The sequence below is a fragment of the Bacillus pretiosus genome (genome assembly GCF_051294775.1).
Classification (GTDB): Bacteria; Bacillota; Bacilli; order Bacillales; family Bacillaceae_G; genus Bacillus_A; species Bacillus_A wiedmannii.
The window spans coordinates 308,720-366,390 of sequence record NZ_JBPPHF010000003.1 but is presented as its reverse complement, the minus strand read 5'-3'; the positions used below and the strand labels follow the sequence as shown (position 1 = coordinate 366,390).

58 protein-coding genes and 1 pseudogene (1 of these 59 cut by a window edge) are annotated in these 57,671 nt (G+C 35.5%); 12 read left to right on the top strand and 47 right to left on the bottom strand.

From position 1 onward, the window contains the following. The 4 genes from addB to ACSG5Z_RS18390 all read right to left on the bottom strand — a co-directional run. On the bottom strand, positions 1-430 hold the start of the coding sequence (gene addB / locus ACSG5Z_RS18405; RefSeq protein ID WP_435711934.1) for a helicase-exonuclease AddAB subunit AddB. Its footprint begins 3,086 nt before the window's first position; the window shows 430 of its 3,516 coding nt (coding positions 1-430); its start codon is at positions 428-430; its stop codon lies off the left edge, out of view. 116 nt (positions 431-546) lie between these two features. Next, the gene (gene lepB, locus ACSG5Z_RS18400) at positions 547-1,110 is read right to left on the bottom strand and encodes a signal peptidase I (protein WP_048567025.1); all 564 of its coding nucleotides are present in this window, start codon (positions 1,108-1,110) and stop codon (positions 547-549) included. A gap of 56 nt (positions 1,111-1,166) precedes the next feature. Then, on the bottom strand, positions 1,167-1,760 hold the full coding sequence (locus tag ACSG5Z_RS18395; protein WP_000347516.1) for a TVP38/TMEM64 family protein: 594 nt from the start codon (positions 1,758-1,760) through the stop codon (positions 1,167-1,169). 390 nt (positions 1,761-2,150) lie between these two features. Further along, positions 2,151-2,732, bottom strand: coding sequence for a competence protein ComK (locus tag ACSG5Z_RS18390; RefSeq protein WP_098201708.1), 582 nt, complete (start codon positions 2,730-2,732; stop codon positions 2,151-2,153). A 283-nt stretch (positions 2,733-3,015) separates the two neighbouring features. Here ACSG5Z_RS18390 and ACSG5Z_RS18385 point away from each other — a divergent pair, with 283 nt between their 5' ends. Beyond that, on the top strand, positions 3,016-3,201 hold the full coding sequence (locus tag ACSG5Z_RS18385; protein WP_435711931.1) for a hypothetical protein: 186 nt from the start codon (positions 3,016-3,018) through the stop codon (positions 3,199-3,201). A gap of 248 nt (positions 3,202-3,449) precedes the next feature. Here the strand turns inward: ACSG5Z_RS18385 and cspA are convergent, their stop codons facing one another. After that, on the bottom strand, positions 3,450-3,653 hold the full coding sequence (gene cspA / locus ACSG5Z_RS18380; RefSeq protein ID WP_000301521.1) for an RNA chaperone/antiterminator CspA: 204 nt from the start codon (positions 3,651-3,653) through the stop codon (positions 3,450-3,452). 374 nt (positions 3,654-4,027) lie between these two features. Here cspA and ACSG5Z_RS18375 point away from each other — a divergent pair, with 374 nt between their 5' ends. Beyond that, the gene (locus ACSG5Z_RS18375; protein ID WP_098649071.1) at positions 4,028-4,819 is read left to right on the top strand and encodes a phosphotransferase; all 792 of its coding nucleotides are present in this window, start codon (positions 4,028-4,030) and stop codon (positions 4,817-4,819) included. A gap of 91 nt (positions 4,820-4,910) precedes the next feature. Here the strand turns inward: ACSG5Z_RS18375 and aceA are convergent, their stop codons facing one another. The 13 genes and pseudogenes from aceA to ACSG5Z_RS18310 form a co-directional block, all read right to left on the bottom strand. Next, positions 4,911-6,188 (bottom strand): isocitrate lyase, encoded by a 1,278-nt coding sequence (aceA, locus tag ACSG5Z_RS18370; RefSeq protein WP_087984707.1) that lies wholly within the window; start codon positions 6,186-6,188, stop codon positions 4,911-4,913. 23 nt (positions 6,189-6,211) lie between these two features. Beyond that, positions 6,212-7,801, bottom strand: a complete 1,590-nt coding sequence (gene aceB / locus ACSG5Z_RS18365; RefSeq protein ID WP_087984706.1) for a malate synthase A — start codon at positions 7,799-7,801, stop codon at positions 6,212-6,214. Between the two features lie 189 nt (positions 7,802-7,990). Then, positions 7,991-8,653, bottom strand: a complete 663-nt coding sequence (locus tag ACSG5Z_RS18360; RefSeq protein ID WP_088608388.1) for an S-layer homology domain-containing protein — start codon at positions 8,651-8,653, stop codon at positions 7,991-7,993. A gap of 339 nt (positions 8,654-8,992) precedes the next feature. Beyond that, entirely contained in the window at positions 8,993-9,652 is a 660-nt protein-coding gene (locus tag ACSG5Z_RS18355) for an S-layer homology domain-containing protein (RefSeq protein ID WP_087984704.1), read from the bottom strand. 410 nt (positions 9,653-10,062) lie between these two features. Beyond that, entirely contained in the window at positions 10,063-10,734 is a 672-nt protein-coding gene (locus ACSG5Z_RS18350) for an S-layer homology domain-containing protein (protein ID WP_087984703.1), read from the bottom strand. Between the two features lie 77 nt (positions 10,735-10,811). Next, positions 10,812-11,720, bottom strand: a complete 909-nt coding sequence (locus tag ACSG5Z_RS18345; RefSeq protein WP_087984702.1) for a DMT family transporter — start codon at positions 11,718-11,720, stop codon at positions 10,812-10,814. 212 nt (positions 11,721-11,932) lie between these two features. After that, positions 11,933-12,724: a methyl-accepting chemotaxis protein gene (locus ACSG5Z_RS18340; protein WP_435712027.1), complete on the bottom strand. Its 792-nt coding sequence runs from the start codon at positions 12,722-12,724 to the stop codon at positions 11,933-11,935. A gap of 156 nt (positions 12,725-12,880) precedes the next feature. Further along, positions 12,881-13,660 (bottom strand): annotated as a pseudogene (locus ACSG5Z_RS18335) (MCP four helix bundle domain-containing protein); the annotation flags it as partial. Between the two features lie 133 nt (positions 13,661-13,793). Continuing rightward, on the bottom strand, positions 13,794-15,062 hold the full coding sequence (locus ACSG5Z_RS18330; RefSeq protein ID WP_137011507.1) for a M48 family metallopeptidase: 1,269 nt from the start codon (positions 15,060-15,062) through the stop codon (positions 13,794-13,796). A 132-nt stretch (positions 15,063-15,194) separates the two neighbouring features. Beyond that, positions 15,195-15,383 (bottom strand): hypothetical protein, encoded by a 189-nt coding sequence (locus ACSG5Z_RS18325; RefSeq protein ID WP_087957685.1) that lies wholly within the window; start codon positions 15,381-15,383, stop codon positions 15,195-15,197. An 11-nt stretch (positions 15,384-15,394) separates the two neighbouring features. After that, positions 15,395-15,694, bottom strand: coding sequence for a hypothetical protein (locus tag ACSG5Z_RS18320; RefSeq protein WP_087957684.1), 300 nt, complete (start codon positions 15,692-15,694; stop codon positions 15,395-15,397). Positions 15,695-15,725: 31 nt separating this feature from the next. Beyond that, entirely contained in the window at positions 15,726-16,082 is a 357-nt protein-coding gene (locus tag ACSG5Z_RS18315) for a hypothetical protein (protein WP_435711929.1), read from the bottom strand. 1 nt (position 16,083) lies between these two features. After that, positions 16,084-16,932, bottom strand: a complete 849-nt coding sequence (locus ACSG5Z_RS18310; protein ID WP_435711928.1) for a CPBP family intramembrane glutamic endopeptidase — start codon at positions 16,930-16,932, stop codon at positions 16,084-16,086. 140 nt (positions 16,933-17,072) lie between these two features. Here ACSG5Z_RS18310 and ACSG5Z_RS18305 point away from each other — a divergent pair, with 140 nt between their 5' ends. Next, complete coding sequence (locus ACSG5Z_RS18305) at positions 17,073-17,777, top strand: response regulator transcription factor (protein ID WP_088062417.1); 705 nt, start codon at positions 17,073-17,075, stop codon at positions 17,775-17,777. A gap of 9 nt (positions 17,778-17,786) precedes the next feature. After that, positions 17,787-19,529: a sensor histidine kinase gene (locus tag ACSG5Z_RS18300; RefSeq protein WP_435711927.1), complete on the top strand. Its 1,743-nt coding sequence runs from the start codon at positions 17,787-17,789 to the stop codon at positions 19,527-19,529. Positions 19,530-19,708: 179 nt separating this feature from the next. Here the strand turns inward: ACSG5Z_RS18300 and ACSG5Z_RS18295 are convergent, their stop codons facing one another. The 3 genes from ACSG5Z_RS18295 to ACSG5Z_RS18285 form a co-directional block, all read right to left on the bottom strand. Beyond that, positions 19,709-20,611 (bottom strand): AraC family transcriptional regulator, encoded by a 903-nt coding sequence (locus ACSG5Z_RS18295; protein WP_098147836.1) that lies wholly within the window; start codon positions 20,609-20,611, stop codon positions 19,709-19,711. Between the two features lie 139 nt (positions 20,612-20,750). Then, positions 20,751-21,728: an HD domain-containing protein gene (locus ACSG5Z_RS18290; protein WP_435711926.1), complete on the bottom strand. Its 978-nt coding sequence runs from the start codon at positions 21,726-21,728 to the stop codon at positions 20,751-20,753. 226 nt (positions 21,729-21,954) lie between these two features. Further along, complete coding sequence (locus ACSG5Z_RS18285) at positions 21,955-23,061, bottom strand: metallophosphoesterase (protein WP_097908048.1); 1,107 nt, start codon at positions 23,059-23,061, stop codon at positions 21,955-21,957. A gap of 385 nt (positions 23,062-23,446) precedes the next feature. On the opposite strand from ACSG5Z_RS18285, the gene ACSG5Z_RS18280 reads away from it, so the two are divergent. Both ACSG5Z_RS18280 and cytK2 read left to right on the top strand, forming a co-directional pair. Beyond that, entirely contained in the window at positions 23,447-23,992 is a 546-nt protein-coding gene (locus ACSG5Z_RS18280; RefSeq protein ID WP_098129995.1) for a TetR/AcrR family transcriptional regulator, read from the top strand. Positions 23,993-24,149: 157 nt separating this feature from the next. Next, a complete protein-coding gene (gene cytK2 / locus ACSG5Z_RS18275; protein ID WP_097858123.1) occupies positions 24,150-25,160 on the top strand; it encodes a beta-channel forming cytolysin CytK2 in 1,011 nt (336 codons plus the stop codon). Positions 25,161-25,312: 152 nt separating this feature from the next. On the opposite strand, the gene ACSG5Z_RS18270 is transcribed toward cytK2, so the two are convergent. The 6 genes from ACSG5Z_RS18270 to ACSG5Z_RS18245 form a co-directional block, all read right to left on the bottom strand. Next, a complete protein-coding gene (locus ACSG5Z_RS18270; RefSeq protein WP_404841060.1) occupies positions 25,313-25,381 on the bottom strand; it encodes a hypothetical protein in 69 nt (22 codons plus the stop codon). A 200-nt stretch (positions 25,382-25,581) separates the two neighbouring features. Then, entirely contained in the window at positions 25,582-25,833 is a 252-nt protein-coding gene (locus ACSG5Z_RS18265) for a hypothetical protein (protein WP_435711925.1), read from the bottom strand. Between the two features lie 113 nt (positions 25,834-25,946). After that, positions 25,947-27,479, bottom strand: coding sequence for a fatty acid--CoA ligase family protein (locus tag ACSG5Z_RS18260; RefSeq protein ID WP_435711924.1), 1,533 nt, complete (start codon positions 27,477-27,479; stop codon positions 25,947-25,949). A 161-nt stretch (positions 27,480-27,640) separates the two neighbouring features. After that, entirely contained in the window at positions 27,641-28,069 is a 429-nt protein-coding gene (locus ACSG5Z_RS18255; protein WP_435711923.1) for a hypothetical protein, read from the bottom strand. Positions 28,070-28,242: 173 nt separating this feature from the next. Continuing rightward, positions 28,243-29,232, bottom strand: a complete 990-nt coding sequence (gene lplA, locus ACSG5Z_RS18250) for a lipoate--protein ligase (protein ID WP_097908043.1) — start codon at positions 29,230-29,232, stop codon at positions 28,243-28,245. A 9-nt stretch (positions 29,233-29,241) separates the two neighbouring features. Beyond that, positions 29,242-29,976 carry an MBL fold metallo-hydrolase gene (locus ACSG5Z_RS18245; protein WP_088608395.1) on the bottom strand — a complete coding sequence of 245 codons (735 nt, stop codon included), beginning with the start codon at positions 29,974-29,976 and terminating at the stop codon, positions 29,242-29,244. 180 nt (positions 29,977-30,156) lie between these two features. Here ACSG5Z_RS18245 and yhfH point away from each other — a divergent pair, with 180 nt between their 5' ends. Then, a complete protein-coding gene (gene yhfH / locus ACSG5Z_RS18240; RefSeq protein ID WP_000567010.1) occupies positions 30,157-30,285 on the top strand; it encodes a protein YhfH in 129 nt (42 codons plus the stop codon). A gap of 38 nt (positions 30,286-30,323) precedes the next feature. On the opposite strand, the gene ACSG5Z_RS18235 is transcribed toward yhfH, so the two are convergent. Further along, entirely contained in the window at positions 30,324-31,340 is a 1,017-nt protein-coding gene (locus tag ACSG5Z_RS18235) for a LacI family DNA-binding transcriptional regulator (RefSeq protein ID WP_088062396.1), read from the bottom strand. A 197-nt stretch (positions 31,341-31,537) separates the two neighbouring features. Between ACSG5Z_RS18235 and ACSG5Z_RS18230 the strand changes: the two genes are divergently transcribed. Both ACSG5Z_RS18230 and ACSG5Z_RS18225 read left to right on the top strand, forming a co-directional pair. Then, entirely contained in the window at positions 31,538-32,479 is a 942-nt protein-coding gene (locus ACSG5Z_RS18230) for a helix-turn-helix transcriptional regulator (RefSeq protein WP_435711920.1), read from the top strand. A 92-nt stretch (positions 32,480-32,571) separates the two neighbouring features. Beyond that, the gene (locus ACSG5Z_RS18225) at positions 32,572-33,075 is read left to right on the top strand and encodes a DinB family protein (protein ID WP_435711919.1); all 504 of its coding nucleotides are present in this window, start codon (positions 32,572-32,574) and stop codon (positions 33,073-33,075) included. A 65-nt stretch (positions 33,076-33,140) separates the two neighbouring features. On the opposite strand, the gene yknW is transcribed toward ACSG5Z_RS18225, so the two are convergent. The 7 genes from yknW to ACSG5Z_RS18190 form a co-directional block, all read right to left on the bottom strand. After that, positions 33,141-33,818, bottom strand: a complete 678-nt coding sequence (gene yknW / locus ACSG5Z_RS18220) for a YknW family membrane protein (RefSeq protein ID WP_223697179.1) — start codon at positions 33,816-33,818, stop codon at positions 33,141-33,143. Positions 33,819-33,842: 24 nt separating this feature from the next. Continuing rightward, positions 33,843-34,145, bottom strand: a complete 303-nt coding sequence (locus ACSG5Z_RS18215) for a DUF2087 domain-containing protein (RefSeq protein ID WP_435711918.1) — start codon at positions 34,143-34,145, stop codon at positions 33,843-33,845. Positions 34,146-34,184: 39 nt separating this feature from the next. Continuing rightward, positions 34,185-34,391, bottom strand: coding sequence for a hypothetical protein (locus tag ACSG5Z_RS18210; protein WP_435711917.1), 207 nt, complete (start codon positions 34,389-34,391; stop codon positions 34,185-34,187). 146 nt (positions 34,392-34,537) lie between these two features. Continuing rightward, positions 34,538-37,273, bottom strand: a complete 2,736-nt coding sequence (locus ACSG5Z_RS18205; RefSeq protein ID WP_435711916.1) for a YhgE/Pip family protein — start codon at positions 37,271-37,273, stop codon at positions 34,538-34,540. A 215-nt stretch (positions 37,274-37,488) separates the two neighbouring features. Next, on the bottom strand, positions 37,489-38,061 hold the full coding sequence (locus tag ACSG5Z_RS18200) for a TetR/AcrR family transcriptional regulator (RefSeq protein ID WP_061883872.1): 573 nt from the start codon (positions 38,059-38,061) through the stop codon (positions 37,489-37,491). Positions 38,062-38,334: 273 nt separating this feature from the next. After that, complete coding sequence (locus ACSG5Z_RS18195) at positions 38,335-40,272, bottom strand: M56 family metallopeptidase (RefSeq protein ID WP_435711915.1); 1,938 nt, start codon at positions 40,270-40,272, stop codon at positions 38,335-38,337. 2 nt (positions 40,273-40,274) lie between these two features. Next, positions 40,275-40,676, bottom strand: a complete 402-nt coding sequence (locus ACSG5Z_RS18190) for a BlaI/MecI/CopY family transcriptional regulator (RefSeq protein WP_000184503.1) — start codon at positions 40,674-40,676, stop codon at positions 40,275-40,277. Positions 40,677-40,905: 229 nt separating this feature from the next. Between ACSG5Z_RS18190 and ACSG5Z_RS18185 the strand changes: the two genes are divergently transcribed. Beyond that, positions 40,906-41,760 (top strand): hypothetical protein, encoded by an 855-nt coding sequence (locus tag ACSG5Z_RS18185; protein WP_098133205.1) that lies wholly within the window; start codon positions 40,906-40,908, stop codon positions 41,758-41,760. A 96-nt stretch (positions 41,761-41,856) separates the two neighbouring features. Here the strand turns inward: ACSG5Z_RS18185 and ACSG5Z_RS18180 are convergent, their stop codons facing one another. Together ACSG5Z_RS18180 and ACSG5Z_RS18175 are read right to left on the bottom strand one after the other, a co-directional pair. Beyond that, positions 41,857-42,156, bottom strand: a complete 300-nt coding sequence (locus ACSG5Z_RS18180; protein WP_001149501.1) for a hypothetical protein — start codon at positions 42,154-42,156, stop codon at positions 41,857-41,859. Positions 42,157-42,260: 104 nt separating this feature from the next. Next, positions 42,261-44,627: a DUF6359 domain-containing protein gene (locus ACSG5Z_RS18175; RefSeq protein WP_435711913.1), complete on the bottom strand. Its 2,367-nt coding sequence runs from the start codon at positions 44,625-44,627 to the stop codon at positions 42,261-42,263. Positions 44,628-44,868: 241 nt separating this feature from the next. Here ACSG5Z_RS18175 and ACSG5Z_RS18170 point away from each other — a divergent pair, with 241 nt between their 5' ends. Then, entirely contained in the window at positions 44,869-46,221 is a 1,353-nt protein-coding gene (locus ACSG5Z_RS18170; RefSeq protein WP_435711912.1) for a DUF4026 domain-containing protein, read from the top strand. 43 nt (positions 46,222-46,264) lie between these two features. On the opposite strand, the gene hemY is transcribed toward ACSG5Z_RS18170, so the two are convergent. From hemY to ACSG5Z_RS18150, 4 genes are all read right to left on the bottom strand, one after another. Beyond that, a complete protein-coding gene (gene hemY / locus ACSG5Z_RS18165) occupies positions 46,265-47,686 on the bottom strand; it encodes a protoporphyrinogen oxidase (protein WP_435711911.1) in 1,422 nt (473 codons plus the stop codon). A 19-nt stretch (positions 47,687-47,705) separates the two neighbouring features. Next, positions 47,706-48,641, bottom strand: coding sequence for a ferrochelatase (gene hemH / locus ACSG5Z_RS18160; RefSeq protein WP_098556841.1), 936 nt, complete (start codon positions 48,639-48,641; stop codon positions 47,706-47,708). A 14-nt stretch (positions 48,642-48,655) separates the two neighbouring features. Then, positions 48,656-49,702: a uroporphyrinogen decarboxylase gene (gene hemE, locus ACSG5Z_RS18155; protein WP_000252608.1), complete on the bottom strand. Its 1,047-nt coding sequence runs from the start codon at positions 49,700-49,702 to the stop codon at positions 48,656-48,658. A 189-nt stretch (positions 49,703-49,891) separates the two neighbouring features. Further along, a complete protein-coding gene (locus ACSG5Z_RS18150; RefSeq protein WP_435711909.1) occupies positions 49,892-52,009 on the bottom strand; it encodes a transglycosylase domain-containing protein in 2,118 nt (705 codons plus the stop codon). Positions 52,010-52,136: 127 nt separating this feature from the next. Here ACSG5Z_RS18150 and hmoB point away from each other — a divergent pair, with 127 nt between their 5' ends. After that, positions 52,137-52,640 (top strand): heme-degrading monooxygenase HmoB, encoded by a 504-nt coding sequence (hmoB, locus tag ACSG5Z_RS18145; protein ID WP_000644084.1) that lies wholly within the window; start codon positions 52,137-52,139, stop codon positions 52,638-52,640. 189 nt (positions 52,641-52,829) lie between these two features. Here hmoB and ACSG5Z_RS18140 read toward each other — a convergent pair whose 3' ends face one another. The 6 genes from ACSG5Z_RS18140 to ACSG5Z_RS18115 all read right to left on the bottom strand — a co-directional run bounded on the left by ACSG5Z_RS18140 (position 52,830) and on the right by ACSG5Z_RS18115 (position 57,622). Then, complete coding sequence (locus ACSG5Z_RS18140) at positions 52,830-54,248, bottom strand: PH domain-containing protein (RefSeq protein WP_435711907.1); 1,419 nt, start codon at positions 54,246-54,248, stop codon at positions 52,830-52,832. Then, the gene (locus ACSG5Z_RS18135; RefSeq protein ID WP_001182715.1) at positions 54,241-54,717 is read right to left on the bottom strand and encodes a PH domain-containing protein; all 477 of its coding nucleotides are present in this window, start codon (positions 54,715-54,717) and stop codon (positions 54,241-54,243) included. Before ACSG5Z_RS18135 ends, ACSG5Z_RS18140 begins: the two co-directional genes overlap by 8 nt. 219 nt (positions 54,718-54,936) lie before the next feature. Next, a complete protein-coding gene (locus tag ACSG5Z_RS18130) occupies positions 54,937-55,233 on the bottom strand; it encodes a protoporphyrinogen oxidase (protein ID WP_088082716.1) in 297 nt (98 codons plus the stop codon). Between the two features lie 250 nt (positions 55,234-55,483). Then, positions 55,484-56,497: a hypothetical protein gene (locus tag ACSG5Z_RS18125; RefSeq protein WP_435711906.1), complete on the bottom strand. Its 1,014-nt coding sequence runs from the start codon at positions 56,495-56,497 to the stop codon at positions 55,484-55,486. Positions 56,498-57,254: 757 nt separating this feature from the next. Next, positions 57,255-57,338 carry a hypothetical protein gene (locus ACSG5Z_RS18120; protein ID WP_239498657.1) on the bottom strand — a complete coding sequence of 28 codons (84 nt, stop codon included), beginning with the start codon at positions 57,336-57,338 and terminating at the stop codon, positions 57,255-57,257. Positions 57,339-57,424: 86 nt separating this feature from the next. Beyond that, complete coding sequence (locus ACSG5Z_RS18115; protein WP_435712026.1) at positions 57,425-57,622, bottom strand: hypothetical protein; 198 nt, start codon at positions 57,620-57,622, stop codon at positions 57,425-57,427. Positions 57,623-57,671: the final 49 nt, after the last annotated feature.

The window sequence follows — 57,671 nt, the reverse complement described above, 5'->3', positions numbered from 1 at the left end:
ACATTTCATATACGTTAGATGGCGTCACATTGTAACGTTTAAACTCCGCAATCATACTACCAAGATGTTCAAAGAAACCGTTTTGCTCCGCTGCTTTTTGGAACACCGATAATCCATCTTTACGAGACTCTACAATTTTACGAAGTAACATATGTACGCCCGCTTCATCAATGTGAAGGCGACTCGCTCCACCAACTTCTTGCAGTACCTTCCACGCTAATCGTGAAAAACTAAAAACTTGTGCCCGAATAGAACCTCTTACATCCTCACTACCAATTAACGCCTGCTGCGTTTGGAATGTCATCTGTTCTGGCACAAGATATAATATTGTTTCCCCTCTTGGACGCTGCTTTAACTCTTCTTGCACTTCGTGTAAACAAAGTGTACTTTTTCCACTTCCCGCTCTACCAATCACAAATCGAAGTGACATGTAACCCCACCTTTCACTTACATAACGAACGTTAGTTTGCTACTATAATTGTATTATAGGACACGAAAAAAGACAAACAGAGTAGTTTGCCTTTTTCTATACTTCTATCTATTATATCAACCTTTTGAAAAATTCGTTTGCACCTCTTGAATTGGCCAATATCGTAAATCAACTTTACCGACAACTGTATCAGCTTTTACAAATCCAAAGTGTCTACTATCCCAGCTCCCGAGGCGGTTATCACCCACTACAAAAATATAGCCAGGTGGCACCGACTTTTCTTTCGTTAACTCTTCTAGTTTAAAATCACCTGTTAGTTGTCGTCCATTTATCTCTTTCTTATACGTTTCTAAATAAGGTTCATCCACGAATTGTCCGTTTATATACAGTTTATCATGCTTATATTCAATTTGATCTCCAGGTAAACCGATAATTCGTTTTACGTAGTCCTCTTTTTTATTCGCATGAAACACAACAACATCAAACCTGTTCAAGTCCCCCACTTGATAACTCACCTTATTTACAACGAGCATATTACCATCTTGCAATGTCGGCATCATTGACTTCCCCTCTACAACGTACGTCGAAAAGAAAAACGTTCGAAAAAATACAGCTAATAATACACCAATTAAAATTGTTCGTATCCACTCTATGCCTTCTTTTTTCAAAGTTTTCTTCATCAGCTTCTCCCCTTATCCTTTAATAATGAAGCTTTCCTTTACAAAGAAGACTATTCTTAATGTAGTTCTAACTTTACTTCGATTTTCTTACCGACATACCATAAAATAAAAATACCAATTGCTACAATGACTGATTTCACCGGATTATGAATAAATGACATTAAATCATGACCGATATACGTTAAAATAAAAATCATCACAAGCTTTCCGAACGCAAGCGCAAGCCCGAACTGTTTTACACTAATGCGAGATAAACCAGCGACAACGTTTATAAGCGCAGACGGTGTAAACGGAAAACAAAATATGACGAAAATCGGCGCAAATCCTTTCCTTTCAATCCATCCCATTGCCTTCCTTACTTTCTCATGTTTATTTACAAAAGAAAAGAAACGACTTCGTCCAAAATGGCGGATAATGAAAAAGACAAGTAAGGCACCCATTACTGATCCAAGCCAAGAATAAAGAAAACCGAGCCAAAATCCAAATGCAACAGCATTTGCCAGTACAAATACGATGAGTGGCAATGCCGGTATTAACGCTTCTATCATCGGTAAACCAATACCGAGAAGTGGTCCGAACGCTTTATAACTTTCAACAATATGATCCATATTTTCTGGTGAAAAATACTCTTTGATTGTCTGAAAATCCATTCTACACTTTACCCCTTTACTCTAAGTACTACCTCTACTGTATCATTGCTTATATGAAAGAGGAAATGGTAGATACGACATATGGAGATGTAATTATTAAGTTTCCATATCTTCCATAAGAATTCCTTCATTATTATGCTATGATAATCTATCAATATTCGACAAGACGTTTTGCGATTTTGGAAATGATCCTTTTGTTTTAGTGGCAAATTCCTCAGTAACTGAAATTATATCGACGATTTTCTGAATATATCGATTGTAACTCGCATTTTATCAGCGATTTTTCAAATATATCAACCACAACTCGATTTTTATCAGCGATTTTTCGAATATATCGACTTACCGATAAAAACTGACAAATAAAAAAGATGGGGATTTTTCCCCATCCTCTTAAACTTCCTCTTCTTTCACAAAATATACTTTCTCGTATGCTGGTTTTAATCGAGATTCTTGAGTTTTATCAATCTCTTTAAAACAAGGATTCCCTTGTTTTTTTCTACGATCTTCATATTCAGTACGCAATTTCGCTGTACGATTTAGTTGATTTTCAAAACTGCTTTTTGATATTTCTAATTTCACAGCAAATCCATTTATAAATCTAACAATAACATTTCCATCTTTTGACTCTTTATTACTTTCAATATAAAAATGAGACAACCAAGCACACTCTTTTCTAGAGTATGAATAAGTGGGAAAAAAATAAAGTTGATCTGCCGGACTAATCGCAATCGGTGCTTTATGTGTAATATGAGTTAACTCTTTCGTTCCTTCTTTTCTGCCTAAGAAACTAGAGCCATGCTTGCGGCAACTTCTTTCTATAATATCTAGGGGCTTTTGAAATACGAAAAAAGAATCTTCCATCTCAACAACTCGTGTAACGATTTTCTTTTCACTTAGAATAACAGGAAGTAAGGCCATTGTATTTTTATTTACCACATAGTTTTCGACATAGCGTTCTACTTTACTTTCCATATTCTACTGTCTCCTTTTTTCTATTTATATTAGCAGCTGCATATATAATTCTAGCACCTATGAAAAGGAAATGGTTTTCAGATTCCGCTTTTTTACAATAATTTATCATTTATCAAACATCTTTTAAATTATAAAATAACGATATATTGTTTTCGCAATAAAAACCTATATAAAATGTATTTATACTACTGATAAATATTTACAACTGCTTCCTCATTTCGCATCATTACGACAATTAACTTTGCTATAATTAAAAGGAAAATCCAATAAATGGAGGTCCACTATGGAAGAAAAAGAAATGCAACCAACGATTCAAATGAAAAATAGCAGCATTGTGATCGTGAAAAACTCATCCAGCATTATATTCGGCTTATTTTTCATTCTACTATTCTTTGCAAAGCCTTTTCGTAAATCGAAATGCTCTGAATGTAAGAAACCCGAAAAGAAAAAGATTGGAAAAGAAGAGTAAAAGGCCTTCCATTTTGGAAAGCCTTTTACTCTTCTTCGTCCTCAAAAAAACGACTATTTTTTCTTATTCATCTAAAGCGAGCGAATGAGATTTCTTCAATCGTATTGTGTAGATCTTCTTTATTCCCGCTACGAACATCGAGTATGACTTCATTTGTATACTTTTCCCCAAAATATAATCATTATGCTCGTATATTACAACAAAAAAAGGATGGCAGCAGCCATCCTTTTCCATAATGAACTATAAAATTATAGTTTGATTACGTTTTTAGCTTGAGGTCCACGGTTACCATCTTCGATTTCGAAGCTAACTTTTTGACCTTCTTCTAGAGATTTGAAACCTTCAGTTTCGATTGCAGAGAAATGTACGAATACATCGTTTTCGCCTGGAACTTCGATGAAACCGAATCCTTTTTCGTTGTTAAACCATTTTACTTGTCCTGTTACTGCCATAATTATTTCCTCCTAAAGAAAACACAATTTATTTTAGTCTTCCTGTATAAAAAAAGAATCCACACATTATCAAACACGAAACATAAACTAGTTCTCACATACTTTTTCTCGTTCGTTTTTCGGCACTTGATAATATATGGATTGCTTAATTTAACTATTCAACTGACTTCATCATAGCATACTTAAAATGAAATGTACAATCTTTTTTGAAAATAACTGACAAATTAAATTGATTGTACGTTCGTAAATAATTGATTTTAGTATGTGCGGATTTCACTATAAAGTGAACACATACATCATTTGAATACGATTACATCCCTTGTTCTGAAGTGTTACAATATAATCGTACAGTCGTTATATTGGAGGGGGATTATATGTCAAACTACGCCAACGAAGAAAAACTTACAGGGGGAAATGTATCAAATGTATATCGTTCTGAAAATACTGTTCGGCGAGAATTAAAGCCAGGTAGTACAAAAATTCATACATTATTACAACACTTAGAAAACAAAGGATTTCATCACGCTCCAAAGTTTTTAGGTGTAGATGAAAAAGATAGAGAGATTTTATCCTTTATTGAAGGAGACGCTGGGAATTATCCTTTAAAAGAATATATGCGGTCTAATGCTGTTTTGAAAGAAATAGCAAAGATACTCCGCCTTTATCATGATGCGGTAAGTGACTTTCCCTTATCAGATGAATGGCAACCGATGGATCTTACTCCAAATAACATTGAGGTTATTTGCCATAACGATTTTGCTATATATAACATTATTTTTCATGACAAGAAACCAGTAGGTATTATTGATTTCGATGTTGCTGCTCCTGGCCCGAGAATTTGGGATATCGCTTATACGCTTTATACTTGTGTACCTTTAAGTAGAGTGTATTATACAGAATCGGGTGAGGCAGTTCATTATGAATCGGCACAACATGCTAGCCGTATGAAAGAAAGAGTGAAATTGTTTGTCCAGTCCTACGGTAAACATATGGACGAAGATTACTTAGGAATAGTGTTACTACGATTAGAAGCATTATGTACATATATGAAAAGAAAAGCACAAGAAGGCGATTTGAATTTCCAAAAAATGATTGATGAAGGACATTTAGAGCATTATGAGAAAGATATGAAGTTTATTCGCGATCATAGAGCTGAGTGGATTTGATAATATCGTCTTTTTTGTCGGTAAATCGATATATGTGAAAAATCGTTCCGAAAATAATAAGGAGCACCCTTCAAAAAGGTGCCCCTTCCTTTTATTTCGTAAACTGTGCTTCTTCTGTAGATCCTTTTAGCGCTGTCGTTGATGAAGTACCGCCTGTAATAACTTGAGCTACTTCATCAAAGTAACCTGTTCCTACTTCGCGTTGGTGACGAGTTGCAGAGTAGCCGTGTTTTTCTGCTGCGAATTCTGCTTGTTGTAGTTCAGAGTATGCTGCCATGCCGCGCTCTTTATAGCCACGTGCTAATTCAAACATGCCGTAGTTTAATGAGTGGAATCCCGCTAGTGTTACGAACTGGAACTTATAACCGTAAGATGCGATTTCTTTTTGAAAGCTTGCAATTGTTTTTTCATCTAATTTTTGTTTCCAGTTAAATGAAGGTGAACAGTTATATGCAAGCAATTTCCCTGGATGCTCTTTATGAATTGCATCCGCAAATCGTTTTGCATCTTCTAAATTTGGTTCAGATGTTTCGCACCAAACGAGATCTGCATAAGGAGCGTATGCTAAACCACGTGCAATCGCTTGATCAAGACCTGCTTTTGTACGGTAAAATCCTTCTGGTGTTCTTTCTCCTGTAATAAACGCTTGATCAACAGGATCAATATCACTCGTAATTAAATCTGCTGCATCCGCATCTGTTCTTGCAACAATAATTGTCGGCACTCCCATTACGTCTGCTGCAAGGCGTGCCGAGATTAAATTACGCACCGCTGTTTGCGTTGGTAGTAATACTTTTCCGCCTAAATGGCCACATTTTTTCTCTGAAGATAATTGATCTTCAAAGTGCACACCTGATGCACCTGCTTCAATCATACCTTTCATCAGTTCAAATACGTTTAATTGTCCGCCAAATCCAGCTTCTGCATCTGCTACAATCGGTACGAAATAATCTGTATCACCGCTTCCTTCCATATGCTGAATTTGATCCGCACGTTGAAGTGTTTGATTAATTCGTTTCACTACAGCAGGTACGCTGTTCGCTGGATATAAACTTTGGTCTGGATACATATGTCCAGAAAGGTTCGCATCCGCAGCGACTTGCCATCCACTTAAATAAATTGCTTTTAGCCCAGCTTTCACTTGTTGCATCGCTTGGTTTCCTGTTAATGCGCCAAGTGCGTTAATATAATCTTCCGTATGAAGCGACGCCCAAAGCTTTTCAGCACCGCGGCGCGCTAATGTATGTTCAATATCAATTGACCCGCGCAAGCGAATTACATCTTCTGCCGAATATGGACGTGTGATTCCTTTCCAACGCGTATCTAGTTCCCAACTCTCTTGTAATTTCTCGATTCTTTCATTTTTCATTTGTTCCATCCCCTTTTCACTTTTTATAAAATTTCATAACCTGGTAATGTTAAAAATGGTACAAATTCATCATTCCGAACGAGATTTGTAAATAACGTTGTCGCCTCTTGGAATCTCCCTTTCTTAAAGGCTTCTTTACCAATCTCTCTTTCTATTTTTGCTAGTTCTTCTTCTTTTAGCTCTTCCATCAATTCAAGCGTAATATTACGACCGTCATTTAGCTTTCCACCTTCATGGCGAATCCATTGCCATACTTGTGCCCTAGAAATTTCCGCTGTTGCCGCATCTTCCATTAAGTTATAAATTGGTGCCGCTCCCCGTCCACTTAACCAAGATGCGATATATTGAATACCTACGCTAATATTTAGGCGAAGTCCCTCTTCTGTAATCGTTCCCACTGGTACTTCTAATAAATCCTTTTCTGTAACATGTATTTCTTCGCGTTTTCTAAAAATTTGATTCGGTGTTTTCATAATGTGATTAAATACTTCCATCGCGACTGGTACAAGTCCCGGGTGGGCAACCCAAGTCCCGTCATGCCCGTCTAAAGCCTCGCGCTCTTTATCTGCACGCACTTTTTCAAAAGCTGCTTCATTCGCTTCTGGATTGTTTTTAATTGGAATTTGTGCCGCCATTCCTCCAATAGCTGGTGCATTACGACGGTGACACGTTTGAATGACTTTCAAAGAATACGCGCGCATAAATGGCGCCGTCATCGTGACTTGCGCTCTATCTGGAAGTAAAAATTTATTATGTTTACGAAAGCTCTTTAGAAAGCTGAAAATATAATCCCATCTTCCGCAATTTAACCCAGCAGAATGATCTTTAAGCTCATACAAAATTTCATCCATTTCAAACGAAGCGTGAATCGTTTCCAGTAACACCGTCGCTTTGATCGTTCCGTTTGGAATACCAATATATTTTTGAGCAAATACGAAAACATCATTCCATAACCTTGCTTCTAAATGGCTTTCCATTTTCGGTAAGTAAAAGTATGGACCGCTTCCTTTTGCTAAAAGAGCCTTTGCATTATGGAAAAAATAAAGTCCGAAATCTACTAAGCTACCAGACATATTCTTCCCATCAACTTGCATATGTTTTTCTTCTAAATGCCATCCTCTTGGACGCACAATTAATACTGCTGTTTTACTATTTAAACGATATTCTTTTCCGTTTTCATTTTTATGTGAAATCGTTCCCTGCACTGCATCTCGTAAATTTATTTGACCTTCAATTGCATTTTCCCAAGTTGGTGAATTCGAATCTTCGAAATCTGCCATAAAAAGATGCGCTCCTGAATTTAAAGCGTTAATAACCATCTTTCTATCCACTGGTCCAGTAATCTCTACGCGGCGATCCTCTAAATCTTTTGGCAATTGAGCAATTGTCCAATCCGCTTCACGTATGCGCTTTGTTTCTTCTAAAAACTTCGGAAACTCTCCTGCATCAATTCTCTTTTGTTTCTCCGCACGCTTTTGTAAAAGTTCTATGCGGCGCTTATTAAAATTTTCATGTAGTTCCTTTAAAAAACTAAGCGCCTCAGGTGTCAATATTTCGTTGTACGCTGGTAACATTTCTCCGGGCAATGTAACCCGTGAAGTTTGCGTCGACATATTAGCATCCCCTTCTTAAACTGTTTTATAACAGATTTGATTTTATGTTTTATATTATATAACAAATCTTCAGAAAAGGAAGTTTTTTTCGAAAATTTAATTTCTTTTTTTACAAAACTGTATTCTTCCACCGGCATTACATATAAAAAAGAAGCCAGTGTTATACAACACCGGCTCCTTCTTTATTATTTATTTAAACATTGAATTAAATAAGAACTGAGCATATTGTTCACGTGTTACTTTCATGTTCGGAGCGAAGTTACCCTTTCCATCTCCTACTGAAATACCATTTGAACCTACTGCATTAATCGCATTTTCTGCCCAATGTCCCTTTGGTACATCTTTAAATTTTGCTGTTCCTTGTACTTGTAATCCAAATGCCCTTGTAAGAACTTGCGCCATTTCTGCACGTGTTAACGTAGCTTTTGGTCTGAAGTTCCCATTCTCGTCACCTGTAAAGATACCTAATTCTGTTACTGCTAAAACTTCAAAAGGAAACATCGTTGAGTTATCATCAACAATATCATTATATGGGCTTTCTAATACCTCATCTTCACCAAATTCTTCATCAAGATCTAGTGCGCGATAAATTAAAGCGGCTACTTGTTCACGATTTACGTTATGTCCAAAACCGAACACACCATTTCCGTAACCAAGCATAATTTCATGTTCTGCTAAAGTTTGAATTGCTTTATAAGACCAATGTCCTGCTGGTACATCTGTAAAGATTGCCTGACTTGCTTGTTGTGGCTTTGCAGCTAATTCAGCTTTTGCTGTAGTCCCCTCAGCACTAAATGCTACTCCACCCATAATTGTTAAAGCTGTTGCTACTTTTAAAATTTTTTTCTTCAAAGTATTCTCTCCCTAAAAACATATTTTTTTCTAATATAAAGAATTAACGAAAGCGTAACAATACAATTCCCATGTGATTTTTGTCTAATTTATGAACTATATTTCATATACTTTTATTTACACTCTATTAATAATAAAGTTACTAAATCTCATATTTAAACAAGAAAAAGTTACTTTATTCAATCTCTTCTTATCCACTAAATTCCAACAGCTAAATTATGAATAGAAAATTTATATACTTATAAATAATATAAAACAATAAAAAAGCGTGGAATTCCCACGCTTTTTTATTACTTTATATTATATCGATATAATATAAATGTCCTTATATTTTAACTTTCATTCATAATCCTCATCTTTTACAGGAAAATAAAAAACAGCTTTATTTAAAAACGTTGCATATTGCTCACGTGTTACAACTTTATTCGGTTCAAATTCCCCATTTCCTGTTCCTACTATGACATGATTAGACTGCAGTGCACTGATCGCATTTTTTGCCCAGTGATTATTTGGTACATCTTTAAATGTATGGTTCTTCTTCACCTCAAATGTAAATGCTTTCGTAAGAATTTGCGCCATTTCTGCACGTGTTACAGGTGCGGCTGGTCTAAAGTTTCCTTTTTCATCACCTTCAAAAATACCATGCTTTGTTAATACTAAAATTTCATCTAAAAACATTGTTGCCCTCTCAGAAATATCTTTGTATGGATTTTTTAAAGGTCCTTCTTTTTTCAAATTCAATGTACGATAAAGTACTGCTGCTACTTGTTCTCGTGTTACATTATCTCCTACACCAAACTTACCATTTCCATAGCCTAACATTACTTTATTGTATACTACGTCCATTATATCGTCATATGCCCAGTGGTTTACTGGAACATCATCAAAAACAATCATTTCTGGATATTCTTCTGCTTTTACGTTTGTAACATTTGTACTTACAAACAAGCCGCCCATAATAGTTACCGTTGCCATTATACGTAACATGTTCTTCTTCATTGCCCTCTCCCCTTTATCTCCATTTAAAAAACGGAAAATAATAGACTGAAATCCTTTCCAATATTACATATGTTGCCTTCGCACCCGTTATGCAATATATTACATTTAAAAAATCTATTATTGTGAAAATCACTACTAAAGGAGAGCCAATTCGCTCTCGATTTCAACTTTTATACCGAATTGTACGCAAATCAATTTTCTTCCCTGTATTCATGTAAAGGTGTTTCTATAATATAAATATTCTACTTTTTTTAAAAGAAATCCTTCACATTTTAAGAGTTCATTTTCTAGACAAAAAATGCAATTATATCGACTTAACTACAACATACGACAATATTAACCTATCTATTAATAAAAGCTCATAATGAGCGGAAGATACCGCTTCCACAAATTATGAGCTTTCTCTTTATCTATTCCATTTTCCCTGGAGAATTATCAATTGCTCGTTGTAAAAACTTCGCAAATTGCCCACGTGTAACGAGCATTTCAGGCTCGAACTTGCCATCTCCCGTTCCTACCGCTACATTATTAGACTGTAATGCGCTAATTGCATCTCTTGCCCAATGGTGTTCTCGTATATCTGTAAATGTATGCGGACGCTTTGTTTTCAACTCATATGCTTTCGTTAAAATTTGTGCTAATTCTGCACGAGTCAGTGTATCTTTCGGACGGAAATTTCCATTTTCGTCTCCTTTAAAAATACCAATATTCGTTAAATGTAAAATTTCGTAAGGAAACATTGTTGATTTCCCACTAATATCTCCATATGGATTTTCATTAAACACACTTCTTTTTAAATGAAGTGCACGATGTAATACTGCCGCCGCCTGTTCACGTGTTATATGATCTTCTACACCAAACTTACCATTTCCATATCCATACATAATTCGATGATATACTAAATTCATAATTTCATCATATGCCCAATGATCTGTTGTTACATCATCAAACTCTATCATAATATTAGGACCAGATTTTTGGGAAACATCAGTATTTGCAGACACACCATTTGCACTTACAAATATTCCCCCCATTAAAGTTAGTGATGTCGCGATCTTTACTAGCTTTTTCATCTCTCTCATCTACCTTTTCCTTTATTTTCCTACTCATCTATTTTACAGAAAATATGGAAATTATCAATAGAATACGATTAAATTATTCACAATTCCGAATACATTTTTTCTTCTACCACTATTTTTTCACCTTTCGTTTTTTGAAAAGTAAATGCCATTCCTACAAATATAAGAACAATCCCTACTACTTGCATACTAGTTGGTCTGAATCCGGTAAAGACTGTATCTAATAGGATTGCAACAGCAGGATCTAAAAACACTAATACAGAAATTAATCTCGTCGATAAACCTCTTAAACTGTCAAAAAATAAGTAATATACAAATCCCGTATGTATAAGACCTGTCGCTGTGATCATCATCCAGTTCATCTCTGTTAACCCTTGAAACTTGCCAAAGTCTACGAATGGTAGCAATAAAAATATACCTAAAAATGTTTGTAAAAATGTCATCGCATATGCGCTCGTATGCTGAATTCCTTTTCCTAATAAAGTGGTAAAAGCATAAAATAATGCTGCAAGAAGTGCCCATACCATTCCAGATGACATCAGTTTTTCAAGCGATAGACTTCCATCTACTCCAGCTACTAAAACTGTACCGATAAAACAAATGACAATGGACATAACCGCAAACACTGTAAGTCTCTCTTTAAATACAATACTACCAATCATTAATACGATAATGGGTGCAAGATGATAAACTGAAATCGCAATTGTAATCGACATAACTTCAAACGCTTTAAATAAAAATACCCAGTTAAAAACGAGAAATACACCGCATGCTAATATTTGCATTACTTCTTTTTTATTCCATTTCTCACTTTTATACTGTCCTGTTACGAGCCAACATAATGCTAAAAATATAGTCGCACAAATGCAACGAACGAATACTAATTCAAAAGACGGTAAACCTGTTTGAGTAGAAAAAAATCCAATTGATCCGAAAATAGACATCGAAAGGATCATTTTTATAGCCGGCATTGATTTTTTATTGAACACCCTTTCTCTCCTCCTATAAACTATCTTTTACAAATGAAAAATCTCCAAAACATTACGTATTATTATATATTACAATCGGAAAATTGTAAAAAATTAGAATATATTAAGTGATAACTACACAAAATTCCCATAAAAAAATCATCCTTTGTTATATAGGATGATTTTTTTATTTATTGAATGGAATTTTTCTATATTAAAACTTAAATATACTACTACTTTTGAAGAGTAAATTGGGCAACTATTTGTTTTAATCCTCCTGCTGCATTATGCATATGTTCAATTGAAACCGAGATCTCTTGAACAGATTTTTCTTGCTGTTGAATAGACTCTTTTACCCTATCAGTGCGGTCAGATGATCTTTGGGATATTTGAGCCATGTCTTCTACAGAAGCCGAAATCTCTTCACTACTCGCTGCAATTTCATCTGTAGACATAGATACCGTTTGAATTTGCTCAGATACTTGCTGTACTTTTTCTGTAATTTTTCCAAATACTTTTTCTGTATGCATTACTACTTGTGTACCTGCCTGTACCTCATTATCTACTTTCCCCATCATATGTACCGTATGGTTCGTTGTTCCCATAACTTGAGTAATAAGCTTCTCAATTTGTTTTGCAGAATCACTAGATTGTTCTGCTAATTTTCTTACTTCATCTGCCACAATTGCAAATCCTCTACCACTTTCCCCAGCACGGGCAGCCTCAATTGCGGCGTTTAATGCTAATAAGTTAATTTGAGAGGTAATACTTTGCATAACATCAATGATTTTAACTATTTCTTCTGATTGTTCTTTCATAGTCTCTACTTGTTTCACACCGTTATGTACTGAATTTTGGATTGTATCCATCTGTTGAATCATTTGTTTCATTAATTTGTTACCACTCTCTGCATCTAATGCTGATTGAGCAGACAATTCATTTACAGAGGATGATGTATTCACTATACTCTGCATTCCTTGTGTCAACTCTTCCATCGCACCCGCAGTTTGCTCCATTGCCTGCATTTGGCCCTCTGCGCCATTTGCAACTTCTTCAATATCTATAGTGATTTTCTTCGCTGCACCACTAGATACTTCCGATGCAGATACTACTCCGTCTGCATGTTGGAATAAAAGCTGAATATTATTCTCTACTTCTTGCATATTTGTTCTTAGCCCTGCAATCATTTCGTTAAAATCACTTACTAATACACCTAATTCATCCTTAGCATTATACTCACCATGTACAGTTAAATCTCCTTCTTTTGCTCTTTCCATCATACGACTAACCGTTTGTAAAGGTGCAACTATAAGCTTGCTAATAATATAACTTACTATACATATAATGACTGTAGTAACTATTACAAGAATGATAAAAGTAATAACGGACCGATCTATCATTTTTTGAGAATCTTTAAATACTTGGTCAGCTAAACTTGAAACATACGCTTCTAGATTTACAGCATAACTAGCTAACTCTACTCCCTTCGGTTTTAATTCCTTATGAAATTCGTTTACCATTTGAGATTCATTTGTTACCTTCGCTTTATCAAACAACTTCTTATATGTCTCCATATAACTTGGCAAAGATTCCTTCATCTTCTGAAACAGCTCATCCTCTTGCTTACTTAAATTGAAGCCATCATCATATTCTTTTAATAAAGAATCATATTTTTCAAGATCCTTTTCAATATTACCAATAATCCCCTCTTTATTTGTCCCCTCATTTGGTGACGCTGTAATTAATTCTAGTAAGTTATACTCTAGTGAATTTTGTGTACGAAGCATTCCTTCTAATAAAACTACAGAATGTTGATAATCATCTACTACAACCTCTGTATCATGCTTAATCTTATTAATAGAATTAATTGCTACGCAGCTCATAATTACCATGCTCAATACTGCTAATGAAATAAGCGATAATAATTTATATTTCACTTTTAAATTTTTTAAAAAATACATTTTTTCACCTTTATTCCTTTATATATAGATTTTTAGAATTTTATAGCTTATTATTCACAAAATCACAATAAAAAGCAATGATAAATATTCCCAATATAAAACTTATATCTCTAAAAAAGAAGTAGCATAACCGCTACTTCTTTTTGCTTTGTTTCTCATATTGTTCAAACGTATGAATTCTTTCGAAAATTGGTGGATGTGTGTATAAGAAAAACTTCACTAACGCAGGCGGATTCACTTGGCTTAAACTCGTCTTTGATAAATATTGAAACGTTTTTACACCAGATTTCCCGTCTTTCGTCATATCTAAAGCGTATTGATCTGCTGCTCGTTCTTCTATACGAGAAACATAGTTTGTTGCTGGCTGTGATGCAAAAGAGAGTACAGAAGAAATTAAGAAAAATAAAGGTAAAATTGAAAAACATGCTACTTTTGAAATTTGCAGCGTATCTCCCCATTTTCGAATACACATATTTATAATACGACTAATGAGATACATCCCTATAAACGATAGCAACACATAACTCGCAACGCCCCAATATATATGTTTCATAACATAATGCCCTATTTCATGGGCCATTATAAATAAAATCTCTTTATCTTTTAATTGCTTAAGTGTTGTATCCCACATTACAATACGAGCGTTAGGGCCAATTCCTGTTACATATGCATTTAATGCATTCGTTTTTTCCGACATATTTACTTCATATACATGTTTAGCTGGAATATCAGCTTTTTCTGCTATCGCTAAAATTTTCGTTTCTAATTCTTTATTTTTCAGCGTCGAGAAGTCATTATAAAGCGGATCAATAACGACCGGCTGTATAAATGTTAAAAAGATTGTAAATGGAACAGAGAGTGCCCATCCCGCTAGCCACCATCTCTTCGGGAATTTACGGATAAGCCATAACAGAACAGTAACTACGATTAACATAGTCGCATAACTTTCCCAAAAACCGATAACATGATCTTTTATCCAGCTTTGTGTACTTTGCGTTGAAATGCCGTAATCAACGGACACTTTTCGGCTAATCCATTGCATCGGCAGGGCAAGAACTGTTGTGAGTAGTGATAAATAAAAGAAATAAATCGCAACTTGCAGGACACTTATTTTCGTCGTTTCCTTCGACCATTTCTCAAACTTTCTTGAAACACCGAGCACAAGTACAAATAATAAAATAATCCATTCAAGAGGCGTCGCTAAAAAATACAGTAAATTTTTCACGCGCGAATAATCTTGGCTTAGCGTAAGCTCTCTTGCATTCATAAACGTTTCTGGATCTGCACTCGTTCCTTTATACATGTCCGGAATCAGTTCATGATTCCATCCAAATAAATACCAATATATAAGCAATGCAAACCCAACGTACAAAAAAAGCGACCACCCAATAACCTTCCTCACGCTATTCCCTCCTCTATGCTGCCTGTCTATTATTATTGTAAGTTCGTACATGCTAAATTAGAACAAGCTTATTATGCGAATTGCTCGCGAGCCTTCTATTTACAAAAAAACTCTTCTACAAAAAGAAGAGTTTTACCTACCTTTAGACACTTTCTTCGGTTCATACTCTGGGATAAGAAATATACTTACAACCCAACATATTAAACCAGCGCCTTTTATATAGCGTATATATTCATAGTCTTGAAAAAATAACGTCGTTACAATAATCGTAAAAAAACCAATTAAAACTAGTACGTATCCTATTTGCTTCTTAGATAACATAACGCGCCCCCTTAAGGAAGTACATCCATTAATAAACTAAAATCTTGTAAAGAAAAAGAACTATATTTCATAATACCTTGTACAGCTAATAGTAAAATAAGACCAGTCACACACATATAATTAACGCTTTCTTCACTCTTTTTTTCAGCAACTATTCCGCCGCTTATACATAAAATCCCTAACAAATGGAGTGCTAAATACATAAAGAAATAAGCTTCCTCCCAGCGAAGAATAACGTTGACTGTCGTTATCAGCACAATACTAAGCAAAATCAAATAAAAAAACTTATTTGATGATATTGTTTCATTCATATAATTTTATACATCCCTTTCAAATTTAGAATTAATGATGTTTCAAAGCTATAAAGTAAATAATTGTTTTCATACTATAAAACAAAAGGAAAGCCACTATTACTTTCTCGAATACGTTATGAACCCACATATACTTCTCTTCATTCTTTCTGAAGATGCGCTTCATCATTTCTTCTACTATTAGACCAAATAGTAGTAAAACCCCTAGCACAATAAGAAGAGAAATAATATTTTCTTTTAAATGATTACTAGAGAACAAATAATACTCTGGAAACACAATCGTATCTACTACAGGTTGAAACCAATGACAAACGCTTTTATCACACATATCTGTAATAGACGTAGCATCTATAATCTCTTTCAATATTTTTTCAATCGTCTTCTTCATCTCATTTACTCCCCACTACATGTGAAAAACTCTCTTCTTGTTCTACATATATAGCTGGCATTTCTTTACTCCAATACTTGCGGTTAACAAATAAAAAGATGAGTACTAAATTTAATCCTATTATAAAAATAAGAAGTCCTGGAAAGAACGTCATATAATTTGAGAAATCTGCAAAACTCATTATCTCTTCTTTATTTATTAGAAAAGAAGCACCGATTACAAATGCATTGTTTAACATGTGAATAGCAATTGGCATGAGTAAGCTATTTGTACGAATATATACGATTGATAGTACAACGCTAAATACTACTGCGCCTAGGAAATCAACATGTAACAACGCAAACAACATCGCTACTACAATGATTGCTATACTCGTTCCCCATTTTGCTGCGAAACGTTGCAGTAAAAATCCGCGAAAAACAAATTCACCGATAATTGGTGCGATGAACACGACCATAATAATTTGATATACATATCCCCCTGTGCTATCAATAACCGGTTCACGTAATGCGTTCATAATAAATTCCGGTGTAATCCATGCAAAACTATACATGTACAAAATAAGATATCCATAACTAAACACGGCTAACATAAGTGCAATGTATAAAACTTGCACCAGGTTAAATGTTTCATTTTTATTAATAAATAATGAAAAGGAAACACGGTGTTTTCTATACTCAAAAAAAATCCATGTAATCGGAAAGATATAGAATATAAGAATATTTATAAAAGTAGAATTTTGCATATGAAATGTATTTTCTATCAATTCATTACTGACTCTTGCAACTAAAGTTAATAGTGCAAATACAATTAAAAAATACCTAACTCGCATCGTTTGAAACGGATTCACACTCATCTCCTCCCCTATGTTACTTTTATCATATCATTTGATTCTTAATTTTTTGAGAAAGAAAACCTTAAAATTTCCTTAAAAATTCCATAAGTTACCGAAAGATGATATGATATTCGAGGAAATTAGGAGGGATTTTTATGTATGAAGCAAATATTTTGCTCGTTGATGATGAAACAGCAATTTTACAATTACTAACTACCATTCTTGAAAAAGAAGGTTTTTCTCATATTACAACTGCAACATCGGCTGAAATAGCTTTATCTCTCACGCAGCAAAATGAATACGATTTAATTATTTTAGATGTCATGCTTCCTGGACAATCTGGTTTTGATATTTGTCCAATCATTCGCCAGAAAACAGATTGCCCGATCTTCTTCCTCACAGCTAAAACATCTGATTTAGATAAAATATCTGGATTTTCACACGGTGCAGATGATTATATTACGAAGCCATTTAATCCACTTGAAGTAGTAGCTCGTATGAAAGCACAACTCCGAAGACATATGAAACAAGCAGTACCACACGAACAAAAAGCACAATCCAGTTCCTTTGGTAGATTTGAAATTGATCGATATTCCGCAGAGCTTACAGTAAATGGACATGTTGTCGAATGTTCCGCCCAGCTATTTCAGCTATTACTCTTCTTTTGCGAGAATCCGAATTACGTATTTTCGAAAGAAGAAATATACGAGAAAGTTTGGGGAGCACCTGCCTATAATGGCGATGATAATACCGTTATGGTCCACATTCGAAAACTACGTGAAAAAATTGAACAAGACCCAAGTAAACCAGAATATATAAAAACCGTTCGCGGACTTGGCTATAAGTTCCTTACAAAGTAGGGTGACGATATGAACTTTAATAAACGACTTATTATTCAGTTTATCATGCAACACGTATTTGTTTTAGTTACATTACTGATTGCTGTAGTAGCGGCTTTCACGTATTTAATTTTTCTTGTTACGAGTACTTCATACGAACCGAATATTCCAGATGCTGATAATTTTATGATTTCAAGATATATCTCTTCAGAAGATGGCGATATTTCGTTAAAAGCTGAAGTAAAAGACTTAATTAAAGAAAAAAATGATTGGATTCAAGTTGTAGAGGAAAATGGAAAAGTTCTCTATCACTTTAATACGCCGAGTGACGTACCGACATCTTATACGAAAACATTTTTATTCTCGTATATACAGAATCATATAGAAAGCCCTTATACATTTACATATTGGGAAATTGAACTAGAAGAAAAGAACGTACTTGTTATATACGGCGGTATGTTAAAAAGCAATGTATTACTGAAAACAATCCAGAAAGAGCACCCGTCTGTATCTACGGATTCGTTCACATTAACAGAAGAAGAAAAACAGTTACTTTCTAAAGAAAAAGCAGCACTTCAAATCTTTAATAGTGATGGCGAAGAAGTATTCTCCTATCCAGATGGAAAGAAAAAAACGTTTTCTGTCATACAAGCTGCTCTTAGCGAAAAGGAACCGTGGAATCATAAAGAAAACACGTCTAGCTTTTACGACACAAATAGCAATCATCTTCTTGTTGTAACTGCCAAAAATGAGTACTACTATCCAGATGATGAAATAGACGATGTATTTACTAAAAAGTTTCTAATCGGATGCGGATTAATCCTTCTTATCGTATTTGTTTATTTAGTCATTCTTTCTATTTGGTACGGTAATAAATTTGGAAAACCGTTACTCCATGCGATGCGCTGGCTTAAAAACATCGCTGGTGGAAAGTACGAAGAACCTGTTAGTAAAAAAGGGAAACCTGTCAGGTTCCGGCAATCTGGTAAAGAAAAATGGTCATTCCGCTTATTTAGTGATGTGACAAATTCACTAGAGCACCTTTCTATTACACTCAAAAAAAATGATGCGATGAGGCAAGTACTGCAGCAAACACGTGAAGAATGGATTACCGGTCTAACGCACGATTTAAAAACGCCACTTAGCTCTATTTATGGCTACGCATTATTACTAGAATCAAAGCAGTACAACTGGACTGATCGTGACATTCAACAATTCGGCAGCGTTATGAAAGAGAAATCGCAATATATGACGACATTAATTGATGACTTAAGCTTAACGTATCAATTAAAAAATAACAGTCTTCCTGCGCAGCACGTAAACATTGAAATGAATCAATTCGTTCAAAAAGTATTATTACAATTTATTAATAACCCAACACTTCAAAATCAAAATATTGAATTCGTACCAAGCTCAAACAAAATTCAATATTTCATTGAAGAAAAATGGTTCCAGCGTATTATCGAAAACTTACTCGTAAACGCTGTAAAACATAATAATGAAACGACAAATGTCATCGTAAAACTTTCGCAAAATGAAAATTCATTTACACTCTCTATTTCAGATAACGGAAAAGGAATGGATGATAAAACGAAAGAACTTCTTTTTGAGCGATATTATAGAGGAACAAATACAGAAGAAAGCAACATCGGAACGGGACTTGGCCTCGCTATTACAAAACAGCTCGTTCATGCTCATAACGGAACAATTTCTATTGACAGCGAACTCGGGAAAGGAACGACGATTATACTTGTGTTTCCGTTTCATTCGTAGAAAAGGCGCTATGTGGCGTCTTTTCTTATGGGGAAGTTTGACGGTAAATGAAATTATATCGGCGATTTTCTGAATATATCAGCGATTTTCAAGATATATCGACTTACCGACAAAAATCGTCAAATATAGCGGCCTATATGAAAAAAAGCGAACCACTCAGTGGCTCGCTTTTCTTTCTATTATTTCTTCTTCACTGGTATCCAAAGTTCAATTTGAGCCAACTCACTTTTATCTGCATGGGAACGCTCATCGTATAGTTCAAATTCATTAACGCCACAATGTTCATATCCTGAATGCGGGAACCATTCTGAGAATACAGCATTCCACGTTTGGTGAATAGACGATACCATTTCTTCATGAGGAACTTTCGGCGTTGTAAATACAGCATATGTCGCTGCTGGGAAAGTACGCTTCGCAACTTCATTTGGTACATTTTCAAAGCCTGTAACTTCCATTCCGATAATATAAGTGAAGTCGCCCGTTTCTAAATTAAAATCAGTACATAATCCAAGCTCTACCCATTGGCTCGTATCTTTACGATTCGGAATCGTTGTTCCAAGATCTTTTTGTAAATATTCTTGCCAAAATGCTGGGATGTCTTGATGGTTTTTCCCTTCTTTACTTGTCGTCTTCAGTTCATAACCCGCCATTAAAAATTCTGGTTTATTTACAATACGATATTCCATTTGTATGCCTCCTAAATACGGATTTAATTTTCTTTGTTTTACATTCACGCTGTAATACATCGGCGTTTCAATTTCTTGTTTTCGATATTCACTCGGTGTCATTTGAAATAATTTTTTAAAGGCTCTCGTGAACGTTTCATGAGATTGAAAGCCATGCTCAAATGCGATATCAATAACTTTTTCATCCGTATGAGAAAGTTGATAAGCTGCCCGGGCTAACCTCCTCTTTCGAACATACTCCATTACTGTATCACCTACTAACGCCTGAAATACACGATGAAAATGTGACTCAGAAAAACCTGCAATACGTGCTAAATTACGCAGCGTCTGTTTTTCCATGACATCTTCCTCAATATAATCAATTGACCTTTGAATTTGTGTTTCATAGCTTTCCATCTCTGTTCACCCGCCTTATATGTATTATGATAAAAGAGAATCCTATCCAATTCTTGACGTTTTTTACTATAATTCCATAAAACATTGTAACTTTTTTATATGTATTTCGTTGTTATGTATGAAGGAATGCTCTCCTCCTTTAATCCGAAATCACTTTCACATACATCCCTCTCACCGCTTTTTCATAAGCGATTTCGCTCATCTGTCTTATGTTTTCTGATACGACAGACGATGAAACAACTTCACCTTCACGAAGTAACGGAGGATCAATAAGACGGACTTTATTTTTCTGATACAAATCATAATCTTTTCTATCTTCTTTTGCTTTTACATTCAGATGAACTTTTCTTAATAAAACATGTACTTCTGGATCATTACATTGCTGCAATTTCGAAATTAGCTCATCATCTTCAAGAAGAAAGTCATCTGCATGAATAACCCTTTTATGAAGTGCTAACTTTAACGTTTTCGCTAACATGTCGTTTCCGTAAATATTCATTGGTTGCATAAAGAAATCGATTACTTCTTTGTAATACGTTTCTGCAAACCATTCAGCTATTTCGATATTTTGAAGGACCATTTTCCCATCTACAGCAATGACATCCTCTAAAAAACTGTGAACTTCTTCTAAAGAAACATACCCATATGTATACATATCTCGTAACGTATAATCAACTCTGTCTGCGCATAATTCTGGTGCTGACCTTTCGAGTAACGTCCATTTCGAATCATCTAATAAAATATCTTCATAGTTATAACCATACTTCGAAAGAATCGCTGGAATTTCTGAGTTTTTCACGACGGAACTAAATATCTCTTCATGATAACTTTCACCCTCATTATGAAAAACGTAATCAATCACGTGTGAAAAAGCAGTATGTGATACGTCATGCAGTAAACCTGCAATTTGTTCTTCTACTGAACCACCAAGTTTCTTAATTAACAACATAACGCCAACTGAATGATCAAAGCGCGTCACATTCCATTTCTCGTTCACTAAATAACTTGCACCGTTTTGATGGATGCCTTTCAGCCTTTGTACAGGCCTACTTAAAATTAATTCTTCTACTACTTGATCCACTTTAAATTCACCGTATATAACATCTGATATAACCACTTATAATCCCCCTTTATTTCAGCAACGTCTTTTAATCGTACCTTTTTTATAAAATCGACATCAACATAAATATTAAATCCTAATATATTGATACAAAATTATCAGTATTGTATATTATACGTGTCTGTTATTTCTTTTTATTCATTTGTTTTTATTGAGCGCTCCTTATGTGGAGCCTTTTTTTATTTTAAAAAATAGAGAGCAATTCGCTCTCTATTTTATACACCTATTCAAACGTAACTTCCACCTGTACAATCTCTGATCTACTTCCAAGTCTAAGCGGTGGTCCCCAGAATCCGAAACCAGAAGAAACAATCGCGTGGAATGCACCTTTTTGTGCGTATCCCCAGTCTAGTTCGTACATTCTTCTCGTTACAATATGATTCGGCGCCATTTGTCCGCGGTGCGTGTGGCCGGATAGTAGTAAATCGACGCCAGCCTCCGCTGCTTGTTTCAACTCGAATGGTTGGTGATCCATTGCAATTACTGGCATAGATTTATTTACCGTACTCATTAAATTTTCAAAGCTTTGGCGATCTCGCTCTGTTTTATCTCTTCTTCCAACGAGATAAAAATGATCTTCAATTGTAATTACTTCATCTAACAGAATACGAATATCAATCTTATCCATCTCTTGTAAAAATTCAGGAACCGCTCGTCCGTAATATTCGTGGTTTCCTAACACACCATATACGCCTAGTGGAGCTTTCATTTGTTTCATAATTGGTCCCATATTTTTTTGAATGAACACACCTGGATGATCATCGATAATATCACCTGGCAGTAAAATAATATCAGGCTCCATCTCATTTACATGACGGACAAGTCTTTTTAAATGCGAAACACCGGATAATTTACCGAAATGCATATCAGAAGCCATCGCAATGCGTAAGCTTTTACGTCCCTCTACTTTTTTCGGTATGTGCACCTCGTACTTTCTAACTACTGGGCTATATGCGTTGAATACCCCATATGCAAAAATAAAGATAAACGCAAGTAACACGGCCGTTCCTGTCCAAATAATTGCCGCTTCTTTCTCCACTGAAAACTGTAAAAGAAAGACCGTAATATTTGCTAACGGCAACAGCATAAGCGCATATTGTATGACCGCAAACCAAATCGAACCTATCGTTCGTAGAAATGGCAGAAACTTAAACACTTGCACGAGAATGTACGCATATGAAATAAATCCGACTACGAAAGCGTAATATCCCCAAGATTCCCAGCCAAATACCGCATGAAGCCACACCCAACCGTTCCAGCCGATGTAAAACATGAGTAGTGTGTATACAATTAACATAGTAAATATATTGAAATAACGAAGATTTTTCACAGTCAGCCTCCTTCTTGATTTCTTCTATTATATCTTGTTATGCACGTTTAACGTAAATATTAAGCGCAGCAATCTTCACAATAAAAACCTCTAACTGCTAGATGCAAATCTAACAATTAGAGGTGCAATTCAAAACAAAATTACTTTTACAGATTTTCTTTATAGAAACTTGTAATCCTCTTGCATAAAAACGGACATTTCTCTTCGTAACTGATATATATAAAACCACCCTTACTTTATTATAAATTTACACTTGTGAGAGTTAATACTCACGTGTATATTTATAATAAAACGAGCAACCACTTGTTTCAATGACCATATTTACGCATTTGGGTGATAATACACACATAACGAAATATATGTATCAATAACGGAGGAACATCATATGGAGAAAATCGATAGAAGAATTATAAAATCACAAAACGCCATTCAATCCGCATTTATTGAAATGTTAATTGAAGATGGCTTTGACGAAATTACAGTAAAAAACATTACAGAAAAAGCGAACATCGGAAGAAAAACTTTTTACTTACACTATCTAGATAAGTACAATTTATTAGATAAAATTGTCGACGACCATTTAAATCAATTAAGAGAAATATGCGATATAAAACAAACAAAAGGCTATATAGAAGGAACTGTCATATGGTTTGAATACTTCAAAGAACACAAGCCATTTTTCGCATCGTTATTTAGAAGCAACAGCACATTATCATTTCAGAAAAAGTTCCTAACGTTCATCATGGGTGAACTAGAAAAAAAATTAAACACAAATACGTCAGTAAATAAAAACATTGATACACACATCGTTTTAAAATTTTTAGGAACAGCTGTCATGGGCATTTTGGAATCTTACGTGTTGGATGAGATTGATAATGATGTTGAGTATGTTGCGACGCAAGTTGGGGAATTAATGAGGAGGAATATATAAACAATACAGCGGTGATTCCCTTGATAAGGATTGATAAAATTCCATTATCCAAAACTCATCTATGCAATTCTGCATATGCATCCCTCCCGTTTTATTTTCATGTTACGATATAAATGAAATGCGACATATATCGACAAAAATAAAAGGGAGTGATTGCATGAAACGTTCTAACACATATTTAAAATATTTAGCATTATCCGCTGTTTTTGCTAGTAGCGCTTTAACTCTTTCAACACCTGCTGCTTACGCTCAAACGACATCACAAGTTGTAACAGATATCGGGCAAAACGCAAAAACACATACGAGCTATAATACATTTAATAATGATCAAACTGATAATATGACAATGTCTTTAAAGGTAACTTTTATCGATGATCCAAGCGCCGATAAACAGATTGCTGTTATTAATACAACTGGTAGTTTTCTAAAGGCAAATCCTACTATAAGTAGTGCGCCTATTGATAACTATCCAATCCCTGGCGCTAGTGCAACATTACGCTATCCTTCACAGTATGATATTGCATTTAACCTTCAAGATAACAGCGCTCGTTTCTTTAACGTAGCACCTACAAATGCTGTAGAAGAAACGACTGTAACATCTAGTGTATCTTATCAACTTGGTGGTTCTGTTAAAGCTTCTGCAACTCCAAATGGGCCTAGCGCTGAAGCTGGTGCAACTGGCCAAGTCACTTGGTCTGACTCTGTAAGCTATAAACAAACAAGTTATAAAACAAACTTAATTGACCAAACAAATAAAAATGTAAAATGGAACGTATTCTTTAACGGATATAACAATCAAAACTGGGGTATTTACACACGTGATTCCTACCATTCTTTATATGGAAATCAACTGTTCATGTACTCTCGCACATACCTATATGAATCTGATGCAAAAGGTAATTTAATACCGATGGATCAACTTCCAGCGTTAACAAATAGCGGTTTCTCTCCTGGTATGATTGCTGTTGTTATCTCTGAAAAAAATACAGACCAATCTAACCTACAAGTCGCTTATACAAAACACGCCGACGACTACCAACTTCGTCCAGGCTACACATTCGGAACTGCAAACTGGGTTGGAAACAACGTAAAAGACGTTGATCAAAAAACATTTAATAAATCATTCACACTAGATTGGAAGAATAAAAAGTTAGTAGAGAAAAAATAAAAAAACCGAACCGCTATTTAGATGGTGGTTCGGTTTTTTATGTGAACAGCAAACTTTTCATTTCTTTTAGGTAAAAATATACAATATTCATTTTTTCGTAACACAATCATCCTTATCCCCCGAATCAATATCTACTGATAAAATATATTATGTTATTGTACTGCTTCCGCGCGGCTTACCGCTTCATCTGGAACCCAGCCCTTATCTGCTCCAACTGAAATATTTTCTTGAATTAAACTATTAACATACTTCGCACCCCAATAATTTTTTTAAGCAGCACATTTTTTAGTAGTTTCATATTTTCATTTGTTTGCTCTTTATAAGTTTTAAAATTAACATCGTATGTATCAGCTGCTTCTATATGAATATACGCAACACAATCCCTCCATTGATAATAATTATCAATGAAGTGTAAAAAATATCATTTCCTACACAAATATGCCTTTCGCTCATTTTTAAACAGTAAATAATGCGCCGTGTGAACTTTTCTTTCCAAATAATCAATAGAATACGAGCTTGATGGATCCACTAAATCACCTATCGCACCTGAAAGATGATCAATGACTTGCTGCAAAATTTCTAAGTTTTTCTTTTCACTTTCAGCGTTCATTTCATCCATAATGTCACAAATAAGATATTGTACTCGCCGCAAACGCACTTCCTTTTGCTCCACGTATATCTCCTCCTTATTAGTCATATTACGGTTTAAATATATGGGACTATAGCTTAACCAATTCTAAAAAATACAAAGGCAACCACCTTCATAAAGATGGTTGCCCCCCATTTTTAAACTTGCATCGCTTTCTCTTTTAACGCTCTTCTTAACAATTTACCTGTCGTATTCTTTGGTAATTCTGTTAAAAACTCGATACTCTTTGGTACTTTATATTTTGCTAAATGTAATGTGCAATAATGCATAAGTTCCTCTTCTGTTACGTTAGCTTGTTTCAAAACGACGTATGCTCGTACTGCTTCTCCTAAGTTTTCATCAGGAACGCCAATTACGACAACTTCTGCTACAGATTCGTGTGTATACAATACTTCCTCTACTTCACGAGGGTATACGTTATAACCGCCAACTAAGACGATATCTTTTTTACGATCAACGATATAGAAGTAACCTTCTTCATCCATTTTCGCTAAGTCACCTGTATACAGCCAACCATCTTTCAATGTCGCTGCTGTATCTTCTGGCGCGTTATAGTATCCTTTCATAACGTTAGGCCCGCGAACAATTAATTCACCGACTGCACCGACAGGTACTTCTTCCCCAAGTTCGTTCACAATTTTATTTTCTACATGCCAAATATTTGTACCGATCGACCCAGGTTTACTCGGACGATCTAGCGGGTTAAAACAAGTAACTGGTGATGCTTCTGATAAACCGTATCCTTCTGAAACGATTACGTCAAAACGTTTTTCAAAGTTTTGCAGAAGAGCAACTGGCATTGACGCACCACCTGAAATACAAAGACGAAGCGTCTTTACATCTTCTGCGCTTGCTTCTTCGAATAAATATAAATAATTGTACATCGTCGGTACACCAGCAAAAATCGTTGGCTCGTACGTGCGACAAATACGGAATACTTCTTTCGGACTAAATTTCGGTAACATTAAAATAGTTGCTCCGTTCACAATCGGTGCATTTACCGCCACTGTTAAGCAAAATACATGGAACATTGGCAAAGCCGCAACGACGCGATCATCCGCAGTATATTGTAAATACGACGCTACATCGCTCGCATTACTATATAAGTTTTTATGTGTTAACATCGCACCTTTCGGTTTTCCAGTTGTACCTGAAGTGTATAGAATAACCGCTACATCTTCTTCATCTAATTCTGGGCCTTCAAAAGTTAAATCTCCAGCCCCTACCATTCTCGTAAACGTTTTCATTTTTTCGGTTTCTGTATAGTTAAAATCTGATGAGGTTTCGCATATGATGATATTTTCAAGTGAAGGAAGTCTTGTTGTAAGAGATTGTATAACAGGTAGAAGGACGTCGAGTACGATGATTGTTTTTACATCTCCATTTTGTAAAATATAATGCATTTCGTCTGCTGTATAAATTGGATTAACTGGAATAACAGTTGCTCCAGCTTTCATTGTTCCGTATAAACCGACCAAAAAATGTGGTGAATTTCCAACAACTAATGCGACATTGTCCCCTTTTCCAATGCCCATTTCTGCTAAATTGCTAGAAAACCTTGTGACCATTTTGTTTAATTGGTCATATGAGACCGACTGATCCATAAATATATAAGCCGGTTTATCCCCCTTCTTTTTCGCCGTTTCAGCCAAAGATTGAACGAGATTCACACAAACCCCACCTTTATAAAATTTAGAATATTTAAAAATTCTAAATTAATTATATTAAAAGAAAATTAAAGTAGCAAGTGATATTCCATTAACTGCATATACAAGGATCACCTCCTGTTGATTCACTTTAGAAAAATAAGGGAATTCTATTCGCCTACACATTATGAAACTAAGGCTAAAATCATTTCAGGATAATATGCACTCATCTTTTTACTAAGTTTTTCTAGTTCCTTTTTATTCAAGCTCGTATGCTCCCCATACAAGTTGATTGCATCCGCTCCGTGTTCATGAAAAAACAATGTTACATATAATGTCGGTAACCCGGTATTGGCCTCATCTATTGACAAGACAAGATCTGGCGTTTTATTCATCGTACTAAAAGCTTCATTTCTTTTCCATTTCTTATTTTGAAACATAGTTTGTATATCAGCTATCTTTCGTTTATTATCCGTATTCGTAAAGTATATAACATTATCCTTCCCTGGCTTTCCAATCGATAAAAGTGTGCGACTTGAGGAAGTTTCATCGTTACAAGCTATCATTCCGATGACGAAGCTGAGCAGTAATGCAACGTACATTAGCCTTCTCATTTCAATCCGCCTCCTTTTGAATATATATATTCCTTTATGAGAGGCAAATGTCCTGTGATTTTATGATGAGTGAAATTATATCGGTGATTTTTAAAATATATCGACTTACCGATAAAACGTGACAATCTACGCAAAAATAAAGAGGCTGCCCGTTACGGCAGCCTCCCTTATTTTTAGAAGAATAAATGTAAGAAATCTTCTGTTGTAATATTACCGAAGTAGCGTTTGATATCTACATCTTCTAAAGCTACAGTGAATGCATCTTTATCAAATTGTACGCCTGTTAGACGCTCTTCAATGTCATGCACATCTAGTGAACCGAAGAAGTCACCGTAAATTTTACATTCTGTTACTGTTCCTTTTTTCACTTCAAGACGAACGTCAACTTGTCCAACTGGGAAGCGGTGTGAATGTTGTAAGTTGAACTTCGGAGATTTTCCGTAGTTCCAATCCCAATTTTGGTAACGTTCTTCAGAAAGCTTATGGATTTCTTTCCAATCATTTTCTGTTAATTCATACGTCGGAATTTCTGTTTCCCCTTCGAAAATTGTTTCTAGAAGAAGTTGTCTAAACTCTTCTGTCGTCATTTTTTCATTTAAGAATTCTGTAATGTTCGCAACGCGGCTACGGATTGATTTGATTCCTTTTGATTGAATCTTATCCATTTTTACTTTTAACGCTGATACGACGTGATCGATTTCAGAGTCAAATAGTAACGTACCGTGACTGAACATACGACCTTTCGTTGAGAACTGCGCGTTACCTGAAATTTTTCTGCCTTCAGCTAAAATGTCGTTACGACCACTTAGTTCTGCATTTACACCTAATTTACCAAGCGCTTTCGTTACAGGTTCTGTAAATTTTTTGAAGTTGCTGAAACTGTCGCCATCATCTTTCGTAATAAAGCTGAAGTTTAAGTTTCCTAAATCGTGATATACTGCACCTCCGCCTGATAGACGACGAACGACATGAATTCCTTGTTCTTTTACGTAATCTGCATTAATTTCTTCTACTGTGTTTTGGTTTTTACCAATGATAATGGAAGGTTCGTTAATGTAGAACAGTAAATATGTTTCGTTAATATCTAAATTCTTCACACAATATTCTTCAATTGCTAAGTTTATTCTAGGATCTGTAATCCCTTTATTATCAATAAATAACATCGTATCACCTCATGAGTTCCAAATGTAACCACTATGCGCTAGCGTAATATGGCCACTGAAAATTTGTTTTGCTTCTGTTACTAAATCAGATGTGTTGCCTGTATGCGGTAAATGCGTTAATAAAAGTTCTTTTACATTCGCATCTTTCGCAATACTTGCTACTTCTGTACTATTCATATGCCCTGCTTTTGCAGCCTCTTGATGTGCATACATATTACACTCACAAATGAAAAGATTAGCATCTTTTGTGAATGGAATGAATTCAGGAATATAACTTGAATCAGCGCTATATACTACAGCGTCACTACCAGCTGTAATACGCATCGCAAAGCATGTAACAGGATGAACAGTTTTTAAGAATGAAATCGAGAACGGTCCAATTTGAAGTGTTTCTTCTGGATTGTACGCGATTCCTTTCGTATGTGGTTCATGCGTTAAAGAATGGAATCCATTCTCGTCAAACGTATGACCGTATATTGGTAATTCCGGTAGTTGTCCCTTTGTCGCACTTGTAATTAATCTCGCATATTGCAATACCCCAATGTCTGCAACATGATCGTGATGATAGTGTGACAGTACAACTGCATCTATATCAGATGGTGTTATATATTTTTGAAGCTGTGCTAGTACACCACTACCACAGTCTACAAGTAAACGAAAACCATCGTGTTCAAACAAATACCCCGACGTTGCTTCTCCCGCTTCTGGAAAGCCGCCCCAAAAGCCGACAACAGTCATTTTCATATGTATCCATCCTTTCTAAAACCGAGTAGGAATGCATGTTTTACTTACATTCTACATTGTTAACTATAATCCATTTCCTAAACTTTTTCATTAATTTTCAACTTTGTTATAAAACAGTTGTTGACTTTTGTTTTTTGTACTAATACAATAATAGTAAGAAATGGAAATGGAGGGATTGACATGATCGATCAACCAATGGAGTTTTTCAGAAATTTACCGACGAAAACTTGTGCACATTGCGGGAAAGAAATTGATGAGCAGCACGAAGCATACCATAACAAATGTGATGACTGCGTTCACGAAGAATAGTAGTTTATGAACATAAAAAACCTAGCAGACATAGTCTACTAGGCTAATAACATCGTATCCTTCTTCATCGTCGAACCTTTCACCAAGAGCTCCAGTTCAAACTCATACAATTCTTTTTTCCGATAATTTTTCGTATGGATTTTATCCATCATCAGGTCAACAACTTTTCGGGCCATCTCATCGATTGGCTGTTCAATTGTCGTAATACCTGGCTCTGTAATCTGTGATAAAATTTGATTATCAAAACCGATAACAGCGAGATCATCTGGAATGCTCCAGTCATGGCGTTTCGCCTCTGAAATAATTCCAGCTGCTACTTCATCGCCTCCTGCCAAAATCGCGGTAGGATTTTTTTTGTCCTTTAATACTTCATGGAATATTCTCTTTCCATCATCCCAAGAGAAAGCGTTTTCAAGAAAATCGATCGCTTCTACTTGGCGGCTCTTCTCAGTTATTGCACGTAAAAAGCCCATTTTTCGCTGCTGGCTAACCACTTTGGTTTCGTTACCACGACAAAAAATAAGATTACGATATCCTTGTTCTAACACATGCTTAGCAGCTATGTATGCTCCTTGCGCATGATCAAACTTCACTGTTGGAACATTTGCTTCCTCAATATATTCATTACATAACACGATTGGACCGTGCTGTAAGTATGGCTCTACATCTTCCCACGGATTTTCTAGTGAACATAGAATAATCCCATCTACTTGTTTCGTAGATAATAATTGTAAATACTCCATCTCTTTTTCCGGTAAATATCTTGTTTGACAAATAATCAGTTTATATTTATGTTCAGAAGCAGCAATCTCGATTGCTTCAATAAATCTACTGAAGAAAGGATTTGTAATCCTTGGAACTAGCACCGCAATTGTTTCCGTCTTTTGTTTACGAAGCCTTCTCGCCGCAGAATTAGGAACGAAACCTAAATGCTTCATTGCTAATTGAACCCTTTTTTTCTTCTCATCTGAAACATATGGATGATTATTAATCACCCTAGAAACCGTTGTCCTTGATAACCCCGCTAATTTCGCCACGTCCTCTATAGTCGACACGAAATCCTCCCCCTTTGCATGAAAACGTTTTCTTAAACTGATTATATAGTATATTATTGGAAACTGCAATATTGGTTGATATGATTTTACTATATTAATATTATACATAGGGAAAAGTCTGTTAATAGGAGGAGAGTTTATACTACTTTTAGAAGTTTATAGTAGGCATATTTATAAAAGATACAGGGGGATATTTCATGAATCGGACGGATCGTTTATTAGCTATATTAATTGAATTACAAAGAAAGCAAACTGTTACAGCACAAAGCTTAGCTGAAAAATTTGAGACAAGTATAAGAACGATTTATAGAGATATGGATGCACTTAGTGAATCTGGCGTCCCACTTTTCGCCATGCCCGGTCACGGCTATTCATTAATGGATGGTTATTTCTTACCACCCATTCAACTTACGTCTGAAGAGGCTGTTACTCTTTTATTAGGCGGTGATTATATCGAGAAAACTTTCACTTCTTCTTTCTCTGTACATGCAAAATCGGCAAAAGAGAAACTCGAGGTTGTCCTCCCTACTGATCAACAAAAGAAAGCCCGAGAGTTACGAGGGACTTTCCGTTTCCTTTCTCCTATATTTTCACACAAGCAATCTGAACAAGAAAAACTTGAAAAACAACTTATCCTGTTGCAAGAATCTATCCAAAAAGAACAGGCTATCTCTTTTTCTTATCGTAAACCAAGAGAAACTACAAAAATAAAACGGACCGTTCATCCTTACGGCTTAGTCAATATTTCAGGAATTTGGTACGTCGTTGCCCATTGTTTACTTCGAAAACAAATACGTAATTTCCGCTTAAATCGAATGGAGGAATTACAGCGAGAACAAGAATTCTTTACAAAACCCGAAGACTTTTCTTTGCAAGAATATCAGCCTGAAAGCAACCGTACTGTGATGATTCATTTATTATTCCCAGCCCATATTGCACATAAAATTATTGAATCACGATACTTCTTTATAGATTCATACGAGCATAGAGAAAATGGTTTTCACGTCTTTTTGAAATCAAGAAACATAGACGAAGTATTTCAATGGGTATTAAGCTGGGGAAGCCAAGTGCAAGTACTTGAACCAAACGTTCTATCTGAGAAAATCCGTGATGAAGCAAAGAAAATGTTAAAACTTTAATTGTTGCATTTCACTACTGACATAATGTTGTCAGCATTAGCTCTTTATAGTAGGTAGTAACAAATACATTTTCATAAAAAGGAGTTAGTGATATGAAGAAATTTGAAGAGTTAGCAACGTACTACATAGAGGAATTAGAAAAGTACTCTATAGAACAATTTAGGATGAAGCCTTCTAATGAGGAATGGTCTCTCGGTCAAATGTATAATCACTTAATTTCAGCTACACGCATGCAGTTAGATGCAATCGTGAAATGCAGAACTGAAGTGCCTTCTGTAACTAACAAGAAAACGGATATGGGAGAAAAGGTATATATGATGGGAGCTTTCCCAGACATAAAAATCAAATTACCAGATTATCCTGGATATACGCCTGAAAACCCAGCTAATAAAGAAGACGTACAGAAACAGCTTCTAGAATTAATTACAATTGTAAAAAAAATAGAGCCAACACTTCCTTCTATTCCAAATGATTGTAAAGTACAGCACCCTGGGCTTGGTTACTTACATGCAGCAGAATGGTTCCAGCTTATTTCTATGCATTTTGCACATCATCTGCGCCAGAAAGACAGACTGGAGACAAAAGTTTTAGTATAAAAAATGCTAAAAGGTGGTTTGATCTATATCCAAACCACCTTTATATTTCTACTTCCCATATATCTTTACGGTTTAGATATTTCCTGCATAAATCCAGCCATACTCGCTAATAAACTAGTGAAAACGAAAAGGACAATAATAAGAGGAATAAGTTTCTCCTTATGTAAATTTGTTATCGTTTTCAAACCGATGCCTAATAAAATGTAATACCAAATATTAAATATATCTATTCTTTGAGCGATTGTATGCAAAACCATGTTATCCGTTGCTATTGCCCCTAGACTCGTATAAGATATCTCATATCCATTTAGAGACAATGCAATGAATCCGTTTAAAATCATCCCTAATCGTAATACAAACGAAGCATAAATAATGATAGGAAATGTTTCTTTATAGGTAATATCAACCCCGAAAAAAATCATAATGTTTTTATAGAATATAGGCGCAAAAAATAAGGCTATGATTCCACTGATTACGGAAACCCCAAATGTAGTAAAGAAAGTTATATATTTCGGTACCGTAAATCCCGTTTTATCATGAAACATACTAAGCGCAGGATTGTTTAAAGTATTCCATGACATGAAAGCACTTGAAATTATAATTAGTACTATTAAAAGTACAAGTGGTAAAAGTATATTTCTTTGATTCTTCATCCTTTTAAATTGCACTGTTGGCGAAGTGAATATCCCTAAAATTGATGGTTTTCCCGAAATCTCTTCACTTATAAGACTACTAGCTTGCAAGAAAATTCCCCTTCCTCATTACATTTATAACTCCTCCCACTTCGTCCACACTTCTCTCCCATTTATATGGTACATATTATCCTCTCGATCCATAAATCCGTGCACAATAAACTCACGTCTACTCGTACAGAAATCATCATAATATTGTTTTATAAATGTATTAATTTCTTTTTCCGTATATTGATTTTCAGCGTTTAACTTGCTAATTAAATACTCTAACAATACTAGTTTTTTCTTCTTTTGACCTGGAATCGATTTTAGGCGGTCCTCTTTATCGAAAAAGTTACGAATGGTTGTATCACGAAATTTCATTTCACTTTCAGTCATTTTGTTGTCCTCCATCGGTTTTTATGCCATGAAACTTTATTATTTGTCCTTACTATTCTTCATTCTTTCACTTACAACATCCATAAGGTAATACCCGCTAATTAGCACATAGTAAACTAAAAGTATTCCTAGTGCATCTTTCATATTTATATATTTTTCTTTACGAAACAAGATAGGTGAAAGGGCGTAAACAAGAAAGATGATTAGCGGATTTAAGATAAAATAATAAGTAAGATTTCCTTTCATCATATCAACTCCTCTATTCTAGTTTTCTCTGTAAATTGTTGTAAATCCTTTTCTTTCGTCTCTATAGCTTTTAAAAAGGTTTATATATAAACTACAGAAAAGATACCCTACATTAAAATAAAAAAGCACCGAAAAGGTGCTTTTTTCTATGCTTCAATCGATTGGTTTTCCGCAATATTTCTAAATTGTCGTTTGTGCATCCAAGTTAAGGATGCAATTGTTCCAAGTGATAATACAACGATGAAAATCATGAGTACTCCTATGTTTTGCCACATGAAGTTAAAGTCTCCACTTGATACGACTGCTTTCAATCCGGATACAGAGTATGTCATCGGTAACCAAGCATTGAATGGCTGTAAAAACTTCGGAATCAATTCTAGTGGGAATGTTCCAGCACTTGTTGTAAGCTGAATAATTAATGTGATGATGGCGATGAAACGACCTGCATCACCGAATGCTGTTACTAAACATTGAATTAATGCGATAAACGCTAAACTTGTAACGATGCTAAAGAGTATGAAATACGGAATACTTTGTACTTCTACACCTAATCCGAATAGTAATATAATATCTGCTACTACCGCTTGAATAATACCAACTGATAGTAACACGCCGAACTTACTAATAAACCAACTAAATCCTGATTTAGGAACACCAACTGTATCACGTAATGGATATACGATTGATAAGAGTAATGCTCCAACAAATAAACCGAGTGATAAGAAATACGGTGTAAATCCAGTTCCGTAGTTAGGAACTTCCGCCATTTTCTCCGTCTTCACTTTTACAGGACTTGCAAACATATCGTACGTTTTATCGGTTCCTTTTACTTCACCAGTTTTCTCTGCTCCTTCACCAAGTTTCTCAGCAAGTTCACCGGAACCATCGTTTACTTTTACGAGGCCATCTGTTACTTTTCCTGATCCGTCTGCTAGTTTATTTACTCCGTCGATTAGCTGGGTTGAGCCTGTTGACAATGTACTTAATCCTGTTGTCACTTGGCCAGAGCCATTTGCTAATTGCGTTATTCCGCCTGACATTTGACCTGCTCCTGCAGATAATGTATCTAAACCGCCTGTTACTTGGCTTGAACCATCCGCTAATTTCGTTACGCCTACAGATAATTGACCTAAACCGCCTGTTACTTGGCTTGAGCCATCTGCTAATTGATTTACACCACCTGCCATTTGGTTTGCTCCTACAGATAATGTACCTAAGCCTTCTGTTACCTTTCCAGATCCATCAAACAATTGATTTACACCATCAATTAATTGCCCTGATCCGTTTTTTAATCGATCTACACCTACTTTAGCATTACCTAATCCTTCACCTAATCCATGAAACTTACTTACAAATTCGTTTTGTGCATTTGTTAATTTTTTAATACCACTCGTTAAATTTCCTACATCTTCCGGATTCGGCATTTTGCTTTGCATCCCACTTGTCTTTTCACCGATTTCACCTTTTAATTGTTTTACTTCTTCATTTAATTTATTTGTTCCACCTGCTACTCCGGCAGCTTTTTGCTGAACTGTCGTTGTACTTTTTACGGCACTTGTTATGAATGGTTGTAACTGCTCTTGATATTCTTTTGGTAAACTTTCAATTTGCTTTTGTAAATTCGCTACATCTTGTGCTGCAGTTTTTGCATCTCCTGCTGTTGATTGCGTAAATTCATTTAACTGATTTACATTCGCCCCAGCACCATCTATTTTCTCATTTACTGTATTCAATATAGCAGGAACTTTCAACTGCATTTCCTCTAATCCTGCAACAGAGTTTTGTACTTTATTATTTAACTCTTGCAAACCCTTTTGAATCTCTTGAGAACCTTTCTCTAATTGACTTTGCCCTCCCGCAAGTTTTTCCATACCATTTGATAGTTCAGTTGTTCCTGTTTTTAATTCGCCTGTTTTACTTATCAATATGCTCAAACCGTTTGTTACTTTCTCAGATCCATCATGCAATTCACTAATTCCTTTTTTCATTTCATCGGTTTTACTATTTAACGTATTTAAACCGTTTGTTACTTTTCCGGAGCCATCTACTAATTTCCCAATACCCGCATTGCTATTTAATACATGTAAACCATCTGTTACTTTTCCGGAGCCATCTACTAATTTTCCGATACCTATTTGCATCTCACCTGTTTTGCTATTTAACGTATTTAAACCTACTGTTACTTTCCCAGATCCATCAAATAGCTTCCCTACCCCATCCTTCATCTCTCCAGACTTCCCTTGAAGTGTATGAAGGCCATCTGTCACTTTACTTGAACCATCATGCAGCTCACTTGATCCGTCGTGTAGTTTACTTGCTCCTTCCGCCCCATCTGCTAATCCTTTTGAGACGTCTTGAATAGAATCAAACATTTTCTCTGCATATGTTTTTGTTAACGTACTTGATACTTCACCTTTAATTTTTTCAATGGCTGTTCCGCCAATTTGTGAAGATAAGAAGTTTAAGCTTTCGTTTGGAATGTATTCTAAGTTTAATGGTTTTGGATCATCTTTTAATAACGTTGTAGCGTTACTTGAGAAGTCATTTGGAATGCGTACTAGCATGTAATACTTTCTACCTTCCATTCCTTTTTTCGCTTCTTTTTCACTTACAAATTCCCATTTGAAACTTGTATTATCTTTTAAGTTATCAACGAGCCCTTTTCCAACCTCAATTGGTTTCCCATCAAATACTGCACCTTTATCTAAATTGACTACCGCCACTGGCAAATCATCTAACTGTTTATACGGATCCCAAAAGGCCCATAAAAACATACCTGCATATAAAATTGGCACGAATAAAACCGCGATAATTGGAATTAATATTTTGTTACTTTTTATAATTTCAGTAAACTCTTTACGAAGTAACTGATTCCATTTCATCATTTCTCCCCCTTTTCTAAATGACTAAATTGTCCATTTGGTCATTTTCTCCCAAATAAAAAGGCTATACCTATTCATACATATGCCTTATCCCCGAATGTATACTATGCAACTGTTCCTTACTATGAAGTAAATATTTCTATTATCCCTCCTAAAATAAATATATGACCATTTTGTTCAAGTGGTCACTTTTTTATAATAATAAAAGGATTATCTTAGTTTGACAATCCTTTTAATAAATAAAGTTCGAATAATTCTGCAATTTTTTCTTTTTCTAGCGGTTTATGATTTTTTTCCCAATCAAAAATAAGCGATACGTATAAGCGAAGCATAATAAATGCTGTAATTTCTGGATCACATTTGCTAATCTCACCTTTTTCAATCGCAATCTTTAAATACGATTGAATGACAGAAACGATTTCCACATCTACTTGTTGCATCACTTCTTGTACTTCTTTCGTTCCCATATCACGCTCTTCTTGAATTAACTTAATCATGAGCTGATGTTCTTTTCTGAATTCTAATATGCTATATAATGCTCTATGTACATTTTCAAAAAATGAAACATCTGAACGAATTGCATTTTCTGCAACTTGCTTCATTTCTGTAATTAAATTAGAAATAATCTCACCAAATAGCTCTTCTTTATTTTTGAAAAAAGTATAAATCGTTCCTTTTCCTACATTCGCTAACTTCGCTACTTGATCCATCGTTGTTGCTTTATAACCGAACGCTGAAAAAGACTTTGTTGCAGCTTCAATAATAGAACGTTTTCGATCTATTGCCACATCGTCACCTCCAAAAATGACCAATTGGATAATATAGTCAATCAGTACATCTTTGATATTACCACACGCTTACATTGTATACAAGTTCTCTTTTTTATTATTTCCAGTATAAAAAAATTCCAGTCAAGTTATATCATACTGTCCATAGTGTATCAAAAAGAATGCTTATATGGAAAGCAAGAATATATTCATAATAATTGCTGGATAGATCACTCTAGAAATCTAATTAAATAGACAGTGTTCTTAAAACCAAAACTTTAAGAACACTGTCTTTTATTTTGACATAGAAAGTAAGATTTTCTCCATCTCTTTCTTAGTTAGCTCATCATCGATTATCTCTTCGTATATCTTTGTATCTCTTGTAAAAATATCATTCACTATGACAATTTGATACTCACTATTCTTACCTTGTGCTGGTACAAACATTTTGAGCCCTTTTAACTTACCCTCTCCATGAGAAGATTTATTATAGACCATTCCTTTCCCGTCTAAACTATAACTTTCTAGATTCTCTTCTCCAGGCATCATGTAGTGTAGTGGATCCTTATTACCACCTGCATACATTCTTGACTGATAAATTGTAAAACCATATTTCCCTTTTTTATATTCTGATTTAATAACTAATTCTATATCTCTTCCAAAATATGAATCAGCCCATTCTCTCTTTAACTCATAACCTTCAGGTATATAAGCCGGCTGCTTAATTTGAAATGGCACATGATTTTTCGCTTCTTCTATAGTATATGTTAAAGATTTCTCCAGCTTTTCTCCAAGTGGTTTTAATGTCTTCTCAATAGTAGCTAGTCTTTCCTGATCAGCTTTCTTCAATCGTTCAGGTTTATATTCCTTTGTATCTCCATCATAATTTTCAGGCACATTTTTCTTAACCATTGCTTTTTTACGAATTTCTTGGGCTTCCTTAAATAATTGAACATACTGCTCAAATTCTTCTTTTGTAAAATTCTTTTCTGCCAAATATAAAAAATCTGTATTCATTTTATATGACTTTATTGACATCCCCCATTCTCTACTTGCATTCTCCGGTGTGCCTAATACTGTTTCTATCGCTTCTTCAAAAGCCGCTTTAGATTTCTTTTTTTCTACAACCTTTTCTTTCTGTCTTTCATCCCCCTCAGTTATCCTTGCATTTAATAAAAATCCGCCTGCTATAGCTGCTATAGCAATAACTCCAAGTAAAGAAAGACGATACGATTTCTTTTGGAACTTTTTAATCATAACGATTCTCCTTTTTAATGTTCGTTTATTTCTACTTAAACTTGCTAGGCTTGGTACTTGATAGGAATAATGTTCTAGGAGGGTAATAATTGTATGACCGTATGCAATTTGCTCCTCTTTATCTATAAACGTAAGCGCATATGCATCACAAGCTAATTCTTGATCTTCTCGCATACAAAAATAGGCGTACCAAAGAATCGGATTGAACCAATTTAATAGGATTAAACTGTACATAATCCAATTTACAGCTACGTCGTTTCTCTTAATATGAGCTAACTCATGGTAAAAGACATATTGTAATTGTTGCTCATTTAATACTTTCATATGTTTTTTTGATAGTAATACTTTCGGACGGAAGAAACTAAAAACCGTTGGACTTGCAATCTTTCCTGCTAAACGTAATGAAACTGTCTTCTTCATTTTCATAGACTGCTTACAGCGATTAAACACTGTAGCGACCTGTTCATCCGTAATATCCGGTTGTTTTTTTATGTAAGAATATAAACGTCTATTTGTAATAAACGTTATGACTGCTAATATGATCACCCCAGCTAACCAAACATATAGAGCAACTTTGTATAAAGACAATGCAGTCTGTTGTTCCGAACTCACGTTTACTTCAGGTTCACTATTTTTTGTCACAGTTTCAGCATTTTGTTCTAATCCCACTGTATGTTGCATCTCGTCATTCACTGTATTCTCAGGTGAAGGTGTATTTTTCTGAATAACTTCCGACACACTAGAACTATAGGAAAATAATGAATAAATACTATAAGAACTATCCGGTGACCATGGTAAAAGGAGTCGTATCATTAGTACGATCCACAGCATATATTGCCACCGGGGCGTTAATTTATTTCTAAATAGTACTTTTATACATAAAATAAATCCAACTAATATGCTAGCCATAAGTGACGTTTCTATAAGCCAATCAAAAAAATGAGGAAGGTATACATTTATAAGCATGTCTATCATTGTTATCTATCCTTCCTCTTGTTCTCCTCTGTCTTCTCATCTAAAATGCGTTTCAGTTCATTAATATCTTCTGAAGACAATTTTTCCTCTTTTAAAAAATTAACAAGTAATGGCTTAAACGCTGCGCCGCAAAAACGCTTTAGCAAAGATTTCGTTTCAACTTGCAAATAATTATCTTGTGATACTAACGGATAATAAGCATACATGCGCCCTTTATCTTGATGGTAAGAAACGGCTTCCTTTTGTACTAACCGATTAATTAATGTACGGATTGTTTTCGGTTTCCAGTCCATTGCATCTTCTAGTTCTTCTATAATTTCATTCGCTGTTTGTGGAGAGTTTGACCAAAGTACTTTCATAATTTCTAATTCCGCTTCAGATATTTTAGGTAATTGATTTGTCATAGATATTTCACTCCTCAGTATTACATTTGTAATCTACAATTAAGATTACAAATGTAATACTTAATTGTCAACCATATTTTAGAAAATATAATTTTAGTTAAACCTTACTTAACGACATCAAATTTCCCTTTTTTCAAATAATCAAATAAAAAAAACAAGAAAATGTTTACATTTAATAGTAATATAGAAAATAGACAAGTTTATCAAAACAGTGGAGGCTTTTTCAGTCATGATGCGTGCGCTTCGTTTAAATATAAAGCAAGCTTTTTATAGTCGTATTTCTTTAATTATTATGTTTAGTGGATTCGTTCTTATTTGTATTTATCACTATTACTATGTAATTCGTTATTTAGGAGACGCAGCGAGTGGACCTATTTCAACAGATATAAAATGGATCGGATTTCGCGACAATGAAATGGATGTTTATTTATTATTAATGCCAGTTATTGCGAGTTTCCCCTTTAGTACAAGTTACAATTCGGATAAGTCAGATGGTTTTAAACCGTTTGTGAGTAAGGGGATTTCTTTATTTCCTTATTCAGTAATGAAATATATCGTTACGTTTTTTTGCGGAGGATTTCTTTATACATTTCCATTCATCTTATCGCTATTATTTTGCAAATTAACCATTCCAGACGGAACACCTACGATTGGTTCAGGCATCATAAATGCTGATGGAATGTTCGCAAACCTATATTTCGATGCGCCTCTCACTTACATTACTGTATATATCGGAATTAATTTTTTATTTGCAGGTTTAATGGCCCTTTTAGGACTTGCTGCATCTGTATGGTCACAAAAGGACTATATGGCAATTCTCTTTCCATTTGCAGTTGCCTCCATTCCTTACGTCCTGCTAAATACAATATTTCCTTCAATAGGCGGAGCACCTATTCATTTATATGATCCGAAACAACCATTGCAAGGCATGTCACCGTACATTTTAACGATGCAATGTGCTTTCTTCCTTCTCGTTAGCTTATTTATGTATATACAAGGAGTAAAGCGGGATAGAAAAAAATATAGAAGAAGACTCCAAAAAAGAGATCGGTGTAGAAAAGCGCTTCAAGCAATTTCAGACTAAGTGATTGTACGAATAAGAGCGTAATTCCCTAAGTTAGCTTAGAGAATTACGCTCTTATTCTCATTTACATTTATCAATCGTATAATCATCTCCCCTTTACGGTGTACCTGCCAATCCCCATAAAATAACGACCGCCGCAAAATAAATCGCTTTAATACCTACAACTGAACATAATAAAATAATTGCATATGTACTTAATTCTCTTCTTGCACCTATTAAAGTAAAAATGACTGCCAAACTAAACGTTACATAGGACGATGCTGTATGTATTAAGTTATATGTAATATCCAAATTTTGAGTAAGTCCTGTTACCTCCGCTACAAATTGGAGCATGACGATTGTACAAAACAAAATTGCAAGCTGATTCATTAATTTTCCATTTAACCACGCTTGCATCTTTAACCTCCTCATTATAAAAAGCTGAATTTTTAATTAATTTTAACATGATTTTTACAGAAAAAGAACGCTCAGTATATCTCTAAGCATTCTTTCATGACTATTTAAGAAGCTTTCTTCAAATCAATTTGAGCAAGTACTGGGTCGTGGTCACTTACACGTCCATGTTCTTTCATAATGTTTGAGTTTAAGTGTACTGGGTCTACAATTGTGTGTGGTGCGATGTTGTTTGTTACTAAAATATGATCTAACACTTGTGCATTTCCTTCATGAATGTACGTGTAGCGGTTCTCTTTCGGCACTGTGTTTAACATATTTTTTAAGTTTGTTCCTTCTAATGTTTTTAGTGGTTTAGCGAACTCAAAATCGTTCATATCTCCTAACACAACAACTGGTGCATTCGTGTTCTTTTTCTGAATTCCTTGTACGAATTGATTTACTTCTTGCGCTAACTGAATTCGTTTTTCTTCACTCTTTAATACGAGCGGCTGCACTTTTCCAAATGGCGTTGCATCTCCTATTTTTGAGTTTAAGTGATTTGCAACGACAACAACGTTTTGTCCTTGGAACGTAAATTCTGCTGCAAGCGGTTTACGTGTACTTTCAAATAATGAACTTTCGTCTCCAATACGAACGACATTTTTATCAAGTAACTTCGGTACTGCTGCTAATTTCACGCGTGATGGGTTGTAGAAGAAACCGACGCGAATATTCGCTCCTGGTGCTCCTCCGTCTAGATTATTATTCGGAGCAATTTCTACATACTCATACTTCGGTCCGCGAATTTCTAGAACTGCATCAATGATACGTTTTGCGCTTAACGAAGCATCTGTTGTACCGTCATTAATCGTTCCGTTATTATCTTGCATTTCCTCTACACCGATAATATCTGGCATTTTTAAATTGTATTTAATAGAATACGCTAACGCTTTTACTTTTTCATCTGTTGTTTCTTTTTTATTCGCCGAGAAGTTTTCAATGTTATATGTAGCAACTGTTAACTTATCAAGACGAGGCTGAATATTCGCCCCTACTTGCTTAAATCCACCGTCCACTACAGATGGTAATTCCGTTATTGGCGCAATGCGGAACGAACCGTAATCATATCCTACTACCCCTGTTATATCTCCAGTGAAAGTATCTCCTACTTTTGCTACATAATCGCGAGGTACTTTTACAGAAAGACGCTCTGGATTTAATTGATTTTCATCTAATAAAGGTGTGCCATATTTTGTTACGACTTTATTTCCGCCATTTTCTACTGTTACATATAAATTTCCGTTTTTCTGAGGTGCAATAATTTTTGGCGTTGGCATCGTAACGCGCATACCTTCTATACTTTCATAAAAATCGATCGCATCTTCATTTGGATCAAATAAACCGAATGCATCATTATCGATAATTTGATCAGGGATTTTCACACCGTTTTCTCCAAGTACAATCGGTGCTGGTAAAGGTTGATCTTTTGCGATTACAGCAACGCGGCTCGCTTTAATTTCCGTCGTCGTTAAATCTGTGTCAAACCTTTCTGCATATCCAGGTCCAACATATTCTTCTACTTCTCCATCAACTTGAATAAGATCTCCTACCGCTACATTTGCATCTTTTTTGTATACGTACATACCTTCTGAAGTAGCTGGATCATTATCTGGCTGATTATCTTCTATATAAAAACCATTTTTATCAAGTGCTGTTACAACACCTTCCACATTGTATACTTTCTTCCCTTTGTAAGGAGAAATATGTGATTTCCCTTGAATATCATGAATACGAACTGGTTCATTATTTACGATAATAAATGAAAATGTTGAAATCGCTGAAGAAGTAAGCCCTTCTTTCTCTGCAATTGCTTTAATCACACTATTTTCATCCACTACAATTTGTCCGTTATAACGAACACTCTTATTTGTAGGGTTAGAGCCATCTAACGTATAGTAGATTGTTGCTCCTTCTGTATTCGTTGTTAATGTTACCGCTGTGCCCTTCGCAACTTCTCCGCTACCAGGCGAAGCTACTACATCGCTAACACGGTTTTGTCCTTCCCCTTGAAACTTATGAGCCGTTACTGATTTTAAACCTGGGCTACTAAAATATAATTCAAGCGTCCCTGTTAAACTAACTTTCTTCCCGATATTTTCAGGATGATCTTTCACGTTTACTGCCGCTCTCACATCACCTTTCGGCAACTGAACAGGCATGATTTTGTCTGGATTCGTTTCATTTGGCGAATCGGCAATTGCTACGTTTGTATCATCAAACTTAGCCGGATCTTTCGTGTATTTAGAAGGACTTTGCGTATATCCAACGATATACCCTTCCACTATCCCCTTCGTTTTCCCTTGCTGTTTAAATACTTGAATTGCTTTTTCTACTGACATAGAAGTATTTTCTTCTGCTTGTACTAAAGTTCCAGTAAATGAAAGCAATAGTATGAATGATAAAAAGACACTTAACAATTTCTTCACAGCCATTTTCCTCTCCCTATTTCATATTTTCTCAGCATTTCTATCATATCAAATGATTCGTTATATAGAATGGTATTTCGACAAGTTTTACAAAAAATTAATCTAATTTACTCGTTTTCAAACTACAATACAAAATAATAATTTTACACCTTCTATGAATGCACTCTATAATGTTAGAGAGAGAAAACAGAAAATATCGAAAGTTCATTGGCACGTAAAATGGATTCATTTGAATAGGAGTGATTGGATGGAAGTGCAAACAGAAACATACCGCGCAGCTATGAATGGAACATTAGAACGTCATTTTTCAGATATGATTGCCGTTATACCTACTAGAATTACAATTGAGCAGTTAAAACAGCGGCTAGAAACTATCTCTACTAAAGTTGATGAGTTAAAAATTGTTTTTAGTGATGAGACAAGCCTTATTGTTGAGTTACATATGGATGAAACAATCATACCGTATGAGCTGCATATTGATGAGGCAAATAACCCAGAAGAATATAAAATGTACAATAGACAAGATTCTACAATCGTAGATCGTCATTTTGAAGATGCTGCTTATGGAACTGAAATTTTCACTCGTACGCTATTTGTAGGCGATGTATTGGACTGCTTTTTCCAGCAGTTACAGTTTTTATGGCACCTCGCTCCAGATTTGTTATTTGTAATCGATTCAAGTGCCGCAATGAAAGTGATATCTAGAAGCTATATTGAATATCACGTTGAAAATGAATTATTACCTGACATTCCTGACTTGTATGTTATTCATTCTGTTTATGAAGACGATAAAGAAGGTGAGCCTACGCAATATTGGTTTCATACACATGGCCTTTTAAGAGCAGGCGTAACAGAAATAGAATTAATTATTCCAAATCGTATTTCGTCCTATTACGGCATTGGTGATCTCTTTCAAACATTTGCTAATAATGCCGTTGAGAATGGACAAGTCCCTATGAATGAGCCTATCGTGATCGCGCATAGTCAGCAAGGTTCTATCCATACAGTAGCTGTTCCGTGGGAAAAGGGATTATCTTATATTGGGCATAAAACGAGTATGGATCAATTGTCTTCAATCGAGGATGAAGAAGTGAAAATACAACCAATAGATGCACAAAACGTATTCTTAGGCGGGATGGATGACCGAGATGAATACCATCAATCTCCGTCCGTTCTTTTATTCAAATTTAATACTTCAGAAGAATATATTGAAAGTTTTTTCAAAGAACACGAGGAAGCTACAGGGCTCATGTTCTATAAAACAAATAGTGAAACCGATCGTATGGCTTACAATGCGAAGAATACTTTCGGGTATTTCAGCAATATTTTTCACATTGAACAATCAAATGAAGATTTTCGTTTCCTCGCTAAGTTTGGTGTTTCCTACGAAGAAGGAAAAAGTGAACATATGTGGTTTGAAATGCAAAACATTACGGAAGATTTCATTCAAGGAATACTCATTAATGAACCATATTTTATAAAAGATATGAGTGAGGGAAATAGTTATCATTTAGAGTTTGAAAACTTAACAGAATGGGTTATTTATGCGGGAGATTCCGTTATAAAGCCAAATAATTTATATATGTTTATTGGTGAATAAGTAACAAAACGCCTTCAATATGATTGAAGGCGTTTCTTATATTTTATTGTGCGAGTAATTCCGTCTCCATTACTTTCTCCAAATGAGATAGTACACGCTTTGCGGCTTTCTCACCTTGATCAATACAGTCCGGAAGACCAGAACCAGCGTAAGAACTACCTGCCAAGTATATACCTGGCAACTCTTTTTCCATAAATGTTGTGAGTTTCTTCATTCGCTCGTTATGGCCTACTGTATATTGGGGCATCGCTTCTTTCCAGCGACTTACGACTGTAAACTCAGGATCCTCTGTAATATCCATCGTCTTTCGTAAGTCTTCTAGTACAAGGTGAACGAGTTCCTCTTCTGTTTGTTCTACAACTGCTTCATCACCAGCACGACCGACGTAACAACGAAGAAGCGTTTTTCCTTCTGGCGTTGTATGTGGCCATTTTTTATGTGTCCACGTACATGCTGTAATTGTGTAGTCGCTATTTCGAGATACGACAAACCCTGTGCCTTCAATATCGCGCTGAATGGCTGATTGCGGGAAAGCCATTGCCACATTTGCAACTGATGTAGACGGAATGTTGCGGAAGAAACGAAACTGCTTGTACTGTGCAAACATAGATGGCAATACTTTATGTGAACTTGCCACTACGACCGCGTCCGCTTCTATTTCTTTTCCGTTACTAAGAGTAATCGTGTAAGCATCACCAAGTTTTGCAACTTTTTCAATGCGAGTTCCCTTTATTATCGTGCCTTCATGTATCTTCGCTTCGAGAGATTCTACTATAGATTCTAAACCTGTTTTCACTGTTTGGAAGATTCCCTTTTTCGGTTCAGATTTCTCTTTTTTCGGAGCAAGCGTACGCATACCGAGTGAAATACTGCGATGTTTCTGCTCAATTTGATACATTTGCGGGAATGTTGACATTAAGCTCATTTCATCGATATCCCCTGCATAAATACCCGATAGTAATGGTTCTATTAAATTTTCAACCACTTCGTTGCCGAGGCGATGTCTGAAAAAATGCCCGAGTGATTGGTCAGATACTGGCTTTGACCTGGGCATTAACAGATCAAAACCAGCTCTTAGTTTACCAATTGGGGAGAACAGCCTGGAAAATAGAAACGGCGTAATTTGCGTTGGAATTCCCATCATCGATCCGCTCGGCATTTTATGTAACCGATTGTTTACGAGGATAAATGATTGACCGGCCTTATTATTTACAAGTTCATCACCAAGACCTAATTCTCGCGCCAGTCTAGAGGCACTTTCTTTTCGTGCTAAGAAAGAATCCGGTCCGCGTTCAATTGTAAATCCATCTTTTCGAACGGTTTGAATTTTCCCGCCAAGTTTACCAGATGCTTCTATCAGTAATGTATCGATCGGCAAGTTCTTGTCATGAATATCTTTTTGCAAGTTATACATTGTTGTTAATCCTGTGATGCCACCGCCGATGATTACAACTTTTTTCCTCAAGCATGCTCCCCCTTTCTTTTTACAATACAGATTCTTTTTTCTTTAATACAACATCTGTTAAGCAATCAATAAATGCGTCCGATGCATTTGGCATTTCTGGACGATAATATTTCGCGCCAATTTCATCTGTCACAACTTTACACTCAAAGTCGTTGTCATATAAAACTTCTAAATGTTCCGCAACAAATCCAACTGGTGCGTATACGAATGAAGTATAACCGTACTTTTCATTTAATTCTCTCGTTAAATCTTGTACATCTGGACCAATCCAAGGATCTGGTGTGTTTCCTGCACTTTGCCAACCTACTGCATAGTTGGCTACTTCAGCACCTCTTGCAATATAGTCAGCTGTTTCATTTAATTGGTCTGGATATGGATCGCCAAGCGCGATAATTTTTTCTGGTAAGCTATGTGCAGATACGATTAATACTGCTTTTTCACGCTCTGCTTCTGACATACCGTTATATATACCTTTCACTGCATCAACCCAGTACTGGATGAATTTCGGTTCTTTATACCAGCTATCAATGCCGTGAATTGTTAAGTTTCCAAGTTTCTCAGCTTCTTCTTGTGCTCGCCCTACATAAGATTTCACGCTAAATGTAGAATAGTGCGGCGCAAGAACAAGTGCGATTGCATCTTGTATACCGTCGTTATGCATATCTTTCACTGCATCTTCAATGAACGGTTCGATATGTTTTAAGCCAAGATACATATGATACTCTACTTCATCTTGTACTTCATTTAAACGCTTCTCTAACTTTTTAGCTTGCTCTAATGTAATAGTAGCTAAAGGAGAAATACCACCAATTGCACGGTAACGCTCTGTTAAATCTTCTAGCATTTCAGGACTTGGCTTTCTTCCTCTACGAATATGTGTATAGTAACGTTCAATATCTTCTTCTTTATATGGCGTTCCGTATGCCATTACAAGCAAACCAATTTTCTTTTTCATACAGCAATGCTCCTTTACTTCGCTAACTGCCCTTTAGAGTATTCATGAATAAATGTAGTTAAACGTTTTAATGTATCTGGATTTACTTCTGGGAATACACCGTGTCCTAAGTTAAAGATATAACCTGGCTCTTTCATCCCTTGATCTAAAATACCTTTTACATGTTCTTCAATAACAGACCATGGCGCAAGTAAGAATGACGGGTCCATATTACCTTGTACCGCCTTATGAACGCCGCGTGCACGTGCCTCTTCGATTGGTAAGCGCCAATCTAAGCCTACTACATCAAGTGGTAAGTCGTGCCATTCATTTACTAAGTGTGCAGCTCCTACGCCGTGCATAATCATTGGAACACCCATCGGGCGAACTTCTGCAAAAATACGCTCCATTGCTGGTTTAATAAATACGCGATAATCTGCTACATTTACTGTTCCAACCCAAGAATCGAAAATTTGAACCGCTTTTGCTCCTGCGTTAATTTGCGCTTTTAAATATGTAATAACCATATCTGCTAGCTTATCCATTAATGCGAACCAAGCTTTCGGCTCTGCATACATGAACGCTTTCGTATTATGGTAATTGCGAGATGGACCGCCTTCAATCATATAGCTCGCTAATGTAAATGGAGCTCCTGAAAAACCGATTAACGGTACGTCTAACATTTCTGTCGTTAATAAACGAATCGTATCTAATATGTACGGTACGTCATCTTCTGGATTGATTTCCCCTAGTTTTTCTACGTCTTGTAAAGAGCGGATTGGATTATCAATAACTGGGCCAATACCTGATTTAATTTCTACATCCACACCAATTGCAGGTAGTGGTGACATAATATCTTTATACAGAATTGCTGCGTCTACGTTATATTGATCAACTGGTAACTTTGTAACGTAAGCACATAACTCTGGATTGTGTGTAATTTCAAATAAAGAATACTTTTCTTTTATCTTTCTATATTCCGGCTGCGAACGACCTGCTTGACGCATATACCATGCTGGTACATAATCAGTACGTTCCCCCCTACATGCTTTTAAAAATGTCTCATTTATAGTTCTTACCAAGACCCTTGCTCCCTTCCTTGCCCATGCTTTTGCTCTAAATACGTTCTATTCCGATATTTATCTTTTTTTACTATACAGCTTGTAAAAACAAAATGCATAACATTATGTACGTTGTTCATGAAATTGACACAAACATTCGTAAAACCGCTTACTATTTTCACAACATTCTTATTATAGCACAGAGAAAAACTATGGTTTAGCTACTTTTGACTTTTCTCCTTCACGTTTCGTTTGTGTGTTATATGGTACAACGTAAAAACTCGGTTTTGAAAAGATGTTAACGAACTTTTCCTCATATTCTCCGGCACCATTTACAGTGCCTACATGCGTATGAACTCCGTTTTCCACTCTATAAATACGATACATAATTCTTTCATCTGGAAGTGGTGTCCAGCTTAATTTTGCTTTAAATAAACCGAAAGGGCTAAACGTTAATTTCATTTTCACATCTTCAATCTTACGCAAACGAATCGGAGCACCGATTGTTTCCACACCTTCTGGTTTCATAAACTGCTCTTTCTGTTCAACATTTGCCTTCGTTAAAATTTTCTTAAACAATTTCGTTGCTGACGCACTTTCTCCTTGCAACTGATGCTCTTTATCCGTACGGTCATAACCAATCCAAACAGCACCTACTAAATTTGGTGTATAGCCGACGAACCACATATCTCTAGCTCCATTATCGTCATTTGGCAAGGAAGTTGTACCTGTTTTCCCAGCTAACGCCCCGCTATATACACCGGCTTTCGCTGTCCCTTCCTTTACAACTCCTTCTAACATTTTCGTCATATACCACGCCGTTTGTTTCGAGAATATTTTCGTTTCTACTTTTGGCGATTCTCCAATAACTGCACCGTGTCTATTTAACACTTTATCAATAACGTGCGGCTCAATAATAGCGCCATTTGCTAAAAACGCACGATACATTTTTACAAGATCAAATGGTGAAACACCATTTTTCAATCCGCCAAGCGCTGTACTTAACCCTGCGTCTGCAATATGAACATTTCCTTTCTCTAAATATTGCTTTCCTTCTTCTACCCCTAACTCATTTAATAAAGAAACTGCCGGCACATTTGCTGACTCTAAAATCGCATCGTACATCGTCATTTCTTTCGAATATGAATGTTTATAATTTCGAGGTTCATAGCCTTCAAATGAATTTCTTTCATTCGTCAATAAAGAATACGGATTATACTTTTTCGTTTCGAGTGCTGGTGCATAGACGATAAGTGGTTTTAGCACAGAACCGGGCTGTCTTTTTGCGAAAATACGATTAAAGCCTCTCGGGACGTACTTTCTTCCGCCAATCGCCGCTTTAATTCCGCCCGTACGATTATCCATTAATAAAAAAGCACCTTGTGCCCCCTCTTCTTTTCCAGGGAAATTCCTTGCATCTTGAAACTGGTTATACGCTACCTTTTGAATCTTTTCATCCATCAGTACGACAAACGTATATCCTCCGCGCAGTACTTCTTGATGAGACAATCCGTATAAACGAGCTGCTTCATCTATAACCATATCAATATACGGCATATATGCGAGTTCATTCTCATCTAAGTTTTTATAAAGAGCAATGGTCTTTCCTTGATAACGTACGCTGTCTTCGGCAGTCAAATAGCCTTGTTTATGCATAAGTGACAATACGAGATCACGGCGCTTCTTACTCTTCTCTGGAGAGAAATAAGGTGAATATCCATTTGGTGACTTCGGAAGACCTGCAAGCATCGCTCCTTCTTCTACTGTTAAATCGTCTACATTTTTATTAAAATACAACTTTGCTGCTGCTTGAATACCGTAAGCCCCATGCCCAAAATAAATATGATTCATATACATTTCAAGAATTTGTTGCTTCGTATATTTTTGCTCTAATTGAAGGGAAATTGCGACTTCCTTCAATTTACGCGTAACTGTTTTTTCACGAGTTAAAAAAACGTTTTTAGCGAGTTGCTGCGTAATCGTACTACCGCCTTCGACCTTCTCTCCAGCTAATGTATCTTTATAAAGAGCACGGAATATAGACGGATAATCAATTCCTTGATGCTCATAAAAACGAGAATCTTCCACCGCAATAAACGCCTGCTGGACATGCTTTGGAATTTGCTCGACGGGTACGAGATCTCTATTTTCTACATATAATTTCGTAATCTCTTTCCCTTTCTGGTCAACGATACGTGATGAAGAGTGGAAAACGAGCTGCTTTTCATCCATCATATAGCCACCAGCTAACACAATAAATTTATAAAGTACAATCCCTAATACTAGCGTTGCGAATCCACCTAATAAAGTCCACTTTACTTTCTTCATACATCGGCCTTCTTTCCAAATGATGGTACATTTATTATTTGAAAAAGAAGTATCTTTATGTATATAATCTTCGAAGTTTTTTAAGAGAGTTGATATAATAGAAACAAATAATTAAGGGGGCATTAAAATGAAGGCTATTATTTCATACGAAACACCTCTAGAACAAGCACATTTCACTGCAAAAAATAATGAAAAAGATATGTTTTATAAAGAAAATACAGAAGAATCAGTAGAATCAGCACTTCAATATGACGTACTAGACGCTGTTGGAGAATTTAAAGGACAACCTGGCTACATCGTTTGTAACAACATTTCTGTAACAGACGAAGGTCGCCCAGTATTTGAAAACCGTTTTAAAAACCGCGCAGGCCTTATCGAAAACGAACCAGGATTCCAAGCAATCCGCGTTCTACGCCCATTAAGTAACGATACATATGTCATCTTAACGATGTGGGAAACGGAGCAAAACTTTAAAGACTGGACAGAATCACGTTCATTCGAAAACGCTCATAAAAAACGCCCTGCACAAGCGGAAGGACAAGCTCAGGCTCAGGCGCATCCACATGCAGAGCAGCAGAAAAGTATCTTCTCTCGTCCGTCATTTGTGACTACTTTTGATGTGTTAGTTTAAGGATTTTTGTACTGTGGTTCCTCCAAGGCTACGGTACATGAAATTATATTAGCGATTTTTCGAATATATCGGCGCAACTCGAAATATATCAGCGATTTTTCAGATATATCAGCGCAACTCAAATTATATCAGCGATTTTTGAAATATATCGACTTATCGACAAATCACGACACAAAAAAGGAAACACCGTTACGCACCGGTGTTTCCTTTTTCTTTATACCAATTATATATGCGAAGTGCGTCTTCTTTTTGCATATGCTTCACTTTATATTTATGTCCTGCTACTGATACGGCAGCTGTACATAACTCGTCTTTCTTTTGAAAATGCGACTGATTGTATCCTACCGCTTGAACATGCCTTCTTCGCATGATCCCCGTATATTTCGCAAGACCACGATATACCATGACTAACTGATTGTCTCGTATCATATATCCGCCACTTTTATACCGAGCGTATGCAAGTAACGTAAATATGATAAATAGTGGTATTAAAGAGAACAACGCAATATTTTGTTTGAAATATATACTCGTACCGATGATCGGCAGTGCGAGCACAGCACTTGTAATCCAGCCCATTATTACGTAACGACGTAATGCAGCCTTCGGTAAATGAACGATTTCCTCTTCCATTTCATACGGTAACTGCAAATATGTAAGTAACTGCTGGACATCTTTCTTTTTCATAAAAGGATGTAACATAACTTCATTTCCAGCTGCTTCTATACTTTGAATGACTTCCACTTCGACAGAGCAATAACCGAACGGCTGACGAAGAATGCCTTCTTTCACCGTAATTGCTTGAATGCGGTGTAATTTTAAAACAAACTCTTTCTTATCAAATAACCCTTGCACGATGCGAACTTCATTTCCGTTTCGCTCTATTTTAAAGTTCGCATATTTTAACGCATAGCCAGCTGTCGAAACGACCCACGAAACCGCCATTAAAATCGCGGCCATAACGATTAATTCATATACACCGTTATCCATCACATACGCTTCCACTTTATTTATGAGCCATTCTGGAAGAAATTGATTAAACTCTGTGTAAATAAGAAGTAATCCTGAAAACACTAATCCGAATCTACCAGACGTAATGGAAGCTGCTAAAATCTCTTTCATCGTTAACTGATAAATCGTCTTACTTTCTTCTGCCATGGGTACTTCTTCACTCGCAGCGCTTCTTTTTTTATTTAATAAAGCAATCAGTTCCTTCGCTTCATCTTCTTTAATACCAGCTAACATCACTTCCGGCTCACTACCGCCGCCTGCTACTTCTATATTTAATTTCGTCAGTCCAAGCACTTGATAAATGATGTTAGAAGACGTACTAATATTTTGCACACGTTCTTTATTTAAGTAGCTTTCCTTCTTAACGAACACACCGTGCTTTATATGTACAATATTATTTTCAACCCAGTACACTTTGAAATACCATTTTATCGCTGAGAAAATTGCCATAATAAATAATATGGCCAAAAGAACGAGATGTAAGAAATACCAAGGTTTCACTTGGCCATCTGATTTAAATAAAACAAGAAAAATAAAAGGCAACAAAGTCGCAATTCGAATACCTAACAATATCGTGATCGGATGTTGCCTCTTATACATCCTCATCACTCACTTTCGCAAGTTCTCCAATTTGTCTTTTCAGCTGCTCTGCTTCTTCTTTCGTTAAACCTGGAATACTATGAGAAGTTGCCGCTGTTGAAATATGTAATTCTGCTAAATTATACTTTCTCATAATCGGTCCTTGTTCAATCGTTACGTGCTGCACACGCATCATCGGAATGAGTACGCGTTTCACAACGAACATTCCCTTTTGAATCTCAATCTCTTCTTCATTTAATCTGTAACTATAATAACGTTGACGTAAATTTGGAAACACAAAATAATCAAGCGGGATAAATGTAATAGCGCCTGTTACTAACAAGCCAAACAACCAACCCCACCAATTAAAATTGATCATAAAAAAGAAATATGCAATTACGACTGCTAGTATAACTGCCGCCCCAATTAAAGCGTGAATTCTCCACACTTTCAGCATATTAGAATGAATCTCTCTTTCTAACGGCTGCATCTCATCACTCCAATTATATGAATGTATTAATTATATATTAGTTGGTATATACATATTTGTAAAATTACCCCACGTTAACGGGCAGTAAAACTCCCAAAAAATTTCAGTGGAGCAAAGAAGTTAGGTGGGCGATCAACTGCCCGTAAACGTCCGATTGGTTCAACTAATAATCAGTGGGGATGAATCTCCCACTGATTAAAGTTTCACTTTATAGTTTTTCTACATCGTATCCATTACTTCTTTAAAATTCCCTTCATTAATCGAATACACTTGAAACTGAATGTAATCTATTTCATTCGTATTCGGACGGGCATATGGCAAAATGTTAAATTTAGAAGCAGATCTTCCTAACATATCTACAATCATTAGAGAAACGTCAATATATTCGAAGTCTACACGGAACACTACTGCTTCTCCCGTAAATTCATAATCTTTAATCGCATCATAAGACTTATTCGCACTAATTAACATCACTTTTAATAGTTGGTTCAAATTTTCTGGTTTAAAATTAATCATATACGCAGCTCCTTTTTTAATAAAACACTATGAAAATAGTGTAATCTTATACTTTCATGGCTTTACACTTCAATTATATAAAAAATAAAGCTAGTTTTTTATAAATTTTTTGATATAATTACATACGGGAAACGGGAAGATATTTATCTTCCCTTGTGTTTTTATTTGCATCTAGTACTTTTGCTAGATGCCTTTTTTTTATGCTAAAAAAGGTACCCTCATATACTTTGAGGATACCTTTGTCATCAATTTAGTGCACTTCAACGATTGTACCATCTTCGAATACTTTATATACGCCAGTAAACCCTGGTCCACCTGCACCTTCTATTTTATATGTCGTATGCACTCTTATTTGATAATATTTCTTTCCATTCTCTACTTGCGTATTCTCTAGCGTGTAATCATAGTCTTCTTTATATTCATTTTTGATATATTCTTTCGCTTTCTCAAAAGTAAATGCATTTTGATTCTTTCCTGTTTCTACTTTTTGATTCTTTTCTGTCTCAGTTTTTCCGTTCTTTTCTGTTACTACCTTCTGATTTTTTTCTGCCTCAGTTTTTTCGTTCTTTTCTGTTACTACCTTCTGATTCTTTTCTGTCTCAGTTTTTTGGTTCTTTTCTGCTACTACCTTTTGATTTTTTTCTGCCTCAGTTTTTTGAGTCTTTTCTGTTGCTACCTTTTGATTCGTTACTGCATTTGTTTTTTGTGCCTTCGCTGCTTCATTCTTTGCAGTTTTTTCTTCTTCATTCATTTTAGTAACTAATCCTACCGCTTTTTTATTATATTCTTCAAGATTCTTGTTATCTTTTGTTTCTGTAACTAGCTTATTTAATATTTCTTTCGCTTCTGCATAATTTTTCTTACTTATTAACTCTTCACTTTTCGTCAGTTGCTCATTATACTTCTTGTTTTGCTCTAAGATGGCTAGTAATGCTGTGCGTTCTTCCTTTGCATGTTTTACAAGCGTAGCATTTCCATTCTTCATGTTCTCTACTTTTTCAAATGACTTGATTGATTCTTCTACCTTTGTTTCTTCTTTTAACTTCACTGCTTCAATCATTACTTTCGTTTGTTCTACAAGCATCTTTGCATCTGAATCGTCTTTTTTCTCATCTAGCGCTTTTTCAAATGATGATAAGGCATTTTTATATTCTTTATTCGTTAACGCGGTCTTCCCTTCATCCATTGCTTTGTCGAAATTCCCATTACTACATCCAGCTAACATTAAAAACGTAAGTCCCATTACCATTAATAACTTTTTCATTTTTTCTCCTCCTATATATTCCTAAAACAATAACAGCATATGTATAAAAGTCTGTGTAGTAATTAGACTGAAAATAAAGATGTACTTTGTGTGTGGGAAAGGAAGTACATTTCATTTACTATCATTACTTAAAGTTCCTAAATAGTTGGTAGTTGGTTTTCTTCTTTTAAGACAGAAAGGAATTTTAATAATGTGCGTAAAGCTCTCACCAGGCTCTTTACTACACACACTCTTATACACATAGAAAAACTATTTTTAGGTTGCTATTTTTTTAGCTTTACATATTTTCGTAACATAAAGAAAAACAAAAGAAAACAAACCGTAACATAAGTTACCGTTTGTAACTTTTCTGTAACACAAATGTAACATAAGGTTTTTAAATATACAATAGTTTTTTTTACATTATTTTCCCCTATCTACATTTTAAGGTGTTAATACAGTGCTAAAACGAGTTTCATCTCCCACCTGCTATTGGACTATCACCCTTTGAATACTTTAGGAAAAAGCCCTCTTTCTTAAAGTACTCAAATTAATTACATAGATAACTATTTTTTCACCCAAACATTACGAAGGCCTTTAACCTTTTATTTTCACATTAAATATATATAGCTATTTTTTGATATAACCATATCAAGAAAATAGGACGAACTTTTTCTTCCTTTTTGTTTCTATTTGCATCGAGTTCTTTTGCTAAATGTTTTTTATGCCAAATAAAAAAGGTATCCTCCAATACTTTGAGGATACCTTTTCATTTTTATTATCTCTGCTGTTTTCTACCTAATACGAGCAATCCAAAACTCATCATGATAAGAAGTGCTCCCATATATGGTTCCACAGGCATTTTCTGTCCTGTTTTCGGTAATTCTTTTTCAGGCTTCTCTGGATTCATTGTTCCTGGTTTCTCTGAATCCGTTGTTCCTGGTTTCTCTAAATCCGTTGTTCCTGGTTTCTCTGAATCCATTGTTCCTGGTTTCTCTGGATCCGTTGTTTCTGGTTTTTCTGGATCCGTCGTTTCTGGTTTTTCTGGATCCGTTGTTTCTGGTTTTTCTGGATCCGTCGTTTCTGGTTTCTCTGGATCCGTCGTTTCTGGTTTCTCTGGATCCGTCGTTTCTGGTTTCTCTGGATCCGTCGTTTCTGGTTTCTCTGGATCCGTCGTTTCTGGTTTCTCTGGATC

Coding starts and splice junctions, on each gene's coding strand:
- ACSG5Z_RS18390 (WP_098201708.1), bottom strand. CDS start 2,732: ATGGAAAGTAAAGTAGAACGCTATGTCGAAAACTATGTGGTAAATAAA.
- cytK2 (WP_097858123.1), top strand. CDS start 24,150: ATGAAACGTTCTAACACATATTTAAAATATTTAGCATTATCCGCTGTT.
- ACSG5Z_RS18375 (WP_098649071.1), top strand. CDS start 4,028: ATGTCAAACTACGCCAACGAAGAAAAACTTACAGGGGGAAATGTATCA.
- ACSG5Z_RS18355 (WP_087984704.1), bottom strand. CDS start 9,652: ATGAAGAAGAACATGTTACGTATAATGGCAACGGTAACTATTATGGGC.
- ACSG5Z_RS18320 (WP_087957684.1), bottom strand. CDS start 15,694: ATGAATGAAACAATATCATCAAATAAGTTTTTTTATTTGATTTTGCTT.
- ACSG5Z_RS18130 (WP_088082716.1), bottom strand. CDS start 55,233: ATGATTAATTTTAAACCAGAAAATTTGAACCAACTATTAAAAGTGATG.
- ACSG5Z_RS18315 (WP_435711929.1), bottom strand. CDS start 16,082: ATGAAGAAGACGATTGAAAAAATATTGAAAGAGATTATAGATGCTACG.
- hmoB (WP_000644084.1), top strand. CDS start 52,137: ATGAAGGCTATTATTTCATACGAAACACCTCTAGAACAAGCACATTTC.
- ACSG5Z_RS18195 (WP_435711915.1), bottom strand. CDS start 40,272: ATGATAGACATGCTTATAAATGTATACCTTCCTCATTTTTTTGATTGG.
- ACSG5Z_RS18385 (WP_435711931.1), top strand. CDS start 3,016: ATGGAAGAAAAAGAAATGCAACCAACGATTCAAATGAAAAATAGCAGC.
- ACSG5Z_RS18135 (WP_001182715.1), bottom strand. CDS start 54,717: ATGCAGCCGTTAGAAAGAGAGATTCATTCTAATATGCTGAAAGTGTGG.
- ACSG5Z_RS18255 (WP_435711923.1), bottom strand. CDS start 28,069: ATGAGAAGGCTAATGTACGTTGCATTACTGCTCAGCTTCGTCATCGGA.
- aceA (WP_087984707.1), bottom strand. CDS start 6,188: ATGAAAAATGAAAGAATCGAGAAATTACAAGAGAGTTGGGAACTAGAT.
- ACSG5Z_RS18245 (WP_088608395.1), bottom strand. CDS start 29,976: ATGAAAATGACTGTTGTCGGCTTTTGGGGCGGCTTTCCAGAAGCGGGA.
- ACSG5Z_RS18140 (WP_435711907.1), bottom strand. CDS start 54,248: ATGTATAAGAGGCAACATCCGATCACGATATTGTTAGGTATTCGAATT.
- lepB (WP_048567025.1), bottom strand. CDS start 1,110: ATGAAGAAAACTTTGAAAAAAGAAGGCATAGAGTGGATACGAACAATT.
- ACSG5Z_RS18395 (WP_000347516.1), bottom strand. CDS start 1,760: ATGGATTTTCAGACAATCAAAGAGTATTTTTCACCAGAAAATATGGAT.
- ACSG5Z_RS18190 (WP_000184503.1), bottom strand. CDS start 40,676: ATGACAAATCAATTACCTAAAATATCTGAAGCGGAATTAGAAATTATG.
- ACSG5Z_RS18340 (WP_435712027.1), bottom strand. CDS start 12,724: ATGCAGGCAATGGAGCAAACTGCGGGTGCGATGGAAGAGTTGACACAA.
- ACSG5Z_RS18175 (WP_435711913.1), bottom strand. CDS start 44,627: ATGGCTGTGAAGAAATTGTTAAGTGTCTTTTTATCATTCATACTATTG.
- yhfH (WP_000567010.1), top strand. CDS start 30,157: ATGATCGATCAACCAATGGAGTTTTTCAGAAATTTACCGACGAAAACT.
- ACSG5Z_RS18170 (WP_435711912.1), top strand. CDS start 44,869: ATGGAAGTGCAAACAGAAACATACCGCGCAGCTATGAATGGAACATTA.
- ACSG5Z_RS18180 (WP_001149501.1), bottom strand. CDS start 42,156: ATGCAAGCGTGGTTAAATGGAAAATTAATGAATCAGCTTGCAATTTTG.
- ACSG5Z_RS18210 (WP_435711917.1), bottom strand. CDS start 34,391: ATGAAAGGAAATCTTACTTATTATTTTATCTTAAATCCGCTAATCATC.
- ACSG5Z_RS18125 (WP_435711906.1), bottom strand. CDS start 56,497: ATGAAAAAGTTATTAATGGTAATGGGACTTACGTTTTTAATGTTAGCT.
- ACSG5Z_RS18305 (WP_088062417.1), top strand. CDS start 17,073: ATGTATGAAGCAAATATTTTGCTCGTTGATGATGAAACAGCAATTTTA.
- cspA (WP_000301521.1), bottom strand. CDS start 3,653: ATGGCAGTAACAGGACAAGTAAAATGGTTTAACAACGAAAAAGGATTC.
- ACSG5Z_RS18325 (WP_087957685.1), bottom strand. CDS start 15,383: ATGTTATCTAAGAAGCAAATAGGATACGTACTAGTTTTAATTGGTTTT.
- ACSG5Z_RS18230 (WP_435711920.1), top strand. CDS start 31,538: ATGAATCGGACGGATCGTTTATTAGCTATATTAATTGAATTACAAAGA.
- ACSG5Z_RS18300 (WP_435711927.1), top strand. CDS start 17,787: ATGAACTTTAATAAACGACTTATTATTCAGTTTATCATGCAACACGTA.
- ACSG5Z_RS18215 (WP_435711918.1), bottom strand. CDS start 34,145: ATGACTGAAAGTGAAATGAAATTTCGTGATACAACCATTCGTAACTTT.
- ACSG5Z_RS18185 (WP_098133205.1), top strand. CDS start 40,906: ATGATGCGTGCGCTTCGTTTAAATATAAAGCAAGCTTTTTATAGTCGT.
- ACSG5Z_RS18225 (WP_435711919.1), top strand. CDS start 32,572: ATGAAGAAATTTGAAGAGTTAGCAACGTACTACATAGAGGAATTAGAA.
- ACSG5Z_RS18280 (WP_098129995.1), top strand. CDS start 23,447: ATGGAGAAAATCGATAGAAGAATTATAAAATCACAAAACGCCATTCAA.
- hemH (WP_098556841.1), bottom strand. CDS start 48,641: ATGAAAAAGAAAATTGGTTTGCTTGTAATGGCATACGGAACGCCATAT.
- ACSG5Z_RS18150 (WP_435711909.1), bottom strand. CDS start 52,009: ATGAAGAAAGTAAAGTGGACTTTATTAGGTGGATTCGCAACGCTAGTA.
- ACSG5Z_RS18120 (WP_239498657.1), bottom strand. CDS start 57,338: ATGCCTGTGGAACCATATATGGGAGCACTTCTTATCATGATGAGTTTT.
- ACSG5Z_RS18350 (WP_087984703.1), bottom strand. CDS start 10,734: ATGAGAGAGATGAAAAAGCTAGTAAAGATCGCGACATCACTAACTTTA.
- ACSG5Z_RS18205 (WP_435711916.1), bottom strand. CDS start 37,273: ATGAAATGGAATCAGTTACTTCGTAAAGAGTTTACTGAAATTATAAAA.
- ACSG5Z_RS18295 (WP_098147836.1), bottom strand. CDS start 20,611: ATGGAAAGCTATGAAACACAAATTCAAAGGTCAATTGATTATATTGAG.
- aceB (WP_087984706.1), bottom strand. CDS start 7,801: ATGTCGACGCAAACTTCACGGGTTACATTGCCCGGAGAAATGTTACCA.
- lplA (WP_097908043.1), bottom strand. CDS start 29,232: ATGTTATTTATTGATAATAAAGGGATTACAGATCCTAGAATAAACTTA.